Below are 56,371 nucleotides of genomic sequence, written 5' to 3' on the forward strand. Positions count from 1 at the left end.
TACCGCCTCGGCATCCCCGAAGACATCCCCGCCTGGCACGAAGTCCTCAACACCGACGCCGCCCGCTACGGCGGCAGCGACATCCACAACCCCCATCCCGTCAAACCCGAGGCCCACCCCGCCCACGCCCACCCCACCAGCCTCCGCCTGACCCTGCCTCCCCTGGCCACGATCTGGCTGCGCCCCGCCTGACGACTTCGGTGGCCACGACGCGGGGCGGGGCGCAGGAGCGGGCACTCCTCGCCCCGCCCGGTGGTCAGACCGTCGCCGCCCGCAGCGCCTCCGGCAGCTCGCCCTCGTACACGATCCCGAGCGCCTGCGTCGCCCGCGTCAGCGCCACGTACAGGTCGCTCGTGCCGTACCGCGCCGGTTCGACCACGAGGACGGAGTCGAATTCCAGCCCCTTGGCCTGCCGGGGGTCGAGGAGGACGACCGTCCGGGTCAGGTCGGGCTCCTCCCCCGCCGTCACGTCCTCCAGCCGGGCCGCGAGCGAGTTGTGCAGTTCGCGGGGCGCGATCACCGCGAGCCGTCCCTCGGCGGGGGTCAGTTCGGCGACGGCCTTCGCGACGGTGCCGGGCAGGTCGTCCCCTGCGGCACGTGCCCACGGCCGTACGCCCGTGGAACGCACCGAACGCGGCGGCTCGAAGTCCGGGTGCCGCGCGCGCAGGACGCCCGCCGCCACGTCCATGATCTCGGACGGGGTGCGGTAGTTGACGGCGAGACGCTGGTGCTCCCAGCGGTCCTCGACATAGGGGCTGAGGATCTCCGACCAGGAGCCCACTCCGGCTGCTTCGGCGGTCTGCGCGGGGTCGCCGACCAGGGTCATCGAGCGGGTCGGGCTGCGCCGCATCAGCAGGCGCCAGGCCATCGGCGAGAGCTCCTGCGCCTCGTCGACGATGATGTGGCCGAACGCCCAGGTCCGGTCGGCCGCCGCGCGTTCGGCGGCGCTGCGGTGGTCGTCCTCCTCGTGCCGCTCGGCCATCCGCTCGGCGTCGATGATGTTGTGCGCGGACAGGACCTCGGAGTCCTCCTCGTCCTTGTCCTCGAACTCGTAGGTGCGGGAGGCGTAGGACACGTCCAGCACGCCCTGCGCGTACGCCACCTGGGCGCGGCGTTCCTGGTCGGCGAGGGCGCGGGCCACGCGGTCGTCCTCGCCGAGCAGTTCGGCGGCCTCGTCGAGGAGGGGGACGTCGGAGGTGGTCCAGGCCCCGGTGACCGGGCGGCGGATCGCGGCCGCGTCCTCGTCCGGGACGTATCCCTCGGGGTCCGCGAGGAAGTCGGCGACCAGGCGCTGCGGGGTCAGCCGCGGCCACAGCTGGTCGATGGCCGACCAGACCTCGGGGTTCTCGGCGAGGTCGTCGCGGATCTGGGTGATGTCGCTCGGGTCGAGCAGGTTCGAACCGTCGAAGGGATCGGTGCCGATGCGCTCGGCCAGCATGTCGGTGAGCGTGTTGAGGATGTGGCCCTCGAAGTACTCGCGGGCCACGTTGTGCGGCAGCTGCGCCTCGCGGGTGCGCTCGCGGGCGACCTGGACGAGCCCGGCGTCGAGCATCAGGATGTCCCGGTCGTGCTCGATCGCGATGACCGGGTCGGGCAGCGCCTGGCGGCTGTGGACCACGGCGGCGAGCACCTCGGCCATGTCGGCGCGGCCCTTCACGGCGGCGGCCCGCGGGGCGTCGGTGGCGGTCGCCCGGACGCCGGGGAACAGTTCACCGACGGTCGCGAGCAGCACGCCCGTCTCGCCGAGCGAGGGCAGTACCTCGCCGATGTAGCCGAGGAAGGCGGGGTTCGGTCCGACGATCAGGACGGCGCGCTTCGCCAGCAGTTCCCGGTACTCGTACAAGAGGTACGCGGCCCTGTGCAGCGCCACGGCCGTCTTTCCGGTGCCGGGGCCGCCCTCGACGACCAGCACGCCCTTGTGCGGGGCGCGGATGATCCGGTCCTGTTCGGCCTGGATGGTCTGCACGATGTCGCTCATGCGGCCGGTGCGCGCCGAGTTCAGCGCGGCCAGCAGTACGGCGTCGCCGGTCGGGTCCTCGTGGCCGGTGCGCTCGTGGTCGCCGAGGTCGAGGATCTCGTCGTGCAGGTCGGTCACCCGGCGGCCGTCGGTGGTGATGTGCCGGCGGCGGCGCAGGTCCATCGGCGTGTGGCCGGTGGCGAGGTAGAAGGGGCGGGCGACCGGGGCCCGCCAGTCGATGAGGATGGGGGTGTGCTCGGTGTCGTCGGCGCGGACGCCGATACGGCCGATGTGATGGCTGACGCCGGAGGTGAGGTCGATCCGGCCGAAGCAGAGCGAGCCGTCCACGGCGTTCAGCGCGGCCAGCAGGCCCGAGCGCTCGGCGACCAGCACGTCCCGTTCGAGCCTGGCCTGCATGGGTGTGTTGCCCTGCGCGAGCGCGTCGCCGACGGAGGCCTCGGTGTCGCCCCGCAGCACGTCCACGCGTGCGTACAACCCGTCGATGAATTCCTGCTCGTGCAGCAATTCATCGTCGGGAAATCCTGTGGTGCCCTCTGCGTTTGCGCCCCTGTTTGACAATTCCGCTCCCGGCCGGATATACTGTGCCCAGTGAACTTCTCCGCGACTCAATTCTTCTGAAGTCGCGAATCATTCAATATACGCAGGGAAATCCCCCGAGCGCAATTGCTCGGGGGATTTCTTGTAGTTCTGCTGTATATCGGCGAGGTCGGAGCACGCCGGACGGTCAGAGCACGTCGGACAGCTCCTCCAGGAGCCGGCGCTTCGGCCGGGCGCCCACCAACGACTTCACCGGCTCGCCACCGCGGAACACCATGAACGTCGGCATCGACAGCACCCGGTAGGCGTTCGTCGTCAGCGGGTTGGTGTCCACGTCCAGCTGGACCACCTTGAGCCGCTCGCCCTCCTCGGCCGCCAGGGCACTGAGCACCGGCCCCATCTGCCGGCACGGCGGGCACCAGTCGGCCGTGAACTCCACCAGCACCGGGAGCTCGGCGCCGATCACCTCCGTCTCGAAGTCCGCGTCCGTCACCGAAGCCACGCCTGCCACCTTGATCACCGTGTCCGCCCTTCCAGTTCGCATACGGGTTCCGGGCCGCCCGGAACCTCCGCCTCGGCCGCCAGCTCGTCACGCGCCCGCTCGGCCCGCGCCAGCTGCGCGCCGACCTCGGCCCGTACGGCCTGCAACTCGTCGATCAGCGAGTCGAGCTCGCCCAGCTTGCGCCGGTAGACCGCGAGCGAGGCCGGACAGGAGTCGCCCTCCGGGTGCCCCGCCCGCAGACACTCCACGAAGGGCCGGGTCTCCTCCAGGTCGAACCCGAAGTCCTGCAGCGTCCTGATCTGCCGCAGCAGCCGCAGGTCGTGCTCGTCGTACGTCCGGTACCCGTTCTCGCCCCGTCGCGCGGGCAGCAACCCCCGCGACTCGTAGTACCGAAGAGTCCGCGTGGTGGTCCCGGCCCGCGCCGCCAGCTCGCCGATTCGCATGCACCGACGGTATTCCTTGACGCCGACGTCAACGCAAGGGCAGCAGTGGCTTACGCGGCACCGGTGAGGACAGGACGATCGAGGTCGTCGTGCGCCCCAGTGCGGAGGTCTGTTCCAGGACGTCCTCCAGGTGGAGTGTGTCCGCGACGGCGACCTTGAGGATCCAGCAGTCCTCGCCGACGACGTGGTGGACCTCGATGATCTCCGGGCGGGAGATCAGCTCCAGGGTCCTGGGGTGGCGCAGGGTGTAGCCGCCGTGCGGGTCGACGCGGACGAAGGCCTGGATGCCGTAGCCGAGGAGGGGCGCTGAGACATGGGCGCCGTAACCGGTGACGGCTCCCGTGGACTCCAGCCGGCGCACGCGTTCGGCGACGGCCGCCGGACTCAGCCGGACGCGCCGGCCCAGCTCGCTGAGCCTGATCCGGCCGTCGCTCTGCAGCAGTTCCAGGATCTGCCGGTCCACCGCGTCGAAGGCCACCGATGTTTCGTCGGCGCCGGCGCGCGGTTGCCGTGGTTCCTTCGGTGCAGCGGTCGGATCTCCCATGTCTCCCCCTTCAGACGTGGCGCGTACGCCGGGAGAATTATGACCACAGAGGCCCGGTGCGTGCGGGAAGTGCGAGGGGGAGGAACGCGTGCGCGAGATACGCGAGATAGCTGTCATTGGCGGAAACCGCTATTTCGGAAAGCGGCTGATTGCCCGACTGCTGGCCGCCGGAGACCACGTCACCGTCATCAATCGCGGTTCCTCCGCACCGCCCGCCGGGGCGGTCCATCTCGTCGCGGACCGCAATGACGGGAATTCCCTGGAGAAGGCGCTGGGTTCACGCGCCTTCGATGTCGTGGTCGACCAGGTCTGCTACACACCGCGGCAGGCGGAGATCGCCCGACGGGTCTTCGCGGGACGCACCCGGCGGTACGTCATGACCTCCACCGTCGAGGTGTACGAGTACGAGGACTCGGCGGATCTCGTACGGGAGGACGCCGTGGACCCCCGTACCGTGCCCGTCGACCTCGGACTCCCCTGGGACGAGCCGGAGTTCCTCGAGGGCCACTACGGGGAGGGCAAGCGCCAGGCCGAGGCGGTGTTCGCGGCCGACCCCGCGTTCCCGTACACGGCCGTCCGGGTGGCCCACGTCCTGGGTGGAGACGACGACTTCACCGGCCGCCTCCAGCACTATGCGGAGCGCATCCGCACGGGCGAGGCGATCGCCGTACCGCCCGTGAACCGCCCGGCGACGTACATCCACGTCGAGGAGATCGCCGACTTCCTGTTCTGGGCGGCGGGCGAGGACTTCACGGGCCCGGTCAACGCGGCCTCCCACGGGCCGCTGACCACGCGGGAGCTGTGCGAGGCGATCGCCGCGCACCTCCCGGACGGCGAGACCCTCCTGCGGCCCGTCGAGGCCGGCGCGGTCTCGCCCTTCTCCTTCAGCCGTTCCTACGGCATGGACAACTCCCGGGCCGCCCTGCTCGGGTTCGCCTTCGGCGACGCACGGACGTGGCTGCCGCGCGCCGTGGCCGAGACCCTGGGCTCCGACCGCCCGTAGCCGCGGGCGCGACGCCGTGCGGGGCGTCAGGCGTGCGCGGCCACGCCCGCCGACTCCTCGACCTCCAGCAGCGACGCGCTGTGCCGCTCCTCCTCGAACGCCTTGCGTCCGCCGCGCAGTCCGAAGAGGCGTTTGGCGAGGGCGATGTAGAGGACGGCGAGGATGTTGAGGACCAGGGTGGCGATCTTCAAGTAGCTGACGTGCTCGGTGAGTTCGTAGATCTCCAGGGGCAGGAAGGCGGCGGTGGCGACCACCGTCAGATACTCCGCCCAGCGCTTGGCGTACCAGAGGCCGCCCGCCTCGACGAGTTCGATCAGCGCGTACGCCAGCAGCGCCGCGGCCACCAGGGCCAGCGTGGAGTGCTTGTAGCCGAAGGACTTCTGGATGGTGCCGACGACCGGCGAGTGGTCGAGGTCGTAGTGGAAGTGCTTGAAGACCGGCCGGAAGACATTGAGGTTCTCGTCGAAGAGCCGGCGCACCGAGTCCTGGCTGTTGCTGAACTTCCACACCGCGGCCGCGACCAGCACGATGAACACCCCGCGCACGGCCCGTTCGATCGCCAGGAAGCGCAGGATGAACAGATCACGCAGCACCTTGCCGCGCGGCACCAGGGGCGCGTCCTGCGCGGGGCCCGAGCCATGGGGTTCGCCCAGCACGAAGTCGCCGCAGCGCAGACAGCGCCAGGCCTCGCCGAGGCTCGTCTCGGCGCGCAGCCGCCCGCGCAGTTCCGGCTCGCCGGGCGCATACGTCACATGACCTTTGCGCGCGCACGTCCGCCGGTCCCAGTCGATCTTCATACTCCGTGTCCTCCGCAGAACATGCCGTGCCGTGCCGGTCAGTCCGGCACGGCACGGTAGTGCATGTTCTACGAGACGGCGGCCCGAGGGTCACGGTTCCGAGGCGGGCGGGGGCGGGCTCAGCGCGTCGCCGCGCCGGTGAGTTCCGGCTGCTCCTGCGCCGTCTGCTCCGGGGCCTGGCCCGGGTGCGCGCCGCCCTTCCGGGGCAGCAGGAAGGCGACCAGCACGGTTCCCACGCCCAGGATCACCGCGCCGATCAGGCTGGTGTGCGCCACCGCGTCCGAGAAGGACGAGCCGACGGCGTCCGCCATCCGCTGCGCCCCGTGCGCGAGTTGGTCGGCCTGCGCCTTCAGCTGCGCGGCCTTCTCGGCGTTCCCGGCGTGCCCCGCCCGCGCGGCCTGCTCGCCGAGCTGCCGGGCCTTGTCACCGATGCCCTGGGCGACCGCGTAGCCCGCGCCGACCGAGTCCTGCGCCGTGGACAGGGCGCCCGCCGGGAGCTTGCTGCCCGCGGTGGCGTCCGAGAGGTGCGCGGAGTACGAACTCGCCAGCACGGAACCGAGGATCGCGATGCCGAGCGAGCCGCCGAGCTCCAGCGAGGTGTCGTTGACGGCTCCTCCGACGCCGAGTTCGGCCTCGGGGAACGCGCCCATGATGGCGTCCGTGCAGGGCGAGAGCGCGAGCCCGATCGCCAGGCCCAGAAGGGTGAGGGGCAGCACGAGATCGCCGTAGGAGGATGCCGCGTCGACCCGGGTGAGCAGCGCGAGCGCCGCCGTGCCGCCGACCATCCCCGTGGTCACGGTGATCTTCATGCCGATGCGCGGGGTGAGGTATCCGGTGAGCGCCGAGCCGACGAACACGGCCCCGGCGAGCGGCAGCATCCGCACCCCGGTGTCCAGCGCGTCGTAGCCGAGGACGAACTGGAGGTGCTGGGTGAGGTAGTAGAAGGCGCCGAAGACGGCCAGGAAGAAGAGGGCGACGGCGAGGTTGGAGCCCGCGAACCGGCGGTGGGCGAAGCGGCGTACGTCGACGACCGGGCGCGGATGGCGCAGCTCCCACGCCACGAAGGCCACCAGGCCGGCACCCGCGGCGACCGCGGCGGTCACGGCTTTGACGCCCCATCCGAAGTGCGGCCCCTCGATGATCATGTAGACCAGCGAGCCGATCCAGACCACGGACAGCAGGCCGCCGACATGGTCGATGCGGTGGTGGTGCGCGGCCCTGGACGGCGGTACGAGGACGAGGGCGCCGACGATCGCGAGCGCGGCGATGGGGATGTTGATCAGGAACGTGGACGACCAGCCGTGGTGCTCCAGCAGCGCACCGGCGACCAGGGGCCCGGCCGCGATGGCGAGTCCGGCGGTGGCGGTCCACAGGGTGATCGCCTTCGCCCGCTCCTCGCGCGGGAAGGTCGCGGCGAGCAGGGAGAGCGTCGCGGGCATGATCAGGGCGGCGCCGACGCCCATCACGGCACGGGCCGCGATGACCCCGGTGGAGCTGTCGACGAGCGAGCCCGCGACCGCGCCCCCGCCGAACACGACGAGCCCCAGGATGAGCGCCCCGCGCCGGCTGTACTTGTCGCCGATCGCGCCGAGCAGCAGCATCAGCGCGGCGTACGGGACGGTGTAGCCGTCGATGACCCATTGCAGGTCCGCGCTGGACAGGCCCAGGTCCTGGGTCATGTCCGGGGCCGCGACGGTGAGGGCGGTGTTCGCCATCACGATGATCAGCAGGCTCAGGCAGAGCACCAGCAGCGCCCACCAGCGCCGGGCGTAGGGCCGGTCCATCCCCTCGACCGGTTCGTTCATGACGAGACGCATGACTACGGTCGCCCTCTCTCTCGTTCCTCTTGCACACTGATGTGCAATTGCTCAACCATGTGCAATGTACGTCGATGCACAGCACTGCGCAAATAGAGGAGGTGGAGCCCTTGTGGAGGGCACGAGTGATCACCTCGCGCGGATCCGGGGGCGTGCAGAATGGCAGCCATGACCACGGGTAGCGCCAGCCGCGCGGACGCGAACCGCCGCCGCATCCTCGACGTCGCGCTCGCCGAGCTGCTGCGCGACCCCGACGCGTCCATGGACCAGATCGCACGGGCTGCGGGCGTCGTACGGCGCACGGTGTACGGGCACTTCCCCAGCCGCGAGGTGCTGATCAGCACGTTGACCGACGGCGCGGTGGAGGCGGTGGCCGCGGCGCACGCGGCGGGCCGGGAGAGTGGCCGGGACCCGGCGGAATCACTGGTCCGCTCGACGCTCGCCGTCTGGGAGATCGCCGACCGCTACCGGCTGCTGGTCGCCCTCGCCCAGCGCAGCGTCACGGTCCAGGGCATCCGCGAGCGGCTCACGCCGGTGCGCGAGGCCTGCACGGAGCTGCTGCGGCGCGGCCTCGACCAGGGCGTGTTCGAGTCTCCGCTGCCGGCGCCCGCGCTGGCGTACGTGCACGAGCAGATGCTGTTCGCCCTCATGGAGGCGGTGAACGACGGCCTGCTGGCACCGGAAGAGGCGGGCCGCTCCGCCGCGATCACCATGCTGACCGCGGCGGGCGTACCCGCCTCCAGAGCCACCGAACTGGTGACCAAGCTGAGCGATTGAGCTGTTGAGGTCGTTCTTCGGACTTCTTCGGCACAACACCGGGCGGCCAGGTCTACGGGGGGAGAACCTGGCCGCCCGGCGGCTTGGGGCGCCCCGAAGGGGCGCGGGGAACTGCGCGACCAGCCACAACGGACCCGCAGCTCCAAACGGCGCTTACGCCTTCGCCAGCTCCTTCTCCCCGCCCTGCTCGGGCACGTCCGCGACGCCGACCGGGACGTCGTCCTCGTCGCTGTCCAGCAGAGTCGTCTCGTCGAACGGCAGCTCCCCGGCGAGAACCCGGTTCACCCGCTCCTTGTCGACCTCACCGGTCCACGTACCGATGAGCAGCGTGGCGACCGCGTTGCCCGCGAAGTTGGTGACCGCGCGCGCCTCGCTCATGAACCGGTCGATACCGATGATCAGGCCGACGCCGTCCACCAGCGCGGGCTTGTGCGACTGCAGACCACTGGCCAGGACGGCGATACCGGAGCCGGAGACACCCGCCGCGCCCTTCGAGGCGACCATCATGAAGAGCAGCAGACCGATCTGCTGGCCGATGCTCATCGGCTGGTCCATCGCGTCGGCGATGAACAGCGACGCCATGGTCAGGTAGATCATCGTGCCGTCGAGGTTGAAGGAGTAGCCGGTCGGCACGGTGATGCCGACGACCGGGCGGCTGACACCCAGGTGCTCCATCTTGGCGATGAGCCGCGGCAGCGCGGACTCGGACGACGAGGTCGAGACGATCAGCAGGAACTCCCGGCCGAGGTACTTCAGCAGCTGGAAGAGGCTGACCTTGGCGACGAGCTTCGTCAGCGTGCCGAGCACGATGACGATGAAGAGCGCACAGGTGATGTAGAAGCCGAGCATGATCGTGCCCAGCGCCTTCAGCGCGTCCATGCCGGTCTCGCCGATGACGGCCGCCATGGCACCGAAGGCACCGACGGGCGCGGCCCACATGATCATGCCCAGGATGCGGAAGACCAGCTTCTGGATGTGCTCGACGCCCTTCAGCACCGGCTGGCCCGCACGGCCCATGGCCTGCAGCGCGAAGCCCACGAGGAGGGCGATCAGCAGGGTCTGGAGCACCTGGCCCTCGGTGAAGGCCGAGACGAAGGTGGTCGGGATGATCCCGAGGATGAAGTCGACGGGGCCCTCGGCGGCGGCCTCGGCCTGCGTGTGCCCGACGCCCTTCACGGCCTCGGTCAGGTGCATCCCGCTGCCCGGGTGGATGATGTTGCCGACGACCAGGCCGATGGCCAGCGCCACGAAGGACATACAGATGAAGTAGCCGAGCGCGAGCCCGCCGACCTTGCCGACCTTGGCGGCCTTGCGTACGGAGCCGACGCCGAGCACGATCGTGCAGAAGATGATCGGGGAGATCATCATCTTGATCAGGCTCACGAAGCCCGTGCCGATCGGCTTGAGCTCCTTGGCGAAGTCCGGCGCGGCGAACCCGACGGCGATGCCGAGCACGACCGCGATGATCACCGCGATGTACAGATAGTGGGTGCGGTCCCGCTTGGCGGCGGGTGCGGCAGGTGCCGTTGGGGTGCTGGCCACGGCTGCCCTCCTTGACGACGTCATCGGCATCATCCGGCGTGCGGCTCACGTCCGGCGGAACCCTGGGTACGGCCTGCTCCGCGGGATCCCGGAATGCGGCTCACTCGGGGGATCCCGGGGTGCGGCTCGCTCCGGGGGATGCGGTGACTATCTCCCGCCCTGTGAGGGCGGTCACCCTTCCGTTCATTTAGTTCACGCTTATCAGCAGAGGCAGACTGAACGACATGCGCTTCCTCCCCGTCCCGCGAGCCCGCAGCCTGGCCGGCCAGCTCTTCGCCATGCAGGCCGTGCTCATCGCGGTGCTCGTCGCGGGGTACGCGCTGTTCAGTTACGTCAGCGACCGCAGCCAGGCCGAGGACGCGGCGGGCCGCCAGGCCATGGCCGTGGCCCGTTCGATCGCCGACGCGCCCTCCGTCCGGGACGCCATCCGCACCACGAACCCCACCAAGGACCTCCAGCCGTACGCGCTCCAGGTACAGCGGGACACCGGCGTGGACTTCGTGACGATCATGAACCCGCAGGGCATCCGCTGGACCCACCCCGACGAGACGCTGATCGGCAAGCACTTCCTCGGGCACATCGGGCCCGCCCTGCACGGCAAGTCCTTCACGGAGACGTACACGGGCAGCCTCGGGGCGTCCGTCCGTGCCGTCACCCCGGTCCTGGACAACGGCCACATCGTCGGCCTGGTCAGCGCGGGCATCAGGGTCGAGGCCATCACCCAGCGCGTGCAGGACCAGGTGACCGCCCTCATCGGCGTCGCGGGCAGCGCACTCGTGCTCGGCGGCATCGGCACCTACGTCATCAACGCCCGGCTGCGCCGCTCCACGCACGGCATGAACGCGGCCGAGCTGAGCCGGATGCACGACTACCACCAGGCGGCGCTGCACGCCGTGCGCGAGGGGCTGCTGATGCTGGACGGGCAGTACAGGGTGGCGCTGATGAACGACGGCGGGCGGGAGCTGCTGGGGGTGACGGACGAGGTCGTCGGACACTCCGTGGCCGAACTCGGGCTGCCCGCACCGCTCACGGGCGCCCTCCTGTCGGCGGCGCCGCGGGTGGACGAGGTGCATCTGACGGCGTCGCGCGTGCTGGTCGTGAACACCTCCCCGGTGTCCGGCGGCGAGCGGCGCGGCACGGTGGTCACCCTGCGCGATGTGACCGAACTCCAGTCCGTGATGGGCGAGTTGGATTCCGAGCGCGGCTTCACCCAGGCGTTGCGCTCGCAGGCGCACGAGGCCGCGAACCGGCTGCACACGGTGGTCTCGCTGATCGAGCTCGGGCGCGCCGAGGAGGCCGTCGAGTTCGCCACCGCCGAGCTCGAACTCGCCCAGACGCTCACCGACGAGGTGATCTCGGCGGTCAGCGAGCCGGTCGTCGCCGCCCTGCTGCTGGGCAAGGCGGCCCAGGCGAACGAGCGGGGCGTGGAGCTGGTGGTGTCGGAGGAGAGCGGTATCGACGACGGGCTGCTCCAGACCGGCCTGCCGGCCCGTGACCTGGTCACCGTGCTGGGCAATCTCATCGACAACGCGATGGACGCGGCGCAGGGCACGGTGGGGGCGCGGGTGACCGTCACGGCCTTCACGGACGACTCCGGCCTGGTCCTGCGGGTCGCCGACACGGGCGCGGGAGTCGACCCCGCCCACGCGGAGGCGGTCTTCCAGCGCGGCTGGTCCACCAAACCGGCGGGGCCCGGCGGCCGGGGCCTCGGGCTGGCCCTCGTGCGCCAGGCGGTGAGCCGGCACCACGGCACGCTGACAGTGGCGGAGGCGCGCGGGGGCGGGGCGGAGTTCGAGGTGCGACTGCCGTTGCCTACGGTGGCCCCGGGCGCCCCTGCCGCACCCGTGCCTGAGGCCGCCGAAGAACCGGCCCCGGCCACCGCCGAGGGGGCCGCCGCCGAGCCCGAGTCCGCCCAGCACGCCCTGCCTGGAGGCGACGTATGACCGCCGACCCCATCCGCGTCCTCGTCGTCGAGGACGACCCGGTCGCCGCCGACGCGCACGTCATGTACGTGGGCCGGGTGCCCGGCTTCACCGCCGTCGGCAAGGCGCACACGGGCGCGGAGGCGCGGCGCGCGCTGGACCGTACGCCGGTGGACCTGCTGCTGCTCGACCTGCACCTGCCGGACGTGCACGGACTGCAGCTCGCCCGCTCCCTGCGTGCCGCCGGCTATCACGCGGACGTGATCGCGGTGACGTCCGCGCGGGATCTCGCGGTCGTCAGGGAAGGGGTCTCGCTCGGGGTCGTCCAGTACGTCCTGAAGCCCTTCACCTTCGCCACCCTGCGCGACCGCCTCGTGCGGTACGCCGAGTTCCACGCGGCGGTGGGCGAGGCAAGCGGCCAGGACGAGGTGGACCGCGCCCTGGCCACCCTGCGCGCCCCCGGCCCGGCCGCCCTCCCCAAGGGCCTCAGCGCGCCGACGCTGGAGCGGGTCACCCGGACGCTGCGGGACAGCGTCGAGGGCCTGACGGCGGCCGGGGTCGCGGAGTCGGTCGGCATCTCCCGGATCACGGCCCGGCGCTATCTGGAGCACCTGGTGGAGGCGGGACGGGCGGCGCGGGCTCCGCAGTACGGGCAGGTGGGGCGGCCGGAGTTGCAGTACCGGTGGGTCAAGGGCTGATCGCGCGGGGCGTCAGCCGTTCGGCAGGATCACGGCGCGGCCGTTCACCTTCCCGGCGTGCAGCCGCTCGTACGCGAGGGGTGCCTCGTCGAGGGAGTACGTCTCGGTGTGCACGGAGACGGCTCCGGTGCGGGCGAGGTCGAGGACCTCGATCAGCTCGCCGCGGGAGCCCCAGTAGGGGGCGTGGACCGACACCTCGAAGGGCAGCGCGCCGAAGCCGACGGGCAGGGCGCCCCCGCCGATCCCGACGATGCTGATCTCGCCCTCCACCGCGGCGAGCGCCCCGGCGGTCCGCACGGTCGGCTCCGCGCCGACGAAGTCGAACACGGCCTGGGCGCCGATGCCGCCGGTGAGTTCGCGCACCTTCGCGGCGGCCCCGGCGTCGGACAGGACGGTCTCGTGCGCCCCGACGGTGCGGGCGAGCGCGAGCTTGTCCTCGCTGACGTCGAGGGCGATCACCCGGGCCGCGGTCATCGCCCGCAGCAGCTGGATGGCGACGTGGCCGAGTCCGCCGGTGCCGATGACGACGGCGGTGGACCCGGGCAGCAGCTTGGGCAGCGCCCGCTTGATCGCGTGGTACGGGGTCAGCCCGGCATCCGTCAGGGGCACCGCGGCGACCGGGTCGAGACCGTCGAGCGGTACGAGGTGACGGGCGTCGTCGACGAGCAGGTACTCGGCCATCGCACCGGGCGCGCCGAGCCCCGGCGGGCGGATGCCGAGCTCGTCGGCGCGCAGACAGTAGTTCTCCTTGCCCTCGGCGCACTTGGCGCAGAGGCCGCAGCCCCACGGCCCGTACACGGCGACCGGGTCGCCCTCCGTCAGTCCGCTGACTCCGTCGCCGAGCGCGGCGACCGTGCCCGCGCCCTCGTGTCCGAGGGTCAGCGGCAGGGCGTAAGGGAAACTCTCGGCGGGCCAGCTCATCACGGCGATGTCCGAGTGGCAGACGCCCGCCGCGGAGACCTTCAACAGGACCTGTCCGGGGCCGGGTTCGGGATCGGGGACGGTGACGACCTCGGGGGCGGCGCCGATGGTGCGGTACTGGAGTGCCTTCATTCTTCCAACTCCTTCGAAAGGGGGCCGCCGGCGGCTCAGACGGCCGTGTAGGCGCCGTCGACCAGGTGGTAGCTGCCGTGGACGAAGGAGGCGCGCTCGGAGAGCAGGAAGGTGATCAGCTCGGCGACCTCCTCGGGGCGGCCGAGGCGGCCGGCCGGGTGCAGCGCGACCAGGCCGTCGTACTGGGCCTTCTCCATCTCCTTCAGCAGCGGGGTGTCGATGAAGCCGGGGCCGACCGCGTTGACGCGGATGCCCTTCGGGGCGTACTCGGCGGCCGCGGCCTTCGTCAGTCCCACCACACCGTGCTTGGCGGCGACGTACGCGGACGAGCCGGCCGAGGCGACCGAGCCGAGGATCGAGGAGACGTTCACGATCGCGCCGCCCGTGCCCGCCGCCTCGATGGCCGGAAGCTCGTAGCGCAGGGAGTGGAAGACACCGTCGAGGTTCGTGCGCACCACCCGGTTGTAGGCGTCGATGTCGTACGCGCCGGTGGGCACGACCGGTCCGCCGACGCCCGCGTTGTTCACGGCGAGGTGCAGACCGCCGAAGGTGTCGACGGTGAACGCGACGGCCGCCTCGACGGACTCGGGCCGGGTGACGTCGACCGCGACGGCGGCGGCGTGGATGCCCTCGGCCCGGAGTTCGGCGGCGGCCTTCTCGGCGCCCTCGGCGTTGTGGTCGGCGATGACGACGCCCGCACCGCCGGCGCCGAGGCGGCGGGCGGTGGCGAGGCCGATGCCGGAGGCGGCGCCGGTGACGAGGGCGGCCTTGCCGGAGAACTCGGTGGAGTAGTCGGGGACGGGGGCGCTGGGGGTGGTGAGGGCCATGTCGCTGATCACTTTCCTGATACGGGGGTGGTGCGGTGGGAGGCCGCGAGGGCGGCCTCTCCCATCAGGGCGTCGTAGGCCTGGGCCACGAGAGCGGCGAGGTCGACGGCGTCCGGTTCGTGGTGGTCTTCGGGGTGGTCGCCGGGGTGCGCGTCGGGGTGGTCCGCCTGCCTGCCGCGCGCCCAGGCGCGCAGCGCGGCGGTGAGGACGCCCGCGGCGGCGTCGACGACGACGGCCGGGCGCAGATCGCGGACGTCGTCGACGGCGAGCCGGTCGGCGATGATGCGGATCGACTCCTCCTGGGCGTCGACGCGGATGCGCTCGTACGCGGCGAACAGCGCGGGCTCGGTGTCGACGAGGGCGAGCAGCGCGCGCATGCGCGGCCGTATGTGCGAGGCCGGGTTCTCCCGGTCGGCGAGCCAGTCGGCGACGGCCCTGCGGTAGGCGAGGAGCGGGGGTTCGTCGGCGGGCCGGGCCCGCAGGAGGGCGTTGATGCGGTCCCCGTCGCCCCGGACGAAGTCGAGGGCGGCGTCCTCCTTGCCCACGAAGTGGCGGCTGAAGGTGCGGCGGGTGACGTCGGCGCGGTCGGCGACGGCCCCGACGGTGACGTCGGCGAGGCCGCGCTCCAGGATCAGGTCGAGCGCGGCGGCGGCCAGTGCGTTGCGGGTCTGCCGGGCCTTGCGCTGCCGACGGTCCTCGACTCCGTCCTGAGCCGGGACGGGGTCGGGAAAGGTGTCCTCGTTGACCTTCATGTTCCCGACCGTACCCCACCAGATGTCCCAGTGGGACATGAGACCCGATGAGACTCATGTCCCATTGGGACACCGCGCGGCCTCACGCGCTTCCCGCTCTCCGTAGGCCACCGCAAGGTCACGAGCCGCTGCAAGGTCATTGACGTGGACTAGTCCACGCTCTTACGTTCACCGGGCAGACAACTCGGCCACCAAAGACGTCGGCCAGTAGGAGGTCGTGCCCGTGCGCCCCACCGCCGCCCCGCTGCTCCTCGCCACTCTGCTCACCGCGACCGCGCTCAGCGCCTGCGGATCGGGCTCCGGAAGCGATCCGGACACCGTGAAGGTCTCCTTCAAGCAGTCCACGGACAACTCGATCCGCGTCATGGACACCTACTTGGGTGAGATGAAGAAGGAGTTCGAGAAGGCCAACCCCGGCAAGAAGGTCGAACTCGTCCCGATCAAGGCCCCGGACTCCGAGTACTACACCAAGCTCCAGCAGATGCTGAGATCCCCCAAGACGGCCCCCGACCTCGTCTACGAGGACACCTTCCTCATCAACTCGGACATCACGAGCAGGTACTTGAAGCCCCTGGACCCCTACCTCGACAAGTGGCCCGACTGGAGCCAGTTCATCGACACGGCGCAGTCGGCCGCGAAGGCGCAGGACGGGAAGACGTACGGCGTCCCGGACGGCACGGACACCCGGGGCCTCTGGTTCGACAAGGGCATCTTCAAGAAGGCGGGCCTGCCCGCCGACTGGCAGCCGAAGTCGTGGGACGAGGTGCTGGCCGCCGCGCGCACCATCAAGGCGAAGGTCCCCGGCGTCACCCCGCTCAACGTCTACACGGGCAAGCCGGCGGGCGAGGCGGCCACCATGCAGGGCTTCGAGATGCTGCTGTACGGGACGGGTGACGGCACGTCGGACCCTCTGTACGACACGGCGTCGAAGAAGTGGATCGCGGGCAGTCAGGCCTTCAAGGACGCGCTCACCTTCGTGCACACGGTCTACAAGGAGAAGCTGGGCCCCGATGTCTCGGACGCCCTGGACCCGAACTTCCCCACGACTGTCCGCGGCGAACTGATGCCCGAGGGCAAGCTCGGCATCAACCTGGACGGCAGCTGGCTGCCGCAGGACTGGCTGAAGGGCGCGGGGCACGAGTGGCCCGAGTGGTCGCAGAAACTCGGCCTCGCGTACATGCCGACGCAGACCGGCCAGGCTCCCGGCAAGGTGAGCATGTCCGGCGGCTGGACCTGGTCGATCCCCGCCAAGGCGTCCAACCCGGACCTCGCCTTCAAGTTCATCGAGACGATGCAGACCAAGGCGAACGCGCAGAAGTGGTACATCGCCAACTCCGGCATCGCGGTGCGCAAGGACGTGGCCTCGGACCCCGGATACGTGAAGGCGCAGCCCGGCATCAAGTTCTTCACGGACCTGGTCGCGAGCACGCACTACCGCCCCGCGTACCCGGCCTATCCCAAGGTCTCGACGGCCGTCCAGGAGGCCATGGAGGGCGTGACGACGGGTGACAGCTCGGTCGACAAGGCGGCGAGCGGGTACGACGAGGAGCTGAAGACGGCCACCGACGACCAGGTGATCAGGAAGTGAGGCTGCGCCGCACCCTGACCCGCGCCCTGCCCCTCACCCCCGCCGTCGCCCTCCTGCTCCTCTTCCTGGCGGGCCCGATCGCGTACTGCGCGTACATCGCCTTCACCGACCTCCAGCTCACCGGCCAGGCGCACTCGTCCTTCGTCGGCTTCGAGAACTTCCGGGCGGCGTTCAAGGACGACGCGTTCCTGAACGCGGTCTGGCTCACGCTGGTGTTCACGGTCCTGTCGTCACTGGTCGGCCAGAACACACTGGGCCTGGCACTGGCTTCGCTGATGCAGCGGGCGTCGAAGCCGGTGCGGACGGTCGTGGGCGGGATCGTGGTCACGGCGTGGGTGCTGCCGGAGGTGGTGGCGGGGTTCCTGCTGTACGCGTTCTTCCGGCGGGAAGGCACGCTGAACGCGATCCTGGACTGGCTCCACCTGCCCACCCAGAACTGGCTGTTCACGCTGCCGATCCTGGCGGTGTCGTTCGCGAACGTCTGGCGGGGGACGGCCTTCTCCATGCTGGTGTACTCGGCGGCCCTGAACGAGATACCGAAGGAGATCACCGAGGCGGCGGAGGTGGACGGGGCGGGTGGCTGGCGCCGTATGTGGCACATCACGCTGCCGATGATCCGCCGCTCGATCGGCACGAACCTGATGCTCAACACCCTTCAGACGCTGTCGGTGTTCGGGCTGATCTGGGTGATGACGAGGGGCGGCCCGGGGAACAGGAGCCAGACGCTGCCGCTCTTCATGTACGAGCAGGCCTTCCAGAAGAGCATGATCGGATACGGCACCGCGGTGGCGCTGCTCCTACTGGTGGTGGGCTCGCTGTTCTCGCTGGTGTACATGCGGCTGCTGCGGACGGAGGTCTGAGATGCCACGCACGCTCGGCTCCCGCCGCACCGGCCGCCGCCTGGCTGCCGACGCGGGCCTGCTGGTGGTGGCGGCCGCCTTCGCCCTCCCCCTGGCCTGGGTGGTCCTGTCCGCCCTCGACCCGCACGCGGGCCTCAGGGTGCGGGTCCCGGACGGTCTCACGCTGGACAACTTCGACGCGGTCCTGAAACCGGACATCACCTACACACCGCTGCTCAACAGCCTGGTCCTGTGCGGGGGCGGGACGCTGCTCACGGTGGTGTGCGCGGCGCTGGCCGCGTATCCGCTGTCGCGGTTCCGCTCGCGACTGAACCGTCCCTTCCTCCTGACGATCCTCTTCGCGACGTGCCTGCCGATCACGGCGATCATGGTTCCGGTGTACGCGTTGTTCGTACGGGTGAACCTCATCGACACCGTGCAGGGCACGATCTTCTTCTTCGCCGCGTCCCAACTCCCCTTCGCCATCTGGCTGATGAAGAACTTCATGGACGGCGTGCCGAAGGAACTGGAGGAGGCGGCGTGGACGGACGGGGCGTCGTCGCTCCAGTCCCTGGTGCGGATCGTGCTGCCGCTGATGGGTCCGGGGGTGGCGGTGGTGACGGTCTTCTCGTTCGTGATGATGTGGGGGAACTTCTTCGTCCCGTTCATGCTCCTGCTGACACCGGACCAGATGCCGGCGTCCGTGAGCATCAACGACTTCTTCGGGAATCGGGGAACGGTGGTCTACGGACAGCTGGCCGCGTTCTCGGTCATCTACTCGACGCCGGTGATCCTGCTGTACGTGCTGGTGGCCAGACGACTGGGCGGGGGGTTCGCGCTGGGCGGCGCGGTCAAGGGGTGACGGCCGGGCGCGCTACCCGCCGAGGCCGAGGCCCACTCCCTCCTCGAGCTCCAGCACCCCCACCGTCTCATCCCCGCTCGTCTCTCCGGTCGGCTTGAATCCCAGCCCGAGATAGAAGCCCTCCGGGCCGCTCTCGCCGGGGTGCCAGGTGACCGTGAGACGGGTGCCGCCACGGCGCCTGATCTCGGCGGCCACGGCCTCGACCGCGAAGCGGCCGTACCCCCTGCCCTGTTCCCCGGCCGCGATGTTCAGACGCCACAGCCCGGAGCGGAGGTCGGTGCCCGTGCCGTCTCCCTTCCAGTCGATGTCGAAGAAGGCCATCAGAAACCCGACGGTCCGCTCCCCGTCCCTGATGAGGCGGGGCCAGGCGACTCCGGGATGCACATACGCCTGGGCCAGCGACTTCACCACCGGCGCGACCAGGTGCTCCTGATCGGCACGGACCTTCACCCCGATCGCGGTGTCGAAATTGCCGGGGGTGATCTTCTCAAGGCGCGGTGCGGTCGTCATGCCTTCACCCTAGGTGACCGAATCAAGGGGCAGTGAGGGCAGAGCCGTATGTTCGTACGATCCGTGATTGTGGCCGAACAGACCGTAGTCACCACCACCCCGGCCCCATATTTTGTGCGCGTGCAGCGACCGCAGGCCCATCAGCCCACCCCGCCCTTCAACGCTCCGGCCGCCCGCAGACTGCGGGCTGCCCTCGGCATGGGCCCCGAGCACGTCGCGTACGGGATGAGAGCCTCCTACGGGCTGCCCTACGTCACCCCCGACCTCGTCCTGGCCTGGGAGAGAGGGACGACCACCCCCGGCGGGCCCGAACTCACCGCGCTCGCAGGCGTGTTGTGGTGCTCACCGGGTGAACTCATCGGCGCGCCGAGGACGTTGCGCGAGCACCGCGTGTCACGCGGGCTGGCCCAGGAGGACGTCGCCCGTACCGTCGGCCTCGAACTCCTCGCCTACCAGCGGATGGAGGAGGCCGACGAGTGGCGCGGCAACGACCGGCAGTCGGTCGCCCTCGCCGACACCCTCGAACTGTCGCTGCGGGACTTCATCACCGTCACGGGACGCGACGGCAAGCTGGCCGAGCTGTTGCGCAGCGCGGTGACCACGCGCTGGCAGGCGTACGTCCGTCCGCTCGGGAAGATGATCCCGCTGGACCGGCGCCTCCTGGAGGACGTCCTCCAGGAGATGCACACGGAGTACCAGGGGCAGATGGTGGTCACGCTCAGCTGGAGCGGCGGACCGGCCGCCGCCGACGCCGACGACTCCGGCCGTGACTTCCTCGACCGGATCGTCGATCACTTCTGGGCGATGGTCCAGAGAACCACGTACTGAGTCCGCTCGGACCGAGCTCGTACGACCTCAGGCCGTACGACCCGGGCCGGTACGACCTAGAACACCGACTCCGCCTCGTCCATCCGGTCCTTCGGCACCGTCTTCAGCTCCGTGACCGCCTCCGCCAGCGGCACCATCAGCACGTCCGTCCCCCGCAGCGCCGTCATCCGACCGAAGTCACCCCGGTGCGCCGCCTCCACCGCGTGCCAGCCGAACCGCGTGGCGAGCACCCGGTCGTACGCGGTCGGGGTGCCGCCCCGCTGCACATGGCCGAGGATGACCGGCTTGGCCTCCTTGCCGAGGCGCCGCTCCAGCTCGTACGCCAGCGCCGTACCGATGCCCTGGAAGCGCTCGTGGCCGAACTGGTCGATGGCACCGTGGCCGTAGTCCATGGTGCCCTCGACGGGGTGGGCACCCTCGGCGACGCAGATGACCGCGAACTTCTTGCCGCGGGCGAAGCGCTCCTCGACCATCGCCATCACGTCGGACGGGTCGAAGGGGCGCTCGGGCAGGCAGATGCCGTGGGCGCCCGCCGCCATGCCGGACTCCAGGGCGATCCAGCCCGCGTGCCGGCCCATGACCTCGACGACCATCACACGCTGGTGGGACTCGGCGGTGGTCTTCAGACGGTCCATGGCCTCCGTGGCCACACCCACCGCCGTGTCGAAACCGAAGGTCCGGTCCGTCGAGGAGATGTCGTTGTCGATCGTCTTCGGGACGCCGACCACCGGCAGCCCCGCGTCCGACAGCATCCGGGCGGCCGTCAGCGTGCCCTCGCCGCCGATCGGGATCAGCACGTCGATGCCGAACTCGCGGGCCATGTCCTGCGCGTTGTCGCAGGCCTCGCGAAGCCGGTCGCGCTGCAGTCGCGAGGAACCGAGAATCGTGCCGCCGAGGGCGAGGATGCCGCTGACCGCGTTGAGGTCGAGGGTGCGGTAGCGGCCGTCGAGCAAGCCCGCGTAGCCGTCCTCGAAGCCGATGACCTCGTCCCCGAAATTGGTGACCGCTCGGTGCACGACCGACCGGATCACGGCGTTCAGGCCCGGGCAGTCGCCGCCTGCGGTGAGAACTCCGATACGCATCGTGCTGTGTCTCCTGCTCGCTGCTGGTACGTGTGAGCCGGTCCGATTGTTTCATGAGACGAAGGGCACCGACGATTCCCTCCTTCCCACCAGGACGTTTGTCCTGGCGGGCGCCTTAGCTACCCTCAGAGGTATTGTCAAGAGGGTTCCGCTCACCCCAGTGGGCCATTTTTCCGAGCCCCGAAACCACCCAGCGCCGCAACGGATGGAGAGCACGCGTGACCCGCAGCGTCTACGTGACCGGGATCGACCGCGGCGACGGCCGCCAGGTCGTCGAGCTGGGGGTCATGGAGCTCCTGACTCGCCAGGTCGACCGGGTGGGCGTCTTCCGTCCACTCGTCCACGACGGCCCGGACCGGCTCTTCGAGCTGCTGCGCGCCCGCTACCGGCTGACCCAGGACCCGGCGAGCGTGTACGGCATGGACTACCACGAGGCGTCCGCCCTCCAGGCCGAGCAGGGCGCGGACGAACTGGTCTCCTCCCTCGTCGACCGGTTCCACCTCGTCGCCCGCGACTACGAAGTCGTCCTCGTCCTGGGCACCGACTTCGCCGACACCCAGTTCCCGGACGAGCTGGCGCTGAACGCGCGGCTCGCGAACGAGTTCGGCGCCTCCGTGATCCCCGTGGTCGGCGGACGCGGGCAGACCGCCGAGTCCGTGCGCGCCGAGACACGCAACGCCTACCGCGCGTACGACGGTCTGGGCTGCGACGTCCTCGCCATGGTCGTGAACCGGGTGGCGCCGGCCGACCGCGCCGACATCAGCGAGCGGATCGACCACCGTCTGCCCGTCCCCTGTTACGTGCTGCCCGACGAGCCCGCCCTCTCCGCGCCCACCGTCGCGCAGATCACCCACGCCCTCGGCGGCACGGTGCTCCTCGGCGACGACGCGGGCCTCGCCCGGGACGCGCTCGACTTCGTCTTCGGCGGCGCCATGCTGCCGAACTTCCTGAACGCCCTGACCCCGGGATGCCTCGTGGTCACCCCGGGCGATCGCGCCGACCTGGTCGTCGGCTCGCTCGCCGCGCACAGCGCCGGCACCCCGCCCATAGCCGGCGTGCTCCTCACCCTGAACGAGCGGCCCAGCGCCGAGGTCCTCACCCTCGCCGCCCGTCTCGCCCCCGGCACCCCGGTGATCTCGGTGGCCGGCAACTCCTTCCCCACCGCGGCCGAACTCTTCTCCCTGGAGGGGAAGTTGAACGCCGCCACCCCCCGCAAGGCGGAGACCGCCCTCGGCCTGTTCGAGCGGTACGTCGACACCAACGATCTCCTCAGGCGCGTCTCCGCACCGAGCAGCGACCGCCTCACCCCGATGATGTTCGAGCACAAGCTCCTCGAACAGGCCCGCTCCGACAAGCGCCGCGTCGTGCTCCCCGAGGGCACCGAGGCCCGCGTCCTGCACGCCGCGGAGGTGCTGCTGCGCCGGGGGGTGTGCGACCTGACGCTGCTCGGCCCGGTCGACCAGATCCGCAAGAAGGCCGCCGACCTCGGCATCGACCTCGGCGGCACCCAGCTGATCGACCCGGTCACCTCCGAGCTGCGCGAGCGCTTCGCCGAGAAGTACGCCGCCCTGCGCGCCCACAAGGGCGTCACCGTCGAGCTGGCCTACGACGTCGTCGCCGACGTGAACTACTTCGGGACGCTGATGGTGCAGGAGGGGCTCGCCGACGGCATGGTCTCCGGCTCCGTGCACTCCACCGCCGCGACCATCCGGCCCGCCTTCGAGATCATCAAGACCAAGCCGGACACCAAGATCGTCTCGTCCGTCTTCTTCATGTGCCTCGCCGACAAGGTCCTGGTCTACGGCGACTGCGCGGTGAACCCCGACCCGAACGCCGAGCAGCTCTGCGACATCGCCATCCAGTCGGCCGTCACCGCCGAACAGTTCGGGGTCGAGCCGCGGATCGCGATGTTGTCGTACTCGACGGGGACGTCCGGGTCGGGCGTCGACGTCGACAAGGTGCGCGAGGCCACCGACCTGGTGCGGCTGCGCCGCGACGACCTGAAGATCGAGGGGCCGATCCAGTACGACGCCGCGGTCGAGCCGTCCGTCGCGGCGACCAAGCTGCCGGACTCGGAGGTCGCCGGACAGGCGTCGGTGCTGATCTTCCCCGATCTGAACACCGGCAACAACACCTACAAGGCCGTACAGCGCTCGGCCGGCGCGATCGCCGTCGGCCCGGTGCTGCAGGGCCTGCGCAAGCCCGTCAACGACCTGTCCCGCGGGGCACTGGTACAGGACATTGTCAACACGGTCGTGATCACGGCGATCCAGGCCCAGACTTCGAGCAGGGCATGACCACCACCATCCTCGACCCAGAAGGCACCCCCGCAGTGACCGCCACCCGCGTCCTCGTCCTCAACTCCGGCTCCTCGTCGGTGAAGTACCAGCTGCTCGACATGCGCGACAGCAGCCGTCTCGCCATGGGCCTCGTCGAGCGCATCGGCGAGCGCACCTCCCGGCTGAAGCACACGGCGCTCACCACGGGCGAGACCCGCGAGACGACCGGCGCCATCGCCGACCACGCCGCCGCGCTCAAGGCCGTCGCCGAGGAGCTGGCCAAGGACGGCCTCGGCCTGGACTCCCCCGAGCTGGCCGCGATCGGTCACCGGGTGGTGCACGGCGGACAGCAGTTCACCGCGCCCACGGTCATCGACGAGGCCGTGCTCGCCGAGATCGAGCGGCTGATCCCGGTCGCCCCGCTGCACAACCCGGCGAACCTGATCGGTATCCGTACGGCCCGGGCGCTGCGCCCCGACCTGCCCCAGGTCGCCGTCTTCGACACCGCCTTCCACACGACGATGCCGGAGTCGGCGGCGCGCTACGCGATCGACGTGAAGACCGCCGACGAGTACCGCATCCGGCGCTACGGCTTCCACGGCACCTCGCACGCGTATGTGTCCCGGGCGACGGCCCAGCTCCTGGGCAGGGCCCCCGAGGACGTGAACGTCATCGTGCTGCACCTCGGCAACGGCGCGTCCGCCTCCGCCGTACGGGGCGGCCGCTGCGTGGACACCTCCATGGGGCTCACGCCGCTGGAGGGACTGGTCATGGGCACGCGGTCGGGCGACATGGACCCCGCGGTCATCTTCCATTTGATGCGCGTTGGCGGGATGTCCACGGACGAGATCGACACTTTGCTGAACAAGAAGAGCGGCCTGATCGGTCTGTGCGGCGACAACGACATGCGGGAGATCCGTCGCCGTGTCGACGAGGGTGACGAGCAGGCGCGGCTCGCCTTCGACATCTACATCCACCGCCTGAAGAAGTACATCGGCGCCTACTACGCGGTACTGGGCCGGGTGGACGCGATCGCCTTCACCGCCGGAGTGGGCGAGAACGCCGCTCCGGTGCGCGAGGCCGCGGTGGCCGGCCTGGAGGAACTCGGCCTGGCGGTCGACGCCGACCTGAACGCGGCTCGAGGGGACGGGCCCAGACTCGTCTCCCCCGAGGGCGCACGGGTCGCGGTCGCCGTGGTGCCGACCGACGAGGAACTGGAGATCGCCACGCAGACCTACGCACTCGTGGGCGCGTCCCACGACCTCATCTGAGCGGCACCACGCCTCGAACGGGGGGCAGGTGCCACCTCAGCTGAGCGGCAGCCCGCCCCTTTGTATCTTCCGCCAGACGGAATATTCCGTAGCGAAACAAACCGATAGGATCGCCCTATGCGCCGTTCGAAAATCGTCTGTACTCTCGGCCCCGCGGTCGACTCCCACGAGCAGCTCGTCGCGCTGATCGAAGCCGGCATGAACGTGGCCCGCTTCAACTTCAGCCACGGCACACAGGCCGAGCACCAGAGCCGCTACGACCGGGTCCGGGCCGCCGCGGCCGAGACCGGCAAGGCCATCGGTGTCCTCGCCGACCTTCAGGGCCCGAAGATCCGTCTGGAGACCTTCGCCGAGGGTCCCGTCGAGCTGGTGCGCGGTGACGAGTTCACCATCACCATCGAGGACGTGCCCGGCGACAAGCACATCTGCGGCACGACCTACAAGGGCCTGCCCGGTGACGTCTCCAAGGGCGACCCGGTCCTCATCAACGACGGCAATGTCGAGCTGAAGGTCGTCGAGGTCGACGGTTCCCGCGTCAAGACGGTCGTCATCGAGGGCGGTGTGATCTCGGACCACAAGGGCATCAACCTGCCCGGCACGGCCGTGAACGTGCCGGCGCTGTCCGAGAAGGACGTCGAGGACCTGCGCTTCGCGCTGCGGATGGGCTGCGACATGGTCGCCCTGTCCTTCGTGCGTGACGCCAACGACGTGAACGACGTCCACAAGGTGATGGACGAGGAGGGCCGCCGGGTCCCCGTCATCGCCAAGGTCGAGAAGCCGCAGGCGGTCGAGAACATGGAGGCCGTCGTCGCGGCGTTCGACGCCGTCATGGTGGCCCGTGGCGACCTGGCCGTCGAGTACCCGCTCGAGAAGGTCCCGATGGTGCAGAAGCGCCTCGTGGAGCTGTGCCGCCGCAACGCCAAGCCGGTGATCGTCGCGACCCAGATGATGGAGTCGATGATCACCAACTCCCGCCCGACCCGCGCCGAGGCCTCCGACGTCGCCAACGCGATCCTCGACGGCGCCGACGCGGTCATGCTCTCGGCCGAGTCGAGCGTGGGCGCGTACCCGATCGAGACGGTCAAGACGATGTCGAAGATCGTCGTGGCGGCCGAGGAAGAGCTCCTCTCCAAGGGTCTGCAGCCCCTGGTCCCCGGCAAGAAGCCGCGCACGCAGGGTGGTTCGGTCGCCCGTGCCGCCTGCGAGATCGCCGACTTCCTCGGCGGCAAGGGTCTGGTCGCCTTCACCAAGTCCGGTGACACCGCCCGCCGGCTCTCCCGCTATCGCGCGGCCCAGCCGATCCTGGCCTTCACCACCGACGAGGGCACCCGCAACCAGCTCGCGCTGAGCTGGGGCGTCGAGTCGCACGTCGTGCCGTTCGTGAAGAGCACCGACGAGATGGTCGACCTCGTCGACCACGAGCTCCAGAAGCTCAAGCGGTTCAACGACGGCGACATCGTCGTGATGACCGCCGGCTCGCCCCCCGGCGTCCCCGGCACCACCAACATGGTCCGGGTGCACCACCTGGGCGAGAGCGGCCGCACCGCCTGACTCGCGGCCCCGCACGCCACCGAGGGCGCCTCCTGTGACAGGGGGCGCCCTCGGTGTTCCTCGGTGTTCGACGATCACTGCCGGACCATCCGGAGCGAGCGCATCCGCGCAGGCTCCGGCTCGCGCCACCGCGGGGCGAGCCCGGCTGCCTCCCCCGGGCTCATCGGCATGGCGTCCAGCGCCCGTTCGCGAGCTGCTCCGCTCAGGGCTGTGGCCCGGCTCTCCGCGTGCGCGGAGGAACCGGGCCACAGTCCTGTGCGGCTCCCGAACGGGTCTTGGTCGCGACCGGCCGTCAGCCGGTCACGTACTGGTGCATCCCGGGTACGGTCAGCGTGCCGCCGAACTGGCCGGCCTGAACGACCTTCACCTTGGTGAAGTAGATCAGCGGGATGTTCAGCGGCGGCGGGTTGTCCGGGCTGAACGTGATCGGGATCAGGCCGAGCAGGTTGCCGGAGATGCTTTCGGTGTACATCACCGTCTTGCCGTCACGGATGGTGGACGTCGTACCGCTGCCGGCCTGCACGTGGTACGTCTTGCCGGACTGCTTGTCGTTCACCGTCTGGTGCAGGTCGCCGATGTCCGTCCCGTCGGAGATGACGTACTTCAGGACCTTCTTGACGGTGCCGTTGGCGGTCCTCACCTTCACGATGCCCTGGTAGTCCGCGCCCTTGAGGAGCAGCGAACTGGCGTTCAGGTACCAGGGGTCGTCGGGCAGGGTCACCGGGTTGTCGACGCCGCCCTCGGCGTCGGTGGCGACCGGGCAGTCCGCCGCGTCGGTGGTGGAGCTCGCGGACGGGCTGGGGGACGAGGTGACCGCGTCGGTCGTGTCCTTGACCGCCTTGGTGGTGTCGTCGACCGCCTTGGTCGCCGTGTCGGTCGTGTCCTTCACGGTGTTCTTGACCGTGTCGGCGACCTTGCCGGTGGTGTCCTTGAGCGTGTCGGACGTGGTCTTGTCGCCGGTGTCCTTGGTCGCGCTCGCCGAGGCGGACGCGGAGGACGACGGCGTGGGGCTCGCGGTGGCGCTCGACGTGGAGCCGCTGCCGCCGGTGAAGATGCCCGTGATCGCATCGCCGATGGTGCCCAGCAGGTCGCCCCCGGTGCTCGCGGAGGCCGACGGGGTCGCCGTCGAAGCGCTGCCACCGCCACTGCTCTGCGCCGACTTGCTCGCGGACGGCGTCGGCGTGGACCCGGCCTTGTCGTCGGAACCTGAATCCGGCGAAGAGGTCTTGTCCGGCGACGAGGACGTGCTGGCCGAGGGGGTCGGCGTGGGCTTGTCGGCGGACGCGGAGGCGCTCGCCGAGGAAGAGGAGGACGCCGAAGCGGAGGGGGTCGGGCTGGCCGACGTGTCCTTGCCGTCCACGGCCTCGACGCACTTCTGGTACTCGTCAGCGGTCAGGCTCTTGGCGGGCGAGTGGTCGTCGGCCCGGGCGAGTGTCGGCGTGAACCCCATCCCCATGAGAACCGCGGTCGGCATCGCCGCGATGGCGACGGCCTTGCCCGCGGGCACGTGGAACCTGGTGAACAGCGGCTTCCTCGGGGCCGCGTGGCGCGGCCCGGTTCTCACCCGGGACTCGTCCACCTCGGTCCCGCGGGTCACCTCGTCAGCCGGCACTGTGCCTCCCGTTCGCCCCGTGAGCGGAGCTCATTCCTGACAGGTCCTTCGGCTCGCCCGACTCGTCGGCGACCGCGGGGCCCGCGCTGTCGGCACCGTGCTGGATGCCCGTGGACTCCGGGCTCTGCGGCAGGTGCGGGGTGTTCGGGGTGGTGTCGGGGGCGCCCGGGGCGCCGCCCTCGCTCTTGTGCACCGGCGCGCGCTGCTCCTCGCCGGGCTCTCCGGGAACCCAGGAGACCGCCATCGCGCCGCCGGTCATGGCGAAGAGGAAGCCGATGAGGAAGCCACCGAGGTTGGACACCGGGATGGAGACCAGCGCGAGCAGGATCGCCGCGACCCCGGCGAAGGTCCGTACGTGCTTCTGGAACCAGAGACTGATGCCCAGGACCCAGAGCAGCACGCCGATGATCAGGGAGCCGGCGCCGGCGGTGGTGGACATCGCCAGCGTCAGATGGCCGATCTGGAGGTTCGCGTACGGGAAGTAGGCGATGGGGAAGCCGCCGAGCAGGATGAACAAGCCGGCCCAGAACGGGCGATCGCCCCTCCAGGTACGGAAGTTCCGCCGGAAGACTTGGAGATAGTGCTCGCTCTGCCCGGGTGACTCGGCGCTCATGGAAACGGCTCCCTGGAACGGCTTTACTGTGTGGCGTACGCGCTTGAGTGGTTCACGTACTGCGGGAAAAGGTGGGGCGGGCGGGGCAGCTGCCGGCTCCCCCGCCCGCCCCTGGAGTGCCTAGTAGCACTCCTTGACGCCCTTGGACAGCGACATCTTCAGGCCGCTGAGCTTGAACGTACCGGCGGTGGTCGCCCACGCCGTCTGCTTCACATCGGTCAGGTCGGCCGAGTCGGCCTGCTGGGCGAATCCGTACGGGTTCGCCTGGTCACCCTTGGCAATGCCCGGACCCTTGCTGGCGTCCTTGGCCGCAACACCGATGTCGATGTTGTGGAACACCGCGTCGGCCTGCAGGTCCTCGACGTCGATGTACAGGTTCTCGGCCTGTACCGGCGTGCCACCGCCGCCCGCCTTCAGGACCAGACTGACCGATCCGAGCAGCGGGATGTTCGGGGTGACCACGGACTGGCACATATTGGTGATCGACGCGGACTTGAACGCCGAGACCGCGACGGGGTGAGCCGTCTTCTGGCCGTCGAGGGTGTACCCCGAGTCGATGGCTCCGTACTGCGAGAAGCCTTCACCGTGAAGCGAGTCCGCCGTCACCTTGAACGACTGACCCGACACACTGAACGACGCGGCGAGAGCGCCCTGCGCGAGGGCGACACCTATCGCTGCCGTGGCGGCCACGCTGGGCACCATCACGACCGCGAACCGCTTCCATCTGGTCCCGCCACGCACCTGGGACTCCATATTTCCTCCTTCTCGGACGTACATCTCCTGGCCCTGACTGACCCATGTCGGCGGCTCAGCCGGGCAGGGATGGGAGAAGTGCTACGTCCTCGGGAAGGAGAGCGCCCGTACTCGTCGAGCGCCAACTGCGCCCCACATCACCGGCGATCACCCCCGAGCGACAACCACTGGTCGCGCCTGACACGCATCACGCACAACCTGCTGGACAGGCTCCGCCGAACGGCAGAGACCCCCCTGTCCAAGGGCCGGCGCCACTGCCGCCGCCCCTACTCGGTGGGGACCCAGAAAACCCCTTGACCCGATTGGCTGTCGGAGTAGGGGGAATGGACCGAGCGTCGCCGATCGTGGTGCATTCTGGCCGCCCGCACAAGGGGGTTCGTTACTGGCTAGTAACGGCCGGATAACCGAACAACGACCCGGCGGTATCGGTCGGCAACTCTGGGTGGCACCAAGGGTGACGTCAAAACAGTTGATCCACGGACAGAATCCGACAGAACAACGCCCTCGACTTACTCCCAGTAACAGCGGCCGCGTTTACCAAGTTTTGGTAAAGCGCGGCCACCTGCCGCTCTCTCGGCAAATCTTTCACCTGGGCATCACAGGCCCTGGCGTTTAGGAACAGGTCAGCACACCGGGCGGAACCCGGTCCCGGAGTCGATCAGAACAGCGCCCGCGCCAGCGCCCGGCGCGCCGCGATCACCCGCGGATCGTCGCCGCCCACGACCTCGAAGAGCTCCAACAGCCTCAGCCGTACGGCGTCCCGGTCGTCGCCCGCCGTGCGCTGCACCGTGTCGATGAGCCGTCCGAACGCGTCTTCGACGTGCCCGCCCACCAGGTCGAGGTCCGCGGCCGCGATCTGCGCCGGTACATCCTTCGGCTTCTCGGCGGCGTCCTTGCGCACCTGGAGCGGGTCGGCACCCTGCACGCGCTGCAGCAACTCGGCCTGCGCGAGGCCGAGCCTGGCCTCCGTGTTGCCCGGGTCGTCGCTCAGCACGTTCTTGTACGCCTGTACGGCGCCTCCGAAGTCACCCGCGTCCAGGGCCTGCACAGCGGCCTCCAGGAGCGCGTCGTAGGGCCCTGCCGGCACCTCGTGCACCGCCGGGGCGCTGTCGGGCTCGGCGTCGGGGTCGACCGTCAGGCCGGTCAGGCCGAAGCGCTGCTCGGCGACCTCGACGAGCTGGTCGAGCGTCCCGCGGATCTGCGCCTCTCCCGCCGCACCCTGGAAGAGCGGCAGTGCCTGTCCCGCCACGACGGCGAACACGGCCGGGATCCCCTGGATCCCGAACTGCTGCATCAACATCTGGTTGGCGTCGACGTCGATCTTGGCAAGGACGAAGCGTCCGTTGTACTCGACGGCCAGCCGTTCGAGTACCGGGCTCAACTGCTTGCAGGGCTCGCACCACTCGGCCCAGAAGTCGATGACGACCGGAACCTCGGTGGACCGCTGAAGGACATCGCGCTCGAATCCCGCCTCGTCGACATCGATGACGAGGCCGGCGGGAGACACGGCCCCGCCTCCGCCGCCCTGCCTGGCCGCTTCGGCGCGCGCCTGCTCCGCCTTCGCCTTGGCCTCCTGGGCCGCCTTCACCGCGGCGAGGTCGACGACTCCGCTCATGGACATGTTCCGTGGCTGCATGAGTACATCCTCCCCCTTCCTCGCGCACGTGTGAAAAGCGCTGTGAAAGCCGGGCCGCTTTACGACGCGACCCGACTCGATCCGTGCTGTCGGGCGCCGGGTCCCCACCTGGCGCCCATGGTTGCCGCCCGCCCACGAGTCACTGTGTACGAGCTTTCGCTACGGCTCGTAGCGTAACTGCCCAGCGGCTCCCCTGTCCGCCATACCCCGGTGATCTCCCTCACGACTTCACACAACCGCCTGATTTGGCCGGGCGGGGCGGCGGATAAGGTCCTGACATGCAGAGTCGCGCCACCACCCCCCGCACGGGACGCCCGCGCAGCGCTGCCGCGGACGCCGCGATCCTGCAGGCGACGCGCGCGGCGCTGGTCGAACTGGGCTGGTCCAAACTGACGTTGGGGGACGTGGCGACCCGGGCCGGGGTCGCCAAGACGACGCTCTACCGCCGCTGGGCGGGCAAGAACGAGCTCGTGGTCGACGCGGTGGCCGTCCTCTTCGACGAACTGGAGCTCCCCGACCGCGGGAGCCTCGCCGCCGACATCGAGGGCGTGGTGCTTCAGTTCGCGGCGCTCCTGAACCGGCCCGAGACCGCGACGGCCCTGATGGCGGTGGTGGCCGAGTCGACCCGTGACGAGCCGCTGCGCGAACGCATCCGGACGTCCATCGTCGACCGCCAGAAGCGGCTCGTCGTGGAGGGGCGGGCCCGGGCCACCGCGCGCGGCGAACTCCCTCCGGAGTCCGACCCCGAGGTGGCCGCGCGTACGGCGGACCTCATCTTCGACGTGGTCGCGGGGGCGGTGGTGCATCGCACACTCGTCAGCGCGGAGCCCGCGGACGAGGCCTGGGTCCGCGCGTTCACCCAAATGCTCCTCCTGGGCCTGACCGGCACGCCGACCACGACCTGACCCGAGCGGGCCGGGGTGGATCGGGCACGGTCACCGACCTCACCCTCAAACACCGGTCGGCCCAAGGCCTTTCGGGGCGCGGGGAACTGCGCGCCCAGCCCCCACGCACCCGCGGTCGCAGAAGGGCCCCCGGGGTCTGGGGCTGAGCCCGAGCAGGTCAGAAGCCCGCCGGTTCCGTGTACACCCCCCACTCGTCCCGGAGCACGTCACAGATCTCGCCGAGCGTGGCCTCGGCCCGCACCGCCTCCAGCATGGGCACGATCATGTTCGAACCGTCCCGCGCAGCGGCGAGCATCGCGTCCAGCGAGGCCCGTACGCGCGCGTCGTCGCGCCCACCCCGCCGCACCCCCAACTCCCGTACCTGCTCCCGCTCCACTTCGTGACTGACCCGCAGGATCTCCAGATCCCCGGTCACGGACCCGTGATGGACGTTCACGCCCACCACCCGCTTGTCACCCTTCTCCAACGCCCGCTGGTACTGGAACGCCGACTCGGCGATCTCCCCGGTGAACCAGCCGTCCTCGATGCCCCGCAGGATGCCGGAGGTGATGGGACCGATCGGGTGCTGCCCGTCGGGATGCGCCCGCAGCCCCCGCTCCTTGATCTGCTCGAAGATCTTCTCCGCGTCGGCCTCGATCCGGTCGGTGAGCTGCTCGACGTACCAGGAACCGCCCAGCGGGTCGGCGACGTTGGCGACGCCGGTCTCCTCCATCAGCACCTGCTGCGTCCGCAGGGCGATCTCGGCGGCCTGCTCGGACGGCAGCGCGAGCGTCTCGTCCAGCGCGTTGGTGTGGAGGGAGTTCGTGCCGCCCAGAACGGCCGCGAGCGCCTCCACCGCCGTACGGACGACGTTGTTGTAGGGCTGCTGTGCCGTCAGCGAGACACCCGCGGTCTGGGTGTGGAAGCGCAGCCACTGCGCCTTCTCCGACTTCGCCCCGTACACGTCCCGCATCCACCGGGCCCAGATCCGCCGCGCCGCCCGGAACTTGGCGATCTCCTCGAAGAAGTCGAGGTGCGCGTCGAAGAAGAAGGAGAGGCCGGGGGCGAAGACGTCCACGTCGAGGCCGCGCGAAAGCCCCAGCTCGACGTAGCCGAACCCGTCCGCCAGCGTGTACGCCAGCTCCTGCGCGGCCGTGGAGCCGGCCTCCCGGATGTGGTAGCCGGAGACGGACAGCGGCTTGTACGCGGGGATCTTCGCGGCACAGTGCTCCATCAGGTCGCCGATGAGGCGCAGGTGCGGCTCGGGCTGGAAGAGCCACTCCTTCTGGGCGATGTACTCCTTGAAGATGTCGGTCTGGAGGGTGCCGTTCAGGACGGACGGGTCGATCCCCTGCCGTTCCGCCGCGACCAGGTACATGCAGAAGACGGGTACGGCCGGTCCGCTGATCGTCATCGACGTCGTGACGTCACCGAGCGGGATGTCCTTGAACAGGACCTCCATGTCGGCCGCCGAGTCGATCGCGACCCCACAGTGCCCGACCTCGCCGAGGGAGCGCGGATCGTCGGAGTCGCGCCCCATGAGCGTCGGCATGTCGAAGGCGACCGACAGTCCGCCGCCGCCCGCGGCGAGGATCATCTTGTAGCGCTCGTTCGTCTGCTCCGCGTTCCCGAACCCGGCGAACTGGCGGATCGTCCACGTACGCCCTCGGTAGCCGGTCGGGTACAGGCCGCGGGTGAACGGATACTCGCCTGGCCAGCCGATCCGCTCGAAGCCGTCGTACCTGTCCCCCGGCCGTGGCCCGTACACCGGCTCCACCGGATCACCGGAGAGCGTGGTGAAGTCGGCCTCACGCTTGCGCGAGGTGTCGTACCGGGCCTGCCAGCGGCGGCGGCCCTCTTCGATGGCGTCAGCGTCCATGCTTCGAATTTACTAGGACGTCCTAGTAAATGTCGATGGGGAACCGCCACGGACCACTCCCGTGGCGGTAGGGGTTACGCCTTGACGACCGCCGGAGAGTCCTCCGCGATCTTCGACTCCAGCTCCTGGGTGACCTTCCGCTCCACGAAGAACGCGGCCGTCGGAATGGTCCCCGCGAGCAGCACCCACAGCTGCTTGCCCACCGGCCACTTCGCCTTGGCGCCCAGGTCGAAGGCGAAGACCAGGTAGACGACGTACAGCCAGCCGTGCGCGATGGCGACGACGCGGGTGAAGTCCACGGCACCGTTCATGTCGAGCACGTACTTGGCGATCACACCGAGGGTCAGCAGGACCAGCAGCACACCGGTGACGTAGGCCATCACGCGGTAGCGGGTCAGCACGCTCTTCTTCATGGGGATGAGCGTAACGACCCCTTTTGCGCGATCTACGAGCACCCCCGCCCCGGCGCGTCTGCGCCCCTGTGCTCCTCTTGCTTTCGTCTACTCCTCGTCGAAGTCGCTCGCGGCGATGCGCAGGGGCCGCAGCATCGCGAAGATCTCCGCGCACTCCTCGGAGTCGTAGGCCCCGAGCCCGAAGTCCATCGCCATCAGGTCGCGGGTCGCCGCGTCGCAGACCTCGCGGCCCTTCTCGGTGATGGAGGCGAGCGTGCCGCGCCCGTCGTTGGGGTTGGGCCGCTTGTCGACGAGCCCGGACCTCACCAGCCGGTCCACGGTGTTCGTGACGGAGGTCGGGTGCACCATGAGGCGCTCACCGATCTTGGACATCGGGAGCTCGCCGGCCTTGGAGAAGGTGAGCAGGACCAGTGCCTCGTAGCGCGCGAAGGTGAGTCCGTACGGCTTGACGACCGCGTCGACCTCGGCGAGCAGGATCTGGTGCGCGCGCATGATCGAGGTGATCGCGGCCATGGACGGCACGGATCCCCAGCGCTGCTGCCAGAGTTCGTCGGCGCGGGCGATGGGATCGAAGGCAAGGCTGAGCGGCTTCGGCACGGCATAAGACCTTACCCGCCGGTCATATGCTGGTCAGCCCCGTCTCGCCTTTCGGTCCCGGCCCCCTCCACGACGGGGGTCGCGGCCCCTTCCGTACGCCGCGCCTCCACCGCCAGCAGTACGCAGCAGACGGTCCCGAGCACCCCCGCGCCCGCGACGGTCGCCCGCACTCCGGCGAACTCCGCCGCCACCCCCGACAGCGCCATCCCCACCCCCTGGACGGTCATCAGACCGGCGGTGTTCAGCGTCATCGCCCGCCCTCGCAGCTCCTCGGGCACGGCCCGCACGAACCACTGGTCCAGGCCGAGCGAGTACGCGGATCCGGTGCCCGCGAGCAGCAGCAGGGCCAGCGACCAGCCGAGGCCCGGCCGCAGGACGTAGCCGACGTAGGGCAGCAGGGTGACGCAGACGAGCGGGAGGGCGAGCCGGGTGCGGGTGGCGGGCCGCAGTCTGGACCCCGCGAACAGCTCCCCCGCGATCGTGCCGACCGGCAGGGCGCACATCAGCAGGCCGAGCCCGGCCGATCCGGCGCCGAGCCCGTCGGCGTAGGGCGCGGCCAGCGCCTCCGGCGCGACGGCGAACATCGGCGGCACCCAGAACAGCAGGAGCAGGGCCCGTACCCGCCGGTCGGCGAGGATCCGGCGGGTTCCGTGGAGCGAGTCCCGCACCAGCGCGCCTTCGTGTCGGGTCCGCGCGGGCCGTCGCCGGGTGCCGAAGCGCAGCAGTGCGGCGGAGGTCAGGAAGGTGCACACCGTGATGAGCAGCGCGCCGCGCGGTGACACGACGGTGAGCAGCACGCCGCCGAGCCCGAACCCGGCGAGCAGCGCGCCCTGCGAGACGATCCGCAGGAGAGAGCGGCCCAGTACGAACAGGTCGCCGTCGCCGAGGACGTCGGTCAGCGTCGCCGTCCGCGCCCCCTGGAAGAGCGGTGAGACGACGGCGAGCGCGCAGCGCATGGCCAGCAGTACGGCGATGGGCGCGCCCGGCACCACCATGACGGCCACGCAGCCCGCGCACACCAGGTCGCACACCACGAGGACCCGACGGGCCGGGAAGCGGTCCGCGGCGCCGGCGAGGAGGGTGCCGCCGACGAGGTACGGGAGGAAGCCGAGCGCGAACGTCAGGGCGCTCATCAGGGGCGAGCCCGTCAGGTCGTAGACCAGGACGGACAGGGCGAGCTCGCTGACCACGAGCCCGAGCAGCGAGAACGCGTGGGCGGCGAATACCGCGCGGAACTCGCGTACGGCGAAGACTCGGCCGTAGCCCGTGGCTTCGGGGGTGTTCGGTGGGGTGGGCGGCATCGGTGTGGTCTTCGTCTCCGCCATCTCTGCTTCCGGCATGGGCAACAGCGTGCGCACCCGGCGGGCCGGGCCGTAGAGTTTCGGCTCCAGCCGAATCTTCTGTTCTTCAGGGGTGCCGTTCCTTGCCTTCCCTTCTGCACTTCGGGGAGGACGACCTCCTCAACTGCCGTTTCGCGGTGTCGCCCCTGTGGGAGACGCAGGAGGCGGTCCGCACGCTCGACCGTCCCGCGCGGCACGGCTACCACGCGCACTGGCTGCGCCGTATCCGCGCGGCCGCCGCCGGACTCGACCTCGCGCCGCTGTGGCTGCTGATGCCGCAGCGCGGCTACTGCCCCGACTGGCTCTGCCCGCCCCCGATCGGTGCTGCGGCCACCTTCGAGAAGGAGATCGCGGCGGTCCGCGCGGCCGACCCCGAGGCGGCCCGAGAGGAGACCGCGAGGTCACTCGCGGACACTCCGGGCGCCCTCGAATCGCCTCGAGGCCGGTCGCTGCTGAAGGACCCGACGCGCATGGTCCAGGAGCTGGCCGACCTGATGGAGACGGCCTGGCACGCGCTCGTCGAGCCGGACTGGCCGCGGCTGCGCGCCCTGCTGGAGGCGGACATCGCGTTCCACTCGCGGCGGCTCGCGGAGGTCGGTCTGGGCGGGCTGCTGCCGGAGATCGACCGCCGGTTCGGCTGGCGCTCCCACACGCTGACCATCGAGTGGAAGGGCCGGCACGAGCGGGACCTCGCGGGCCAGGGCCTGATGCTGGTGCCCAGTGTCTTCATCTGGCCGGAGGTGGTCAGTTCCTTCGATCCCCCCTGGCAGCCCACGCTCGCCTACCCCGCCCGCGGCATCGGCGGTCTGTGGGCCGAACCGACCGACCACACCCCCGACGCCCTCGTACGACTCCTGGGACGGGGCAGGGCCACCGTCCTCACGGCCCTGGACGAACCCACCACCACCACAGCCCTCGCCCACCGCCTCCGCCTCGCCCCGTCGTCCGTCTCCGCCCATCTCTCGGTCCTGCGCGCCGGAGGCCTGCTCACCTCACGCCGTTACGGCCACCAGGTCCTGTACGAACGCACTCCCCTGGGGATGGCGCTGGCGTCGGGTCCTGAGCAGTAGCCCGCGCCACCCCGGTCAGCCGCGCGTGGTGCGGCGCAGGTGGTGGCGGATGGCTCGTTGGGCGACCGGGCCGAGGGTGTCGAGGGCGGCGACCAGGGCGGCCAGCTGTTCCAGGGCGTCGAGGGCGGCCCGGGAACCCTCGGGGTCGACCCCCTCGTACAGCTCGATGCCGACGAAGGACGCGGCGACGGCACGTGCCAGCCCGGCCGGATCGGTGAACTCGCCGAGCGGGGTCGGCGCGAGGACCCGGACCAGGACCCGCTCGATCTCGGTGATCCACAGATCGAGCCCGGCCGAGGTCGCGGGCGCCAGACGCGCGTCCGTCTGCGCCCCGGCGAGGAGCTGCCCCAGGACGGCGACATGCCCCTCGGCCCGCTCCACCTCGTGCATCTCCCGCCCGAACGCCAGGAGTTCCGCCAGCGACCCGACCTCGGCGAGCCGTTCCCGGTAGTTCGCGACCCGCTGCTCCGCCCCGTGGCGGACCGCGGCCGACAGCAACTCGTCCACGGACCCGAAGTGGTAGAAGACGAGTGCCTGGTTGACCCCGGCGGTCGCCGCGATCGTACGGGCCGAGGCCTTCGCGATCCCCTGCTCGGTGAGCGTCCGCAGGGCGCCCGCCAGGAGTTTCGCCCGGGTAGCCTCGCTCACGCGCGCGCCTCCTCGCGGACGGGCCGCAGCCCGGGCCTCACCCCGCGGGTACGGACGTCGGTGTACGTCGCCCGGAAGCTGCCCTCGTAACCGAAGAGCGGACCGAAGTGGCGGTTCACGACCCGGACCCGGATGTGGAAGCGGCCCGTGGAGTCGTCGAAGGACTCGCGTACCTCCGCGTCGGCGCCGATGAGTTCGGGGACGCGGACGTCCACCGGGCCCTCCCGGAAGCGGTGTTCACCGGAGCGGATCAGCAGGGAACCGTCGGGCTCGGCGCGCAGGTGCAGGTCGCTGGCGAGGTGCTGATGTGTGCCGAGGTAGTCGAGGACGCGGTCGCCCTTGGGGCTCAGCACCATCTGGGCGTCGAAGCGGCGGGAGCGGCCGGGCAGGTCGAAGGTGCGCACGAAGCTCACCGTCTCACGGCCGAAGGTGTCGGCGTAGGGCACATTCTCGATCATGAAGGGGACGTTGCGGCCCGCACGCGGGACGAGGATGTTGCGGGTGCCGCCGAGGGCCAGGAACGGCTTCACGAAGCCCCTCCCGTGCCAGACGCGGTCCATGACGCCGCGGCCGGTGCACGCCTCGCCGCCGGCCAGTCCCACGGAGAAGCGTCGCCGCAGTTCAGGGTGGAGACGGTCGAAGTCGGCACCCATCGCCGTGCGGAAGATGGAGGGGGTCACCGCTGCTCCAGGGTGGCGAGGACGCGCGGCGCACGGGCCTGCGTGATCGGGGTGCGCAGGCAGCGGCGGGCGGCCGGGGTGCCGGGCAGCGGGGGCACGAAGAGGGCCAGGAGGGCGGCGACGACGGCCAGTACGGGGGTCGAGTAGAGGGCGAGCGGCGCCAGCGGGCCCGCCGCGTCCACGAGCGCGCCGTACACCGTGCCCGAGCAGGCGGCCAGCAGGACGAAGCCGCGCACGGCGCACTCGGCGAGCCAGTGGCGCAGCGCCCGCTCCGGTGTGATGCCCCGCTCCAGCCAGATCCGCAGCCGGTCGAAGGACCAGGCCGTGGCCCAGCCGATGAGGGGGCGGAAGAGGAGCCGGTCGGCCACGGCTCCGAGGCGTCCCCAGCGCGGGCGGTAGTCGTACCCGGTGAGGAAGCGGACGCCGTGGGCGTCGGGGACGTAGCGCCAGTAGCCGCTGCCCTCGGCGAGGAGGGAGAGCGGGTGCGGGGAGGCGAAGCGCAGGGCGGAGGTGCGGGTGCCGTCGGGGCGCTCCTTCTCCCCGGCGCAGGCACCCGTCCCGGCGACGGTCAGGAAGGGCAGCACCCGGGTCGCGTACCGGAAGCGCTGCGGCTCGCCCTCGATGCGCGGGAGGTAGTCGATGGAGGTGAACCTCAGGTCCCAGCGCTGGTGCTGCGCGGGGTCCTGCGTCCGTGCCCACAGGTCGTCGAGATCGCCTCGTACATGTGCCTCTACGTAGAGCCCCATTTACCGAACCCCCAGATCAGTGACCACTTTTGAGCGATCGCTCAATCGATCACGCCTGAGATTACCGGGGTTTGAGCGATCGCTCAAACAATCGGGCGCGAAAAACCCCGGCCTGCTGGACCGGGGTTTCGGGTCTTCCCGCCGGACGCCCTACGCGGACAGATGCCGCTCCACCGTCTGCACCTTGGAGGTCAGACCGTCCGTCACACCGGGGCGGATGTCCGCCTTCAGGACGACGGAGATGCGCGGCGCCCGCGCCTCGACGGCGGCGACGGCGCGCTTGACCACGTCCATCACCTCGTCCCACTCCCCCTCGATGGAGGTGAACATGGCGTCGGTGCGGTTCGGCAGCCCCGATTCACGCACGACCCGGACGGCGTCGGCGACGTACTCCCCCACGTCCTCGCCGACACCCAGGGGCGTCACGGAGAAGGCGACGATCATGAGGACTCCACGACTCCCTCACGGCGGGCACGGGAGGCGATGACCGCGTCCTCGCTCTCGCGCCGCAGCTTGCGCTCGGCGAAGAAGCCGCCGGTGGGCAGCACGGAGAGGACGAAGTAGAAAGCCGCCGTCTTCTTGCTCCACTTGGTGCGGCTCCAGGCGTCCGCCCAGAAGATCACGTACAGGATGAAGAGGATCCCGTGGAGGGAGCCCATGACGGGCACCCCGTTGAAGTCCGTGGTCCGCTTCAGCACCGAGCAGAGGAGCAGCAGCAGGAAGGAGACGGCCTCGGGGGCCGAGACCAGGCGCAGGCGGCGGAGGGCGGTGGCGGTCTTTATGTCCACGGGTCACCTTCGGTGGGAGATTCGCTTTCGGCGGGGAGCCGCTTTGTGAACGTAAGCACAAGCGTCCACCATTGTGGCACCCGACCCGCGGCGCCCCCGCCCCGGGGTGCGGGGCGGGGATGTCCGCTTGGCCCCTAAGGGTCCGCTCAGGGGTGAGATCCACCCGTGGGCCCTGTCCGCGTTCCCGCCCTGCCGCTACCTTCACCACGTGGCGATGTTCCGACTTCAAGGCAGCAAGGTGCTGGCCGTCGACATGACCGGGGACGCCGTGAAGGCGAAGAACGGCTCGATGGTCGCGTACGACGGTCAGATGGCGTTCAAGAAGCTGAGCGGCGGTGGGGAGGGGATCCGCGGGATGGTGACCCGGCGCATCACCGGTGAGCAGATGACGGTGATGGAGGTGAGGGGGCAGGGGACCTGCTGGTTCGCGGACCGGGCCTCGGAGATCAACCTGGTGAACCTCCAGGGGGACAAGCTGTACGTCGAGTCGAGCAACCTGCTCGCGACCGACGCGGGCCTGCGGACGGGCACGTCCTTCACCGGCCTCAGAGGCGCCTCCCAGGGCAACGGGCTGTTCACGACCACCGTCGAGGGCCACGGCCAGGCGGCGATCACGTCCGACGGCCCGGCGGTGGTGCTGCGGGTCAGCTCCCAGTACCCGCTGACGGTCGACCCGGGGGCGTACATCGCGCACCAGGGCAATGTCCGGCAGTCCTTCCAGGCCGGCGTGACCTTCCGCACGTTCATGGGCGAGGGCGGCGGCGAGGCCTTCCAGATCCGTTTCGAGGGCGACGGACTCGTCTACGTACAGCCCAGTGAGCGCAACACGATCGCGGGGGACCTGTGACATGCCGTTCCGCGAAGTGAACTCCAAGATGATCGAGGCGACGGTCCTGCCCGGTCAGCGCCTGTTCAGTCAGCGCGGCGCGATGCTCGCCTACAAGGGCGAGGTCTCCTTCACCCCCAACGTCCAGGGCGGCCAGGGCGGGATCATGTCGATGATCGGCCGCCGGGTCGCGGGCGAGGCCACCCCGCTGATGACCGTCGAGGGCAGCGGCACGGTCTTCTTCGGGCACGGCGGCCATCACATCCAGGTGATCAACCTCGCGGGCGACACCCTGTACGTCGAGGCGGACCGGCTGCTGGCCTTCGACGGCACCCTCCAGCAGGGCACGATGTTCCTCGGCTCGCAGGGCGGGGTCATGGGCATGGTCCGCGGCCAGGTGACGGGCCAGGGGCTCTTCACGACCACTCTCAAGGGGCACGGCGCGGTGGCCGTGATGGCCCACGGGGGCGTGATCGAGGTCCCCATCTCCCCCCAGCGCCCCGTCCACGTCGACCCCCAGGCGTACGTGGCGCACCACGGTGACGTACGCAACAAGCTGTCCACGGCGCTCGGCTGGCGCGACATGGTGGGCCGCGGCTCGGGCGAGGCGTTCCAGCTGGAGCTGAGCGGCAGTGGTGCGGTGTACGTCCAGGCCTCGGAGGAGAAGCTGTGAGCGCGTACGGGACTCCGGGCAGCCCGGTGATCTACGACCCGATGACGCTGCCGGTCGACGACAACGTCAACAAGTACACCTTCTGCGTGGAGCTCAAGGGGAGCCAGTGGTTCCTGCAGAAGGGCAAGATGATCGCCTACTACGGGTCGATGGACTTCAGCGGCATCGGGCACGGCCGGTTGGACCGTCTCGTGCGCACATCTTTCCATTCGCCTCTGCACGCGAGCGACTGGGTGGTGGCGGAGGGCTCGGGCAAGATGCTCCTCGCCGACCGGGCCTTCGACGTGAATTCGTATGACTTGGACGAGGGCAACCTGACCATTCGCTCCGGCAACCTGCTCGCTTTTCAGCCAAGTCTCGCGCTCAAGCAATCGATCGTGCCGGGCTTTTTGACGCTGATCGGAACCGGCAAGTTCGTGGCGGCCTCTAACGGTCCGGTGGTGTTCATGGAGCCTCCCATCCGGGTGGATCCGCAAGCGCTTGTCGGCTGGGCCGACTGCCCGTCCCCGTGCCATCACTACGACCACGGGTACATGACAGGCCTCATGGGCGGTCTACGTGCACTGACAGGCCTCGGCGGGGCCTCTGGAGAGGAGCACCAGTTCGAGTTCGTAGGGGCCGGCACGGTCCTGCTGCAGTCCACGGAGGTCCTCATGGCCGAGCAGGCCACGGGGGCCGTTCCCCATGAGCCGGGCGTGCCCGGCGGTGGCGGGGTACCTGGTCACCAGGGGCAGCACGGTCAGCAAGCCGGCACACCGCGTCTTCCCGGACAGCTCGGGGACCTCCAGCGTCGCTTCGGTCTGTGAGCGGTAGTCTGCGGAGTGTGACGTCGAACGCGTGCGCGTAGTCACACCACCCTCACTAGTTCGCCTTTCAACATTTTAGGTAGACTTCATTCATGGAGACCGAGACGGCCACGCGCTGGCTGACCGATGCGGAGCAGTGCGCCTGGCGCACCCACCTGGAGGTCAACAGGCTGTTGACGTACCAGCTCGAAAGGGATCTGCAGCCGTTCGGGCTGACGATGAACGACTACGAGATCCTGGTGAACCTCTCCGAGTCGGAGGGCTTCCGGCTGCGGATGAGCGACCTCGCGGCCGCCACCCTCCAGTCCAAGAGCCGGCTCTCGCACCAGATCACCCGCATGGAGAACGCGGACCTGGTCCGGCGCGAGAACTGCGAGTCCGACCGCCGGGGACTGTTCGCCGTCCTCACCGAGCACGGCATGGAGACGATGAAGAAGGTCGCCCCGCACCACGTGGCGTCCGTGCGCAGGCACTTCATGGATCTGCTGTCCCCGGAGGCCCTGGAGGAGCTGCACAAGTCGTTGCGGCCGATCGCGGAGCATTTGCGGGGGCAGCGGGGTAAGCCGTAACGGCTCGGTGAGTGCGGGCCGGCCGTAGCCGCGGGTTGCCTGTCACTGCGGGTAGTCCGTGGCTGGTCGCGCCGTTCCGCGGGTCAGCTCGGGCGTGTCCCTGGAGGCTCCGTGCGACGCCCTCGCCGCACGAGCACCCTGCGCCGAGAGCACGCCCACCGCCACCGCCACGGCTCCCGCGATCGCGAAGCACAGGCCCAGAGGCAGGTGGCCCACCAGAAGGCCCACTCCCGCGGTGCCGCTCGCGCTTCCGGCGTTCACCGCGGTGTTGACCCAGGCCCCGGCCTGGGTACGGCGGCCCGGCGGGGCCGCCTCGTCGGCGATCAGGTACGACGTCGTGAGGGCCGGGGCGACGAAGAATCCGGCGCAGGCCACGGCGACGGTCAGGATGCCGAGGCCGGGAGCGAGGCCCGCGGCCGCCAGGGCGAGGCCCAGGCCGCCCGCCAGCAGCGGCAGCCGCGCCCGTGCGGGCCTACGCCAGTCGACGGCGCCGTTCAGGAGGCCGCCCAGGGCGCTGCCCAGCGACAGTGCGGCGAGCACCCAGGCCACCACGTCGTTCCCGTGATGGTGCCGTGTGGCGTAGGCCATCACCAGAAGGTCGACGGCTCCCACGGACAGGCCGACGCCCGCCGCGACGACGACGGGCTGCAGGAGCGCGCGCCCGTCGCGGAAACGGCGCCCTGGACGTGCGACGGGCTTCGTGACGGCCGGGCGTACGCCCGCCACGGCCGGCGACAGGACGAAGGCGAGGGTTCCGGCCCACACCAGCAGCGCGCAGAGCGCGAGCGCGGCGGCCGGGGGTGCGAACTGGACGACCGCACCCACCAGCAGCGGACCCGAGACGAAGAGGATCTCCTCGGCGATCCCGTCCAGGCTGTACGCCCGCTGCAGGACCCGGTCGTCCTCGATGACCTCGCCCCACAGGGCGCGCACCGTGGGGCCGAGGGGCGGCGTGCAGGCGCCCGCGGTGACGGCGAGGGCGGCGAGGGCGGGTGCGGGTGTTCCGGGCCGCCAGGCCGCTGCCGCGAGGGTCGCGAGCAGCGTGGCGTAGAGCGAGGCCATCGGGATGAGGGCGCGGCGGGGGCCGTGGCGGTCGATCAGGGCCGCCCTGACGGGTGACAGGAGCACGCTTGCCGCGCCGAACAGTGCCATGACCGTGCCGGCGGCGGCGTACGAGCCGGTGGCCTCGGTCACGCTGAGCATCACGGCCAGCGAGACCATGCCGTAGGAGAGTCTGCCGATGAGGGCGGCGGTGAAGGTGTGGCGGGTGTGGGGGATGCGGAAGAACGCGGCGTACGAGGGCCGCGGCGCGGGCGCAGACATGTCGGGGTTCCTCGACCTGGAGGGGGAAAGGGGTCGCCTGAGTGCCGCGACGACTCACCCACCGGTGTTCGTCGCGGGCCGGGGCGGGCCCTATGCCAAGAGGAGGAACATGCGCCTTAACGTAACAGCGACCGCCGAGCCCCGAAAGCCACCGGTTTCCTCGCCCCCGCCGCCCCTACCCGTCCCATCCCAGGGGCTCCGCCCCTTCGACCCCCGCATCGCCCGAAGGGCTCGTCCTCAAACGCCGGACGGGCTGAAGACGCGCGCCAGCGCCCTTCAGGGGCGCGAGAAACTGCGCGCCCCGCCCCCACCGGCCGTCAGCCAAAGAACCTCCAGCGGCCGGGAGATGCGGGGCGCAGCCCCCGCCCCAGGAGCGCGAGGAACTGCGCGACCAGCCCCCACCGGCCGTCAGCCAAAGAACCTCCTGCGGCCGGGAGATGCGGGGCGAAGCCCCCGCCTCAGGGGCGCGGGGAACTGCGCGACCAGCCCCCACCCACCCGCAGCCGAACGACAACGGGCAGGCCGCGATTCGGGGCGCAGCCCCGTCCAAGGGGCGCGGGGAACTGCGCGAGCAGCCCCCGGCGGCCCGCAGGCGAAGAACGCGCCCGGGGGGCGGGAACCCCCGGTTCAGGCCTCCGTCAGGCCCTCCACCAATGAGTCCGCCGCCCGGTAGGGATCCAGCTCGCCCGCCACGATCCGCTCCGCGAGCGCACTGAGACGGCGGTCACCGTGAAGGTCACCGATACGCCGGCGCAGCGCCGTGACGGCGATCGTCTCGACCTCCTGGGACGCCCGGGCGCGACGGCGCTCGTCGAGGACACCGTGCTCCTCCATCCAGGCGTGGTGCTTCTCCAGGGCCTCGACGACCTCGTCGATGCCCTCGCCCCGCGCCGCCACCGTCTTGACGATCGGCGGCCGCCAGTCCCCGGGCCCCCGGGACTCGCCGAGCCCGAGCATGTGGTTCAGTTCACGCGCGGTCGCGTCGGCACCGTCCCGGTCGGCCTTATTCACCACGTACACGTCGCCGATCTCCAGGATTCCGGCCTTCGCCGCCTGGATGCCGTCGCCCATACCGGGGGCGAGCAGGACCACCGAGGTGTCGGCCTGGGAGGCGATCTCCACCTCCGACTGGCCCACACCGACCGTCTCCACCAGGATCACGTCACAGCCCGCCGCGTCCAGGACGCGGATGGCCTGGGGGGCCGCCCAGGCCAGACCGCCCAGATGGCCTCGCGTGGCCATCGAGCGGATGTAGACGCCGGGGTCGGAGGCGTGCTCGGACATGCGCACACGGTCGCCGAGCAGGGCGCCTCCGGAGAACGGCGAGGACGGGTCGACGGCCAGGACCCCGACCCGCTTGCCCTGCCGCCGGTACGCCGTCACCAACGCCGAGGTCGAGGTCGACTTGCCCACGCCCGGAGAGCCGGTGAGCCCGACGACGTACGCGTTGCCGGTCAGCGGGGCCAGCGCCGCCATGACCTCGCGCAACTGCGGGGACGCCCCCTCCACCAGGGAGATCAGCCGGGCCACGGCCCGCGGCCTGCCTTCCCTGGCCTGGGCCACCAGCGAGGAGACGTCCTGCATCACAGCTCCGTTCAGATCCGTTCAGGAAAGAGACAACGGCTTCAGGCCTTGGGTACCCGCACGATCAGCGCGTCACCCTGCCCGCCGCCACCGCACAGCGCCGCCGCGCCGACCCCGCCGCCGCGCCGCTTCAGCTCCAGGGCGAGGTGCAGCACGAGACGGGCGCCGGACATCCCGATCGGGTGACCGAGGGCGATGGCACCACCGTTGACGTTCACCTTTTCCGTGGATACGCCGAGGTCCTTCATTGACTGCACGGCGACCGCGGCGAACGCCTCGTTGATCTCGATCAGGTCGAGGTCGGAGACGTCGAGGCCCTCCTTCTTCAGGGCGTGCAGGATCGCGTTCGAGGGCTGGGACTGGAGGGAGTTGTCCGGACCCGCGACGTTCCCGTGCGCGCCGATCTCGGCGATCCACTGGAGGCCGAGCTCCTGCGCCTTGGTCTTGCTCATCACGACCACGGCCGCGGCGCCGTCGGAGATCTGCGAGGAGGTGCCCGCCGTGATCGTGCCGTCCCGGGTGAACGCGGGGCGCAGCTTGGCCAGCGACTCCACCGTCGTCTCGGCGCGGATGCCCTCGTCCTTGCTGAAGACGACGGGCTCGCCCTTGCGCTGCGGAATCTCCACGGGCGTGATCTCCGCCTCGAAGATGCCGTTCTTCTGGGCGGTGGCCGCACGCTGGTGGGAGAGGGCCGCGATCTCGTCCTGCTCGGGGCGGGCGATGCCCAGGCGTGTGTTGTGCTTCTCCGTCGACTCGCCCATGGCGATGTTCTCGAAGGCGTCGGTGAGACCGTCGTACGCCATCGCGTCGAGCATCTCGATCGCGCCGTACTTGAAGCCCTCGCGGGACTTGGGGAGCAGGTGGGGCGCGTTGGTCATGGACTCCTGGCCGCCCGCGACCACGATGTCGAATTCACCCGCGCGGATCAGCTGGTCCGCGAGCGCGATGGCGTCAAGGCCGGACAGACACACCTTGTTGATCGTGAGCGCCGGGACGCTCATCGGGATGCCCGCCTTGACCGCGGCCTGGCGCGCCGGGATCTGGCCCGCGCCGGCCTGCAGCACCTGACCCATGATCACGTACTGCACCTGGTCGCCACCGATCCCCGCACGGTCGAGGGCGGCCTTGATCGCGAAGCCTCCGAGGTCGGCCCCGGAGAAGGACTTCAGCGAGCCCAGCAACCGTCCCATGGGCGTCCGGGCGCCCGCGACGATCACCGAGGTACTGCTGTTCGTTCCAGACATGAGGTGCGATCCCCTTACCGGCTGCACAGCCGAGGAGTGAACGAGGGTTTACTTGAATGTACTGAGCGGTAGGCCACCCGTCATCCGGCAGTCAGTGTGATCGCGCGCACGTTGCGTAACCGCCGTATGAGCGCTGCACTGACTCCATGCTGACGCGAATCGACCACATCGGTATCGCCTGCTTCGACCTCGACGCGACTGTCGAGTTCTACCGGGCGACGTACGGCTTCGAGGTCTTCCACTCCGAGGTCAACGAGGAGCAGGGCGTCCGCGAGGCCATGCTCAAGATCAATGAGACGTCCGACGGCGGCGCCTCCTACCTCCAGCTCCTGGAGCCGACCCGCGAGGACTCGGCCGTCGGGAAGTGGCTGGCGAAGAACGGCGAAGGTGTCCATCACATCGCGTTCGGTACGGCGGACGTCGACGCCGATGCCGCCGATATCAGGGAGAAAGGCGTACGAGTGCTCTACGACGAGCCCCGACGCGGCTCCATGGGGTCACGAATCACGTTCCTTCACCCAAAGGATTGCCATGGTGTCCTGACAGAACTGGTCACTTCGGCGGCTGTTGAGTCACCTGAGCACTGACCTCCGTATATCTGGGCCGGTAGGGTTGGGGGTGGCCGCTGCCGTTTCGGGGCGGCCCAGGGCCTGTCCGGCGACGGGCCCTGAGGTCATGCCGTCCTCAGGACGGCGTGGTCAAGGGCCGGGGTCCAGGTTTCGGGGGACGAGCGTCAGGGCGGCAGCCCGTGCTCCGCTGTTGATCTGACACCATTCCCCGGGGGCCCCGTTCGGCGGATGGACGGGGTTCGTTTGGAGAGACTTGCGACCAGGGGACGGATGGGACCGCGCAGTGCGGGGCTACGAACGCCAGGAGCGAGAGCCGGCGGCTGACGTCGACCACCTCTCTCGGTTCGAGGCCGAGATGGAACGGCTGAAGACCGAGCGGGAGAAGGCCGTCCAGCACGCCGAGGACCTCGGCTATCAGGTCGAGGTGCTGCGCGCCAAGCTGCACGAGGCGCGCCGCAGTCTGGCGACCCGGCCTGCCTACGACAGCGGCGGCGACCTCGGCTATCAGGCCGAGCAGTTGCTCCGTAATGCCCAGATCCAGGCCGATCAGCTGCGCGCCGACGCCGAGCGCGAGATGAGCCAGGCCCGGGCGCAGACGCAGCGCATCCTCCAGGAGCACGCTGAGCAGGCCGCCCGGTTGCAGGCCGAGCTGCACCAGGAGGCGGTCGCGCGCCGCCAGCAGCTCGATCAGGAACTGGCCGAGCGCCGTCAGACCGTCGAGTCGCACGTCAACGAGAACGTGGCGTGGGCCGAGCAGCTGCGGGCCCGCAGCGAGCAGCAGGCCCGCCGGCTCCTGGAGGAGTCGCGCGCGGAGGCGGACCAGGCGCTGAGTGCCGCCCGTGCGGAGGCCGAGCGGACCGCCGCCGAGGCCCGCCAGCGGCTGACGAACGACGCCGAGTCGGCCCGCGCGGAGGCCGAGGCGCTGCTGCGCCGGGCCCGTACGGACGCCGAGCGGCTGCTGAACGCCGCGTCGATGCAGGCCCAGGAGGCCACCGACCACGCCGAGCAGCTGCGCAGCTCCACGGCGAACGAGTCGGACAGCGCCCGCCGCCAGGCCACCGAGCTGAGCCGGGCCGCCGAGCAGCGCATGACGGAGGCCGAGTCGGCGCTGCGCGAGGCGCGGACCGAGGCGGACAAGGTCGTCGCCGAGGCGAAGGAGACCGCGGCCAAGGCCCTGGCGAGCGCCGAGTCAGCGAACGAGCAGCGCACGCGGACGGCAAAGGAACAGGTCGCCCGGCTGGTCAGCGAGGCCACCAAGGAGGCCGAGACCACCAAGTCCGACGCCGAGCAGGCCGTCGCGGACGCCAAGACCAAGGCCGAGAAGATCGTCGCGGAGGCCGAGGAGACCGCACGCAGCCTCACCGCCGAGGAGACCGCCTCCCAGCTCTCCAAGGCGGCCCGTACCGCCGAGGACGTCCTGGACAAGGCGTCCGAGGACGCCAAGGCGACCAGGAAGGCGGCGGCCGAGGAGGCCGAGCGGATCCGCACCGAGGCGGAGTCCGAGGCGGACCGGCTGCGTGCCGAGGCGCACGACATCGCCGAGCAGCTCAAGGGCACGGCGAAGGACGACACCAAGGAGTACCGCGCCAAGACGGTCGAACTGCAGGAGGAAGCGCGCCGGCTGCGCGGCGAGGCCGAGCAGCTGCGCTCCGAGGCCAATGCCGAGGGCGAGCGGATCCGCTCCGAGGCCCGGCGCGAGGCCGTCCAGCAGATCGAAGAGGCGGCCAAGACCGCCGAAGAGCTGCTCGCGAAGGCCAAGGCGGACGCGGACGAGCTGCGGAACACGGCCACCGGCGACAGCGAGCGGGTGCGCACCGAGGCCATCGAGCGCGCCACGACGCTGCGCCGCCAGGCCGAGGAGACCCTGGAGCGCACGCGCAAGGAGGCCGAGCGGGGCCGCGAGGAGGCCGTCGAGCTCTCCGACACGATCAAGGCGGAGGCCGAGCGGGCCGCCGAGGCGCTGCGCGAGGAGACCGAGCGCGCCATAGCGGCCCGTCGGACGGAGGCCGCCGAGGAGCTGACCCGGCTGCACACCGAGGCCGAGCAGCGGCTCGCCTCGGCCGAGCAGGCGCTGAGCGACGCACGGGCGGACGCCGAGCGGATCCGCCGCGAGGCCGCCGAGGAGAGCGACCGGCTGCGTTCGGAGGCCGCCGAGCGGATCCGTACGCTCCAGGCACAGGCCGAGGCGGAGGCGGAGCGGCTGCGCAACGAGGCCGCCGCGGACGCCTCCGCGTCGCGTGCCGAGGGCGAGAACATCGCCGTACGACTGCGGTCGGAGGCCGCGGCGGAGGCCGAGCGGCTGAAGTCGGAGGCCCAGGACAGCGCCGACCGGGTACGGGCCGAGGCCCAGGCCGCGGCCGAGCGGCTGGCCACCGAGGGCGCGGAGACGCTGGCCGCCGCCCAGGAGGAGGCCGCCCGGCGCCGCCGCGAGGCCGAGGAACTCCTCGGTTCCGCGCGCCAGGAGGCCGACCAGGAGCGCGAGCGGGCCCGCGAGCAGAGCGAGGAGCTCCTCGCCTCCGCGCGCAACCGTGTCGACGAGGCCCAGGCCGAGGCCGTACGGCTGGTCGAGGAGGCCGACCGGCGCGCGACCGAGATGGTCTCCAGCGCCGAGCAGACCGCGCAGCAGGTACGCGACGCCGTGGCGGGGCTGCACGAGCAGGCCCAGGAGGAGATCACCGGCCTGCGCAGCGCCGCCGAGCACGCGGCGGACCGGACCAGGACCGAGGCGCAGGAGGAGGCGGACCGGGTCCGCGCCGACGCGTACGCGGAGCGGGAGAGGGCCTCCGAGGACGCGAGCCGTATCCGGCGCGAGGCGGCCGAGGAGACGGACGCCGCCAAGTCGCTCGCGGAGCGTACGGTTTCGGAGGCGATCGCCGAGTCCGAGCGGCTGCGTTCGGAGGCCGCCGAGCACGCCCAGCGGGTGCGCACCGAGGCCTCCGACGCCATCGCGAACGCCGAGCAGGACGCTTCGCGCAGCCGTGCCGAGGCCCGGGAGGACGCGAACCGGATCCGTTCGGACGCGGCCACGCAGGTCGACACGCTCATCACTGAGGCGCGCGCCGAGGCGGAGCGGCTGACGAACGAGACGAACGCCGAGGCCGAGCGCGTGCGCGCGGAGTCCGTGGCCAAGGCCGAGCGGCTGGTCTCGGACGCGACCGGGGACGCGGAGCGGCTGCGGGCCGAGGCCGCCGAGACGGTCGGTTCCGCGCAGCAGCACGCCGAGCGGATCCGCAGCGAGTCCGAGCGGGTCAAGGCCGAGGCGGCGGCGGAGGCCGAGCGGCTCACGTCCGGTGCCCGCGAGGAGGCCGACCGGACGCTGGACGCGGCACGCCGGGAGGCCAACAAGCGGCGCTCCGAGGCGGCCGAGCAGGTCGACACCCTCATCTCGGAGACGGCGTCCGAGGCGGACAAGCTGCTCGCCGAGGCGCAGCAGAGCGCGCAGAAGACCACGGCGGACGCCGAGTCGCAGGCCGACACGATGGTGGGCGCGGCACGCAACGAGGCCGAGCGGCTGGTCTCCGAGGCGACCGTCGAGGGCAACACCCTGGTGGAGCGGTCCCGTGCGGACGCGGACGAGCTGCTGGTCGGCGCGCGCCGGGACGCGACTGCCATAAGGGAGCGGGCGGAGGAGCTGCGCGACCGCGTCACCACCGAGATCGAGGAACTGCACGAGCGGGCCAGGCGTGAGTCGGCCGAGGCGATGAAGACGGCGGGCGAGCGCTGCGACGCGCTGGTGCGGGCCGCCGAGGACCAGCTCGCCGAGGCCGAGGCGAAGGCGAAGGACCTGGTGTCGGAGGCCAACTCCGAGGCGAGCAAGGTCCGTATCGCCGCGGTCAAGAAGGCCGAGGGGCTCCTCAAGGAGGCCGAGCAGAAGAAGAGCTCGCTCATCGCGGAGGCGACGGAGATCAAGGCCGAGGCCATCCGCGAGGCGCGGGCCGCGGTCGAGGAGGGCAAGCGCGAGCTGGAGGTGTTGATCCGCCGGCGTGAGGACATCAACGCCGAGATCTCCCGTGTCCAGGATGTCCTGGAGGCGTTGGAGTCCTTTGAGGCCCCGTCCGCAGGCAAGGACGGTGGGGTCAAAGCGGGCGCTGCCGCCGGTGCAACTCGTTCGAGTGGCAAGTCGTCAGAAGGGTAGCCATAACCACCCATTCCGTGCTTTGCACGGACCTTTGCCACAGGTTCTGGCAAGCCGTCTGACAGTTAGCCACCCAAAAGGAGTCTCATTCTCCAGATCAAACACGCATCCGCTCGATGACACACCGCTTTGGCCCCTAGGATTCCCCCTATCACCTCACCGGTCTCATTCGACAGGAACCCCATGAGCGACACTTCCCCCTACGGCTTCGAGCTTGTGCGGCGTGGGTACGACCGCGCTCAGGTGGACGAACGCATTTCGAAGCTCGTCTCCGACCGTGACAGCGCTCTGGCCCGTATCACTGCTCTCGAAAAGCGCATCGAGGAACTCCACCTCGAGACGCAGAACGCCCAGGCCCAGGTCACCGACGCCGAGCCGTCGTACGCGGGTCTCGGCGCGCGTGTCGAGAAGATCCTCCGCCTCGCCGAGGAGGAGGCGAAGGATCTGCGCGAGGAGGCCCGTCGCGCGTCCGAGCAGCACCGTGAGCTCGCCGAGTCGGCCGCCCAGCAGGTCCGCAACGACGCAGAATCGTTCGCTGCAGACCGCAAGTCCAAGGCCGAGGACGAGGGCGTCCGGATCGTCGAGAAGGCCAAGAGCGACGCCTCTCAGCTGCGCCAGGAGGCGCAGAAGGACGCGCAGTCCAAGCGCGAGGAGGCGGACGCCCTCTTCGAGGAGACCCGTGCCAAGGCCGCGCAGGCCGCCGCCGACTTCGAGACGAACCTCGCCAAGCGCCGCGAGCAGTCCGAGCGTGACCTCGCGTCGCGTCAGGCCAAGGCCGAGAAGCGCCTCGCGGAGATCGAGCACCGCGCGGAGCAGCTCCGCCTGGAGGCCGAGAAGCTGCGCACGGACGCCGAGCGCCGCGCCCGCCAGACGGTGGAGACGGCCCAGCGCCAGGCCGAGGACATCGTGGCCGACGCGAACGCCAAGGCCGACCGCATCCGCTCGGAATCCGAGCGCGAGTTGGCGGCGCTGACGAACCGTCGCGACTCGATCAACGCTCAGCTCACGAACGTCCGCGAGATGCTCGCGACGCTCACGGGCGCCGCGGTGGCCGCCGCGACCACGCCGGCCGAGGACGAGCCGGTCTCCCGCGGGGTTCCGGCCCAGCAGTCCCGGTAGTTCCGGTCCGGTTCCTGGTATCGGCTCCGGCCCGCATCCCTCCTCGGGATGCGGGCCGTTGTCGTGCCCCGTGAGGGGCGCGGGGCTGTGACATTTCGCGGCTCCGCCGCGTGGGCGCGACAAGCCACGAGGGCGCCGCGGTCAAGCACGATGAACAAGCGGCAAAGACCCCTCTTCTCAGGTGGCACGGCCCAACGCGGCGTCCTACCGTGTGCGCATGATCGAGCTAGAGGGGCTGACCAAGCGGTACGGCGAGAAGGTGGCGGTCAACCATCTGACCTTCACCGTCAGACCCGGTATCGTCACGGGGTTCCTCGGTCCGAACGGCGCGGGCAAGTCCACGACGATGCGGATGATGCTCGGCCTCGACCGCCCCACCGCGGGCGACGTACGCATCGACGGTAAGCACTACGACCACCTCAAGGACCCGCTGAAGTACATCGGCGCCCTGCTGGACGCCAAGGCCATGCACGGCGGCCGCAGCGCCTTCAACCACCTCCTCTGTCTCGCCCAGAGCAACGGCATCCCCAAGGCGCGGGTGGACGAGGTCCTCGACACCGTGGGCCTCACCTCGGTGGCCAGGAAGAAGGCCAAGGGCTTCTCGCTCGGCATGGGCCAGCGACTCGGCATCGCGGGCGCGCTGCTCGGCGACCCGCGGATCCTGATGTTCGACGAGCCGGTCAACGGCCTCGACCCCGAGGGCATCCACTGGATCCGCAACCTGATGAAGTCGCTGGCCGGCCAGGGCCGTACGGTCTTCGTGTCGAGTCACCTCATGAGCGAGATGGCGCTGACCGCGGAGCACCTCGTCGTCATCGGCCAGGGCCGCCTCCTCGCGGACACCTCCATGGCCGACTTCATCGCGCAGAACTCGCGGTCGTACGTCCGTATCCGCTCCCCTCAGCGCGAACGGCTGCTCGACGTCCTGCACGGGGCGGGGATCACCGTCGTCGAGAGCGGCAGCGGGGCGCTGGAGGTGGACGGCGCGAAGTCGGAGCAGATCGGTGAGCTGGCCGCACAGCACCAGATCGTGCTGCATGAGCTGAGCCCCCAGCAGGCCTCCCTGGAGGAGGCGTTCATGCAGCTGACCGCGGAGTCGGTGGAGTACCACGCGCACACCGATGCCCCACCCCAGCAGTGGGGCGGCGGCTGGAACAAGGAGACCTGAGCATGGCGGCGACCCAGGTCCTCAAGTCCGAGTGGACCAAGATCCGGTCCGTCGCGTCCACCGTCTGGACGCTCAGTCTCGCCGCGGTGGTCACGATCGCGCTGGGCATCCTGATCTCGCTGCTGTCGAACAACGAGTTCGACAAGATGGGCGAGAAGGACCGGCTCTCCTTCGACCCGACGTTCATCAGCTTCGCGGGGATGACCCTCGGTCAGCTCGCGATGATCGTGTTCGGGGTGCTCGTGATCGGCAACGAGTACAGCACCGGGATGATCCGCACCTCGCTGGCCGCGGTCCCGCAGCGCGGCACGTTCCTCTTCGGCAAGATCGCGGTGGCGACGGGCCTCGCCCTCGCCGTCGGCATGATCACCAGCTTCATCGCCTTCTTCCTGGGACAGGCGGCGCTCGGCACGCACAGCGCGTCGATCAGCGACTCCGGGGTGCTGCGCGCGGTGCTCGGCGGCGGCCTCTACATGACGCTGATCGCGGTCTTCTCGATGGGCGTCGCGACGATGCTGCGCAGCCCGATGCTCTCGCTCGGCATCCTCATGCCGTTCTTCTTCCTGATCTCCAACATCCTCGGCGCGGTGTCCGCGACCAAGAAGATCGGCCGCTATCTGCCCGACCAGGCCGGCAGCAAGATCATGCGGGTGGTGACCCCCATCGGCGACGACACCCCGTACGGACCCTGGGGCGGCCTGGCGATCATGGTCCTTTGGGTGGTCGCGGCGCTCCTCGGCGGCTATCTGCTGCTGAAGAGGCGGGACGCCTAGGGCCTGGGGTCCTCGCCGTTCGGGTGGGGTTCCAGGGCGTCGAAGTCCGTCCAGCCCTCCCAGCGCCACACGTCCTTGTCCAGGTCCGGCTGGAGCGGCACGAAGCGGCCGAGTTCGAAGTCGCCCGCCTCCAGGTCGAACCAGCGCTCGTCGGCGACCTCGGTGCCCAGGCCCACGGTCCGCGCCGTCAGCCGGACGAGGAGCTTGACGCCGTACGAGCCGGACAGATCCTTGCCCTGGATACGCCGGAACGGCAGTTCGGGCACCGGTGCCTCGACCGGTATCCACACGGTGAACGGCGCCCCGCGCTCGACCGCGAGCCAGTACCGCTCGTCGGCCGGTTCGCCCTGCGCGTCCAGGACCTTCAGCCACTGCTTGTAGATGACCAGGCTGCCGTCGTGCGGGGAGCGCTCCAGGTAGCGCAGATGAGCACGGGCACGCAGATCCACGACGGACAGGTTGTCGAAGCGGTTGTAGAAGCGGACGGCGATGATCGCGTCCTCGCTGTCGGCGTGGCGCCTCGAGTAGCCGGGGAAGTCCGCGGTCCAGGCGTGCGAGACGCTGGCCCGCTGCCGCCAGACGAACGGCCGCAGCGCGAACATCTTGATCAGGACGATGCCCAGCAGCACAGCGGGCACCAGGGAGCCCGTGACGGAGGCCACCGTGGCGAGCAGCTGGTGCGCGGTGCTGTCCGGCTCGGGGCTGAGATTGTCCGTGCCGACACTCGCCCGCAGCACCGCGAGGCTGAGGTCGAAGAGCCGCTCCCCGTTCGAGAACCGCTGCGCCATCGACCGCGACGAGTGCTCGGTGAGCGTCCACGCGGTCGCGATGACGACGGAGAGCCCGGCCAGCGCGCCCAGCGTCATCAGGAGGAGGGCGTGGACGGTACGTCCGGCGATCCACCAGCGAACGGACGTACGGAAGCGCGGATGGGCCCGTCCCCGCCCCGAGGACCCCACCCGACTCCACCCGCGTCTCATCAACCTCAACTCACGTCCCCCGTAACCCACTTCGCCCCCACTCGTACAATGGGACGGCATGATTCCCGGTGTCCGTTCCGGCCAACCCCGCCCAGACGGGGAGACCAGGCCCCGCCCCGGGTACAACTCGCGTGGAACGCTGTTGCCGGTATCGCGCGACCACCCCCGAAGGGCGTCACCGTGACGACGAAGGACCGAAGCCTGCACGCGCTGGGCCTGGACGACGTGCCCGCGCAGCAGCCGCTCACCTATCCCGGCCGTCCCACCACCGAGCCCTCGCTGCTCACCGGCGGCGAACTGCTCCAGCTCGACGTGCGACCGCTGCGGCTCGGCGAGTGGTACGTGGAGGAGCGCCAGGAGCAGCAGCGGCTCGACGAGGCGCTCGCCGACCTCGGCCAGGTCGGCACCGGGCACCGCCACCCGGTGATCGCCGTCGGCTCCAACGCCTCCCCCGGCCAGGTCGCCCACAAGCTGACCCGGCTCGGCATCCCGGCGACGGTGCCGATGGTGCCGGTGCGGGTGCACGGCATCGGGGTGGGCTGCTCGGGACACATCAGTCCGGCGGGGTACGTGGCGGGGACGCCGTACGTCGACCCGCGCGCCGAGACCACGCTCGTCGTCACCTGGCTGGACTCGACGCAGCTGAAGGCGGTCGACGACACCGAGTTCCCCGACTACCGGCGGGCGATACTCCCGGGCGACGCGTTCGCGATGACGATGCCCTCCGGGGAGCGGCTCGGCGGCGCGTACATCTACTTCAGCGCGCACGGGGTGCTCGCCGATCCGGCCACCGGGCAGCCGCGTCCGGGCGGCGGCGACCAGGCGCAGCTGCTCGCCGCCTTGCTGGCGGGCTCCGCCCGGCTGCGCGAACTGCTCGGTCCCGACCCGGCCACCTGGGTGCGGCGCGCGGGAGCCGACCAGGCGCTGCGCGAGCGGGGCAC

53 protein-coding genes (1 of these 53 cut by a window edge) are annotated in these 56,371 nt (G+C 70.5%); 24 read left to right on the forward strand and 29 right to left on the reverse strand.

Annotated elements, in window-relative coordinates:
* On the forward strand, positions 1-192 hold a 192-nt coding region (locus ACZ69M_RS20840), incomplete at its 5' end, for an alpha amylase C-terminal domain-containing protein (RefSeq protein ID WP_470051737.1).
* Between the two features lie 64 nt (positions 193-256).
* Here the strand turns inward: ACZ69M_RS20840 and ACZ69M_RS20845 are convergent.
* The 4 genes from ACZ69M_RS20845 to ACZ69M_RS20860 all read right to left on the reverse strand — a co-directional run bounded on the left by ACZ69M_RS20845 (position 257) and on the right by ACZ69M_RS20860 (position 4,004).
* The gene (locus tag ACZ69M_RS20845) at positions 257-2,554 is read right to left on the reverse strand and encodes a HelD family protein (RefSeq protein WP_470052427.1); all 2,298 of its coding nucleotides are present in this window, start codon (positions 2,552-2,554) and stop codon (positions 257-259) included.
* 148 nt (positions 2,555-2,702) lie between these two features.
* Complete coding sequence (locus ACZ69M_RS20850; protein WP_470051738.1) at positions 2,703-3,017, reverse strand: thioredoxin family protein; 315 nt, start codon at positions 3,015-3,017, stop codon at positions 2,703-2,705.
* 14 nt (positions 3,018-3,031) lie between these two features.
* Positions 3,032-3,460, reverse strand: a complete 429-nt coding sequence (locus tag ACZ69M_RS20855; protein WP_054233164.1) for a MerR family transcriptional regulator — start codon at positions 3,458-3,460, stop codon at positions 3,032-3,034.
* Between the two features lie 28 nt (positions 3,461-3,488).
* Positions 3,489-4,004, reverse strand: coding sequence for an Lrp/AsnC family transcriptional regulator (locus ACZ69M_RS20860; protein ID WP_470051740.1), 516 nt, complete (start codon positions 4,002-4,004; stop codon positions 3,489-3,491).
* Positions 4,005-4,101: 97 nt separating this feature from the next.
* Here ACZ69M_RS20860 and ACZ69M_RS20865 point away from each other — a divergent pair, with 97 nt between their 5' ends.
* Positions 4,102-5,007 (forward strand): NAD-dependent epimerase/dehydratase family protein, encoded by a 906-nt coding sequence (locus tag ACZ69M_RS20865; protein ID WP_470052429.1) that lies wholly within the window; start codon positions 4,102-4,104, stop codon positions 5,005-5,007.
* A gap of 26 nt (positions 5,008-5,033) precedes the next feature.
* Here the strand turns inward: ACZ69M_RS20865 and ACZ69M_RS20870 are convergent, their stop codons facing one another.
* Together ACZ69M_RS20870 and ACZ69M_RS20875 are read right to left on the reverse strand one after the other, a co-directional pair.
* Positions 5,034-5,804 carry a DUF2127 domain-containing protein gene (locus ACZ69M_RS20870; protein WP_470051742.1) on the reverse strand — a complete coding sequence of 257 codons (771 nt, stop codon included), beginning with the start codon at positions 5,802-5,804 and terminating at the stop codon, positions 5,034-5,036.
* Between the two features lie 119 nt (positions 5,805-5,923).
* A complete protein-coding gene (locus ACZ69M_RS20875; RefSeq protein WP_470051743.1) occupies positions 5,924-7,621 on the reverse strand; it encodes an MFS transporter in 1,698 nt (565 codons plus the stop codon).
* Between the two features lie 159 nt (positions 7,622-7,780).
* Here ACZ69M_RS20875 and ACZ69M_RS20880 point away from each other — a divergent pair, with 159 nt between their 5' ends.
* Complete coding sequence (locus ACZ69M_RS20880; RefSeq protein WP_470051744.1) at positions 7,781-8,398, forward strand: TetR/AcrR family transcriptional regulator; 618 nt, start codon at positions 7,781-7,783, stop codon at positions 8,396-8,398.
* 153 nt (positions 8,399-8,551) lie between these two features.
* On the opposite strand, the gene ACZ69M_RS20885 is transcribed toward ACZ69M_RS20880, so the two are convergent.
* Positions 8,552-9,973, reverse strand: coding sequence for a cation:dicarboxylate symporter family transporter (locus ACZ69M_RS20885; protein ID WP_470051745.1), 1,422 nt, complete (start codon positions 9,971-9,973; stop codon positions 8,552-8,554).
* A gap of 191 nt (positions 9,974-10,164) precedes the next feature.
* Here ACZ69M_RS20885 and ACZ69M_RS20890 point away from each other — a divergent pair, with 191 nt between their 5' ends.
* Positions 10,165-11,883, forward strand: a complete 1,719-nt coding sequence (locus tag ACZ69M_RS20890; RefSeq protein WP_470051747.1) for an ATP-binding protein — start codon at positions 10,165-10,167, stop codon at positions 11,881-11,883.
* The gene (locus tag ACZ69M_RS20895; RefSeq protein WP_470051749.1) at positions 11,880-12,560 is read left to right on the forward strand and encodes a response regulator; all 681 of its coding nucleotides are present in this window, start codon (positions 11,880-11,882) and stop codon (positions 12,558-12,560) included. Before ACZ69M_RS20890 ends, ACZ69M_RS20895 begins: the two co-directional genes overlap by 4 nt.
* 12 nt (positions 12,561-12,572) lie before the next feature.
* Here ACZ69M_RS20895 and ACZ69M_RS20900 read toward each other — a convergent pair whose 3' ends face one another.
* Genes ACZ69M_RS20900 through ACZ69M_RS20910 form a run of 3 tightly spaced genes read right to left on the reverse strand, consistent with a single transcriptional unit; the run spans position 12,573 to position 15,192 of the window.
* Entirely contained in the window at positions 12,573-13,613 is a 1,041-nt protein-coding gene (locus ACZ69M_RS20900; RefSeq protein WP_470051751.1) for an NAD(P)-dependent alcohol dehydrogenase, read from the reverse strand.
* A 35-nt stretch (positions 13,614-13,648) separates the two neighbouring features.
* Positions 13,649-14,440, reverse strand: a complete 792-nt coding sequence (locus ACZ69M_RS20905; protein WP_470051753.1) for an SDR family NAD(P)-dependent oxidoreductase — start codon at positions 14,438-14,440, stop codon at positions 13,649-13,651.
* An 8-nt stretch (positions 14,441-14,448) separates the two neighbouring features.
* Complete coding sequence (locus ACZ69M_RS20910; RefSeq protein ID WP_470051755.1) at positions 14,449-15,192, reverse strand: TetR/AcrR family transcriptional regulator; 744 nt, start codon at positions 15,190-15,192, stop codon at positions 14,449-14,451.
* Positions 15,193-15,409: 217 nt separating this feature from the next.
* Here ACZ69M_RS20910 and ACZ69M_RS20915 point away from each other — a divergent pair, with 217 nt between their 5' ends.
* From ACZ69M_RS20915 to ACZ69M_RS20925, 3 genes are read left to right on the forward strand one after another with little or no spacing between them, the layout of a single operon-like run.
* A complete protein-coding gene (locus ACZ69M_RS20915) occupies positions 15,410-16,780 on the forward strand; it encodes an extracellular solute-binding protein (protein WP_470051757.1) in 1,371 nt (456 codons plus the stop codon).
* Positions 16,777-17,640 carry a carbohydrate ABC transporter permease gene (locus tag ACZ69M_RS20920; protein ID WP_143602948.1) on the forward strand — a complete coding sequence of 288 codons (864 nt, stop codon included), beginning with the start codon at positions 16,777-16,779 and terminating at the stop codon, positions 17,638-17,640. Before ACZ69M_RS20915 ends, ACZ69M_RS20920 begins: the two co-directional genes overlap by 4 nt.
* A gap of 1 nt (position 17,641) precedes the next feature.
* Positions 17,642-18,481: a carbohydrate ABC transporter permease gene (locus ACZ69M_RS20925; RefSeq protein ID WP_470051759.1), complete on the forward strand. Its 840-nt coding sequence runs from the start codon at positions 17,642-17,644 to the stop codon at positions 18,479-18,481.
* 12 nt (positions 18,482-18,493) lie between these two features.
* Here the strand turns inward: ACZ69M_RS20925 and ACZ69M_RS20930 are convergent, their stop codons facing one another.
* Complete coding sequence (locus tag ACZ69M_RS20930; protein ID WP_470051761.1) at positions 18,494-18,991, reverse strand: GNAT family N-acetyltransferase; 498 nt, start codon at positions 18,989-18,991, stop codon at positions 18,494-18,496.
* Between the two features lie 198 nt (positions 18,992-19,189).
* Here ACZ69M_RS20930 and ACZ69M_RS20935 point away from each other — a divergent pair, with 198 nt between their 5' ends.
* Positions 19,190-19,819 (forward strand): helix-turn-helix domain-containing protein, encoded by a 630-nt coding sequence (locus tag ACZ69M_RS20935; RefSeq protein WP_470052431.1) that lies wholly within the window; start codon positions 19,190-19,192, stop codon positions 19,817-19,819.
* Between the two features lie 56 nt (positions 19,820-19,875).
* On the opposite strand, the gene ACZ69M_RS20940 is transcribed toward ACZ69M_RS20935, so the two are convergent.
* Positions 19,876-20,901: an ATP-dependent 6-phosphofructokinase gene (locus tag ACZ69M_RS20940; RefSeq protein WP_266431298.1), complete on the reverse strand. Its 1,026-nt coding sequence runs from the start codon at positions 20,899-20,901 to the stop codon at positions 19,876-19,878.
* A gap of 218 nt (positions 20,902-21,119) precedes the next feature.
* Here ACZ69M_RS20940 and pta point away from each other — a divergent pair, with 218 nt between their 5' ends.
* The 3 genes from pta (at position 21,120) to pyk (ending at position 26,002) form a co-directional block, all read left to right on the forward strand.
* A complete protein-coding gene (gene pta, locus ACZ69M_RS20945; protein ID WP_470051763.1) occupies positions 21,120-23,198 on the forward strand; it encodes a phosphate acetyltransferase in 2,079 nt (692 codons plus the stop codon).
* Positions 23,199-23,233: 35 nt separating this feature from the next.
* On the forward strand, positions 23,234-24,451 hold the full coding sequence (locus ACZ69M_RS20950) for an acetate kinase (protein WP_470052433.1): 1,218 nt from the start codon (positions 23,234-23,236) through the stop codon (positions 24,449-24,451).
* 117 nt (positions 24,452-24,568) lie between these two features.
* The gene (pyk, locus tag ACZ69M_RS20955) at positions 24,569-26,002 is read left to right on the forward strand and encodes a pyruvate kinase (protein WP_352051531.1); all 1,434 of its coding nucleotides are present in this window, start codon (positions 24,569-24,571) and stop codon (positions 26,000-26,002) included.
* 292 nt (positions 26,003-26,294) lie between these two features.
* Here pyk and ACZ69M_RS20960 read toward each other — a convergent pair whose 3' ends face one another.
* The 4 genes from ACZ69M_RS20960 to ACZ69M_RS20975 form a co-directional block, all read right to left on the reverse strand.
* Positions 26,295-27,614 (reverse strand): hypothetical protein, encoded by a 1,320-nt coding sequence (locus ACZ69M_RS20960; protein WP_470051765.1) that lies wholly within the window; start codon positions 27,612-27,614, stop codon positions 26,295-26,297.
* Positions 27,604-28,227: a DUF6114 domain-containing protein gene (locus ACZ69M_RS20965; RefSeq protein ID WP_355423415.1), complete on the reverse strand. Its 624-nt coding sequence runs from the start codon at positions 28,225-28,227 to the stop codon at positions 27,604-27,606. Before ACZ69M_RS20965 ends, ACZ69M_RS20960 begins: the two co-directional genes overlap by 11 nt.
* 120 nt (positions 28,228-28,347) lie before the next feature.
* Entirely contained in the window at positions 28,348-28,980 is a 633-nt protein-coding gene (locus tag ACZ69M_RS20970; RefSeq protein WP_067369161.1) for a DUF6230 family protein, read from the reverse strand.
* 658 nt (positions 28,981-29,638) lie between these two features.
* Positions 29,639-30,616 (reverse strand): tetratricopeptide repeat protein, encoded by a 978-nt coding sequence (locus ACZ69M_RS20975; RefSeq protein ID WP_352051535.1) that lies wholly within the window; start codon positions 30,614-30,616, stop codon positions 29,639-29,641.
* A 278-nt stretch (positions 30,617-30,894) separates the two neighbouring features.
* On the opposite strand from ACZ69M_RS20975, the gene ACZ69M_RS20980 reads away from it, so the two are divergent.
* The gene (locus tag ACZ69M_RS20980; RefSeq protein WP_470051768.1) at positions 30,895-31,521 is read left to right on the forward strand and encodes a TetR/AcrR family transcriptional regulator; all 627 of its coding nucleotides are present in this window, start codon (positions 30,895-30,897) and stop codon (positions 31,519-31,521) included.
* A gap of 157 nt (positions 31,522-31,678) precedes the next feature.
* Here ACZ69M_RS20980 and ACZ69M_RS20985 read toward each other — a convergent pair whose 3' ends face one another.
* The 4 genes from ACZ69M_RS20985 to ACZ69M_RS21000 form a co-directional block, all read right to left on the reverse strand.
* The gene (locus ACZ69M_RS20985; RefSeq protein WP_382119393.1) at positions 31,679-33,379 is read right to left on the reverse strand and encodes an acyl-CoA mutase large subunit family protein; all 1,701 of its coding nucleotides are present in this window, start codon (positions 33,377-33,379) and stop codon (positions 31,679-31,681) included.
* Positions 33,380-33,453: 74 nt separating this feature from the next.
* Complete coding sequence (locus tag ACZ69M_RS20990) at positions 33,454-33,792, reverse strand: DUF3817 domain-containing protein (RefSeq protein WP_095852548.1); 339 nt, start codon at positions 33,790-33,792, stop codon at positions 33,454-33,456.
* A gap of 87 nt (positions 33,793-33,879) precedes the next feature.
* On the reverse strand, positions 33,880-34,389 hold the full coding sequence (locus tag ACZ69M_RS20995) for a MarR family winged helix-turn-helix transcriptional regulator (protein WP_470051770.1): 510 nt from the start codon (positions 34,387-34,389) through the stop codon (positions 33,880-33,882).
* An 11-nt stretch (positions 34,390-34,400) separates the two neighbouring features.
* On the reverse strand, positions 34,401-35,729 hold the full coding sequence (locus ACZ69M_RS21000) for an MFS transporter (protein WP_470051772.1): 1,329 nt from the start codon (positions 35,727-35,729) through the stop codon (positions 34,401-34,403).
* A gap of 83 nt (positions 35,730-35,812) precedes the next feature.
* Between ACZ69M_RS21000 and ACZ69M_RS21005 the strand changes: the two genes are divergently transcribed.
* Positions 35,813-36,799 carry an ArsR/SmtB family transcription factor gene (locus ACZ69M_RS21005; RefSeq protein ID WP_470051774.1) on the forward strand — a complete coding sequence of 329 codons (987 nt, stop codon included), beginning with the start codon at positions 35,813-35,815 and terminating at the stop codon, positions 36,797-36,799.
* 15 nt (positions 36,800-36,814) lie between these two features.
* On the opposite strand, the gene ACZ69M_RS21010 is transcribed toward ACZ69M_RS21005, so the two are convergent.
* From ACZ69M_RS21010 to ACZ69M_RS21030, 5 genes are all read right to left on the reverse strand, one after another.
* On the reverse strand, positions 36,815-37,447 hold the full coding sequence (locus tag ACZ69M_RS21010; RefSeq protein WP_470051776.1) for a TetR/AcrR family transcriptional regulator: 633 nt from the start codon (positions 37,445-37,447) through the stop codon (positions 36,815-36,817).
* Positions 37,444-38,100, reverse strand: a complete 657-nt coding sequence (locus ACZ69M_RS21015; RefSeq protein ID WP_470052435.1) for a DUF4166 domain-containing protein — start codon at positions 38,098-38,100, stop codon at positions 37,444-37,446. The genes ACZ69M_RS21010 and ACZ69M_RS21015 overlap by 4 nt, the downstream gene beginning before the upstream one ends.
* Before the next feature lie 23 nt (positions 38,101-38,123).
* Entirely contained in the window at positions 38,124-38,873 is a 750-nt protein-coding gene (locus ACZ69M_RS21020) for a hypothetical protein (protein WP_470051778.1), read from the reverse strand.
* Positions 38,874-39,023: 150 nt separating this feature from the next.
* Positions 39,024-39,317, reverse strand: coding sequence for an MTH1187 family thiamine-binding protein (locus ACZ69M_RS21025; protein WP_470051780.1), 294 nt, complete (start codon positions 39,315-39,317; stop codon positions 39,024-39,026).
* Complete coding sequence (locus ACZ69M_RS21030; RefSeq protein ID WP_352051543.1) at positions 39,314-39,661, reverse strand: DUF3817 domain-containing protein; 348 nt, start codon at positions 39,659-39,661, stop codon at positions 39,314-39,316. Before ACZ69M_RS21030 ends, ACZ69M_RS21025 begins: the two co-directional genes overlap by 4 nt.
* A gap of 214 nt (positions 39,662-39,875) precedes the next feature.
* Here ACZ69M_RS21030 and ACZ69M_RS21035 point away from each other — a divergent pair, with 214 nt between their 5' ends.
* The 4 genes from ACZ69M_RS21035 (at position 39,876) to ACZ69M_RS21050 (ending at position 42,535) form a co-directional block, all read left to right on the forward strand.
* On the forward strand, positions 39,876-40,508 hold the full coding sequence (locus ACZ69M_RS21035) for an AIM24 family protein (RefSeq protein ID WP_470052437.1): 633 nt from the start codon (positions 39,876-39,878) through the stop codon (positions 40,506-40,508).
* A gap of 1 nt (position 40,509) precedes the next feature.
* Positions 40,510-41,160 (forward strand): AIM24 family protein, encoded by a 651-nt coding sequence (locus tag ACZ69M_RS21040; RefSeq protein ID WP_470051783.1) that lies wholly within the window; start codon positions 40,510-40,512, stop codon positions 41,158-41,160.
* Complete coding sequence (locus ACZ69M_RS21045) at positions 41,157-41,966, forward strand: AIM24 family protein (protein WP_470051785.1); 810 nt, start codon at positions 41,157-41,159, stop codon at positions 41,964-41,966. Before ACZ69M_RS21040 ends, ACZ69M_RS21045 begins: the two co-directional genes overlap by 4 nt.
* Before the next feature lie 92 nt (positions 41,967-42,058).
* The gene (locus tag ACZ69M_RS21050) at positions 42,059-42,535 is read left to right on the forward strand and encodes a MarR family winged helix-turn-helix transcriptional regulator (protein ID WP_054233196.1); all 477 of its coding nucleotides are present in this window, start codon (positions 42,059-42,061) and stop codon (positions 42,533-42,535) included.
* Between the two features lie 42 nt (positions 42,536-42,577).
* Here the strand turns inward: ACZ69M_RS21050 and ACZ69M_RS21055 are convergent, their stop codons facing one another.
* The 3 genes from ACZ69M_RS21055 to ACZ69M_RS21065 form a co-directional block, all read right to left on the reverse strand.
* The gene (locus ACZ69M_RS21055; protein ID WP_470051787.1) at positions 42,578-43,858 is read right to left on the reverse strand and encodes an MFS transporter; all 1,281 of its coding nucleotides are present in this window, start codon (positions 43,856-43,858) and stop codon (positions 42,578-42,580) included.
* A 627-nt stretch (positions 43,859-44,485) separates the two neighbouring features.
* A complete protein-coding gene (gene meaB / locus ACZ69M_RS21060) occupies positions 44,486-45,442 on the reverse strand; it encodes a methylmalonyl Co-A mutase-associated GTPase MeaB (protein WP_470051789.1) in 957 nt (318 codons plus the stop codon).
* 41 nt (positions 45,443-45,483) lie between these two features.
* On the reverse strand, positions 45,484-46,686 hold the full coding sequence (locus ACZ69M_RS21065; protein WP_099920628.1) for an acetyl-CoA C-acetyltransferase: 1,203 nt from the start codon (positions 46,684-46,686) through the stop codon (positions 45,484-45,486).
* 146 nt (positions 46,687-46,832) lie between these two features.
* Between ACZ69M_RS21065 and mce the strand changes: the two genes are divergently transcribed.
* The 5 genes from mce (at position 46,833) to ACZ69M_RS21090 (ending at position 54,450) form a co-directional block, all read left to right on the forward strand.
* Positions 46,833-47,273: a methylmalonyl-CoA epimerase gene (gene mce, locus ACZ69M_RS21070; protein WP_054233200.1), complete on the forward strand. Its 441-nt coding sequence runs from the start codon at positions 46,833-46,835 to the stop codon at positions 47,271-47,273.
* 265 nt (positions 47,274-47,538) lie between these two features.
* Positions 47,539-51,390, forward strand: a complete 3,852-nt coding sequence (gene scy, locus ACZ69M_RS21075) for a polarized growth protein Scy (protein ID WP_470051791.1) — start codon at positions 47,539-47,541, stop codon at positions 51,388-51,390.
* Positions 51,391-51,573: 183 nt separating this feature from the next.
* Entirely contained in the window at positions 51,574-52,509 is a 936-nt protein-coding gene (locus ACZ69M_RS21080; RefSeq protein WP_470051793.1) for a cellulose-binding protein, read from the forward strand.
* Positions 52,510-52,726: 217 nt separating this feature from the next.
* Positions 52,727-53,677, forward strand: coding sequence for an ABC transporter ATP-binding protein (locus ACZ69M_RS21085; RefSeq protein ID WP_470051795.1), 951 nt, complete (start codon positions 52,727-52,729; stop codon positions 53,675-53,677).
* 2 nt (positions 53,678-53,679) lie between these two features.
* Complete coding sequence (locus ACZ69M_RS21090) at positions 53,680-54,450, forward strand: ABC transporter permease (protein ID WP_470051797.1); 771 nt, start codon at positions 53,680-53,682, stop codon at positions 54,448-54,450.
* On the opposite strand, the gene ACZ69M_RS21095 is transcribed toward ACZ69M_RS21090, so the two are convergent.
* Complete coding sequence (locus ACZ69M_RS21095) at positions 54,447-55,409, reverse strand: hypothetical protein (protein WP_470051799.1); 963 nt, start codon at positions 55,407-55,409, stop codon at positions 54,447-54,449. The two genes, ACZ69M_RS21090 and ACZ69M_RS21095, sit on opposite strands and share 4 nt — an antisense overlap.
* Before the next feature lie 201 nt (positions 55,410-55,610).
* Here ACZ69M_RS21095 and ACZ69M_RS21100 point away from each other — a divergent pair, with 201 nt between their 5' ends.
* Positions 55,611-56,371, forward strand: the 5' portion of a protein-coding gene (locus ACZ69M_RS21100) for a hypothetical protein (protein ID WP_470051801.1). 130 nt of this gene lie beyond the right edge of the window; the window shows 761 of its 891 coding nt (coding positions 1-761); the start codon lies at positions 55,611-55,613; the stop codon falls past the right edge of the window.

It is taken from the genome of Streptomyces sp. NPDC107454 (genome assembly GCF_055582885.1).

Bases quoted from the DNA above. Each gene is read 5' to 3' on its own strand.
- ACZ69M_RS20855 (WP_054233164.1), bottom strand. From the start codon at position 3,460: ATGCGAATCGGCGAGCTGGCGGCGCGGGCCGGGACCACCACGCGGACT.
- ACZ69M_RS20860 (WP_470051740.1), bottom strand. From the start codon at position 4,004: ATGGGAGATCCGACCGCTGCACCGAAGGAACCACGGCAACCGCGCGCC.
- ACZ69M_RS20870 (WP_470051742.1), bottom strand. From the start codon at position 5,804: ATGAAGATCGACTGGGACCGGCGGACGTGCGCGCGCAAAGGTCATGTG.
- ACZ69M_RS20875 (WP_470051743.1), bottom strand. From the start codon at position 7,621: ATGCGTCTCGTCATGAACGAACCGGTCGAGGGGATGGACCGGCCCTAC.
- ACZ69M_RS20880 (WP_470051744.1), top strand. From the start codon at position 7,781: ATGGCAGCCATGACCACGGGTAGCGCCAGCCGCGCGGACGCGAACCGC.
- ACZ69M_RS20885 (WP_470051745.1), bottom strand. From the start codon at position 9,973: ATGATGCCGATGACGTCGTCAAGGAGGGCAGCCGTGGCCAGCACCCCA.
- ACZ69M_RS20890 (WP_470051747.1), top strand. From the start codon at position 10,165: ATGCGCTTCCTCCCCGTCCCGCGAGCCCGCAGCCTGGCCGGCCAGCTC.
- ACZ69M_RS20895 (WP_470051749.1), top strand. From the start codon at position 11,880: ATGACCGCCGACCCCATCCGCGTCCTCGTCGTCGAGGACGACCCGGTC.
- ACZ69M_RS20900 (WP_470051751.1), bottom strand. From the start codon at position 13,613: ATGAAGGCACTCCAGTACCGCACCATCGGCGCCGCCCCCGAGGTCGTC.
- ACZ69M_RS20905 (WP_470051753.1), bottom strand. From the start codon at position 14,440: ATGGCCCTCACCACCCCCAGCGCCCCCGTCCCCGACTACTCCACCGAG.
- ACZ69M_RS20910 (WP_470051755.1), bottom strand. From the start codon at position 15,192: ATGAAGGTCAACGAGGACACCTTTCCCGACCCCGTCCCGGCTCAGGAC.
- ACZ69M_RS20925 (WP_470051759.1), top strand. From the start codon at position 17,642: ATGCCACGCACGCTCGGCTCCCGCCGCACCGGCCGCCGCCTGGCTGCC.
- ACZ69M_RS20930 (WP_470051761.1), bottom strand. From the start codon at position 18,991: ATGACGACCGCACCGCGCCTTGAGAAGATCACCCCCGGCAATTTCGAC.
- ACZ69M_RS20935 (WP_470052431.1), top strand. From the start codon at position 19,190: ATGGGCCCCGAGCACGTCGCGTACGGGATGAGAGCCTCCTACGGGCTG.
- ACZ69M_RS20940 (WP_266431298.1), bottom strand. From the start codon at position 20,901: ATGCGTATCGGAGTTCTCACCGCAGGCGGCGACTGCCCGGGCCTGAAC.
- pyk (WP_352051531.1), top strand. From the start codon at position 24,569: ATGCGCCGTTCGAAAATCGTCTGTACTCTCGGCCCCGCGGTCGACTCC.
- ACZ69M_RS20965 (WP_355423415.1), bottom strand. From the start codon at position 28,227: ATGAGCGCCGAGTCACCCGGGCAGAGCGAGCACTATCTCCAAGTCTTC.
- ACZ69M_RS20970 (WP_067369161.1), bottom strand. From the start codon at position 28,980: ATGGAGTCCCAGGTGCGTGGCGGGACCAGATGGAAGCGGTTCGCGGTC.
- ACZ69M_RS20975 (WP_352051535.1), bottom strand. From the start codon at position 30,616: ATGCAGCCACGGAACATGTCCATGAGCGGAGTCGTCGACCTCGCCGCG.
- ACZ69M_RS20980 (WP_470051768.1), top strand. From the start codon at position 30,895: ATGCAGAGTCGCGCCACCACCCCCCGCACGGGACGCCCGCGCAGCGCT.
- ACZ69M_RS20985 (WP_382119393.1), bottom strand. From the start codon at position 33,379: ATGGACGCTGACGCCATCGAAGAGGGCCGCCGCCGCTGGCAGGCCCGG.
- ACZ69M_RS20990 (WP_095852548.1), bottom strand. From the start codon at position 33,792: ATGAAGAAGAGCGTGCTGACCCGCTACCGCGTGATGGCCTACGTCACC.
- ACZ69M_RS21000 (WP_470051772.1), bottom strand. From the start codon at position 35,729: ATGCCGGAAGCAGAGATGGCGGAGACGAAGACCACACCGATGCCGCCC.
- ACZ69M_RS21015 (WP_470052435.1), bottom strand. From the start codon at position 38,100: ATGGGTGCCGACTTCGACCGTCTCCACCCTGAACTGCGGCGACGCTTC.
- ACZ69M_RS21020 (WP_470051778.1), bottom strand. From the start codon at position 38,873: ATGGGGCTCTACGTAGAGGCACATGTACGAGGCGATCTCGACGACCTG.
- ACZ69M_RS21025 (WP_470051780.1), bottom strand. From the start codon at position 39,317: ATGATCGTCGCCTTCTCCGTGACGCCCCTGGGTGTCGGCGAGGACGTG.
- ACZ69M_RS21035 (WP_470052437.1), top strand. From the start codon at position 39,876: ATGTTCCGACTTCAAGGCAGCAAGGTGCTGGCCGTCGACATGACCGGG.
- ACZ69M_RS21040 (WP_470051783.1), top strand. From the start codon at position 40,510: ATGCCGTTCCGCGAAGTGAACTCCAAGATGATCGAGGCGACGGTCCTG.
- ACZ69M_RS21050 (WP_054233196.1), top strand. From the start codon at position 42,059: ATGGAGACCGAGACGGCCACGCGCTGGCTGACCGATGCGGAGCAGTGC.
- ACZ69M_RS21055 (WP_470051787.1), bottom strand. From the start codon at position 43,858: ATGTCTGCGCCCGCGCCGCGGCCCTCGTACGCCGCGTTCTTCCGCATC.
- meaB (WP_470051789.1), bottom strand. From the start codon at position 45,442: ATGCAGGACGTCTCCTCGCTGGTGGCCCAGGCCAGGGAAGGCAGGCCG.
- ACZ69M_RS21065 (WP_099920628.1), bottom strand. From the start codon at position 46,686: ATGTCTGGAACGAACAGCAGTACCTCGGTGATCGTCGCGGGCGCCCGG.
- mce (WP_054233200.1), top strand. From the start codon at position 46,833: ATGCTGACGCGAATCGACCACATCGGTATCGCCTGCTTCGACCTCGAC.
- ACZ69M_RS21080 (WP_470051793.1), top strand. From the start codon at position 51,574: ATGAGCGACACTTCCCCCTACGGCTTCGAGCTTGTGCGGCGTGGGTAC.
- ACZ69M_RS21085 (WP_470051795.1), top strand. From the start codon at position 52,727: ATGATCGAGCTAGAGGGGCTGACCAAGCGGTACGGCGAGAAGGTGGCG.
- ACZ69M_RS21090 (WP_470051797.1), top strand. From the start codon at position 53,680: ATGGCGGCGACCCAGGTCCTCAAGTCCGAGTGGACCAAGATCCGGTCC.